This is a genomic window from Bradyrhizobium sp. NP1 (assembly GCF_030378205.1).
Lineage (GTDB): Bacteria > Pseudomonadota > Alphaproteobacteria > Rhizobiales > Xanthobacteraceae > Bradyrhizobium.
Window position 1 is genome coordinate 3762390 of record NZ_CP127385.1, and the last position, 55753, is coordinate 3818142.

The 55753-nt window shown below is 65.0% G+C and carries 55 protein-coding genes and 1 pseudogene (1 of these 56 running past the window's edge); 39 read left to right on the forward strand and 17 right to left on the reverse strand.

Annotation, left to right across the window (positions count from 1 at the left end; translation table 11 throughout):
* On the forward strand, positions 1-681 hold the 3' portion of the coding sequence (locus QOU61_RS17985; RefSeq protein WP_289661128.1) for an MFS transporter. The gene continues 546 nt to the left of window position 1, outside the view; the window shows 681 of its 1227 coding nt (coding positions 547-1227); its start codon lies off the left edge, out of view; it ends in the stop codon at positions 679-681.
* Between the two features lie 16 nt (positions 682-697).
* Here the strand turns inward: QOU61_RS17985 and queF are convergent, their stop codons facing one another.
* Both queF and QOU61_RS17995 read right to left on the reverse strand, forming a co-directional pair.
* Entirely contained in the window at positions 698-1150 is a 453-nt protein-coding gene (gene queF / locus QOU61_RS17990) for a preQ(1) synthase (protein ID WP_289661130.1), read from the reverse strand.
* A gap of 195 nt (positions 1151-1345) precedes the next feature.
* A complete protein-coding gene (locus QOU61_RS17995; RefSeq protein WP_289661132.1) occupies positions 1346-2329 on the reverse strand; it encodes a Vgb family protein in 984 nt (327 codons plus the stop codon).
* A gap of 151 nt (positions 2330-2480) precedes the next feature.
* On the opposite strand from QOU61_RS17995, the gene eno reads away from it, so the two are divergent.
* The 12 genes from eno to QOU61_RS18055 all read left to right on the forward strand — a co-directional run bounded on the left by eno (position 2481) and on the right by QOU61_RS18055 (position 16473).
* Positions 2481-3764: a phosphopyruvate hydratase gene (gene eno / locus QOU61_RS18000; RefSeq protein WP_289661134.1), complete on the forward strand. Its 1284-nt coding sequence runs from the start codon at positions 2481-2483 to the stop codon at positions 3762-3764.
* A gap of 125 nt (positions 3765-3889) precedes the next feature.
* Positions 3890-5032, forward strand: coding sequence for a zinc-binding dehydrogenase (locus QOU61_RS18005; RefSeq protein ID WP_289661136.1), 1143 nt, complete (start codon positions 3890-3892; stop codon positions 5030-5032).
* 260 nt (positions 5033-5292) lie between these two features.
* Positions 5293-5865 carry an NADPH-dependent FMN reductase gene (locus QOU61_RS18010; RefSeq protein WP_289661139.1) on the forward strand — a complete coding sequence of 191 codons (573 nt, stop codon included), beginning with the start codon at positions 5293-5295 and terminating at the stop codon, positions 5863-5865.
* A 147-nt stretch (positions 5866-6012) separates the two neighbouring features.
* Entirely contained in the window at positions 6013-6336 is a 324-nt protein-coding gene (locus QOU61_RS18015) for an FtsB family cell division protein (RefSeq protein WP_289661141.1), read from the forward strand.
* Positions 6337-6511: 175 nt separating this feature from the next.
* Positions 6512-7534, forward strand: coding sequence for a pyruvate dehydrogenase (acetyl-transferring) E1 component subunit alpha (pdhA, locus tag QOU61_RS18020; RefSeq protein ID WP_289661144.1), 1023 nt, complete (start codon positions 6512-6514; stop codon positions 7532-7534).
* Positions 7535-7614: 80 nt separating this feature from the next.
* Positions 7615-9009 (forward strand): pyruvate dehydrogenase complex E1 component subunit beta, encoded by a 1395-nt coding sequence (locus QOU61_RS18025; protein WP_289661146.1) that lies wholly within the window; start codon positions 7615-7617, stop codon positions 9007-9009.
* 4 nt (positions 9010-9013) lie between these two features.
* Positions 9014-9319 carry a DUF5076 domain-containing protein gene (locus tag QOU61_RS18030; protein ID WP_289661148.1) on the forward strand — a complete coding sequence of 102 codons (306 nt, stop codon included), beginning with the start codon at positions 9014-9016 and terminating at the stop codon, positions 9317-9319.
* 2 nt (positions 9320-9321) lie between these two features.
* Positions 9322-10677 (forward strand): pyruvate dehydrogenase complex dihydrolipoamide acetyltransferase, encoded by a 1356-nt coding sequence (locus tag QOU61_RS18035; RefSeq protein WP_289661150.1) that lies wholly within the window; start codon positions 9322-9324, stop codon positions 10675-10677.
* Positions 10678-10725: 48 nt separating this feature from the next.
* Positions 10726-12147 (forward strand): dihydrolipoyl dehydrogenase, encoded by a 1422-nt coding sequence (lpdA, locus tag QOU61_RS18040; RefSeq protein ID WP_289661151.1) that lies wholly within the window; start codon positions 10726-10728, stop codon positions 12145-12147.
* A gap of 141 nt (positions 12148-12288) precedes the next feature.
* On the forward strand, positions 12289-13530 hold the full coding sequence (locus QOU61_RS18045; RefSeq protein ID WP_289661153.1) for a threonine synthase: 1242 nt from the start codon (positions 12289-12291) through the stop codon (positions 13528-13530).
* Positions 13531-13561: 31 nt separating this feature from the next.
* Positions 13562-14533, forward strand: a complete 972-nt coding sequence (locus tag QOU61_RS18050) for a tripartite tricarboxylate transporter substrate binding protein BugD (RefSeq protein ID WP_289661155.1) — start codon at positions 13562-13564, stop codon at positions 14531-14533.
* Positions 14534-14769: 236 nt separating this feature from the next.
* Positions 14770-16473: a tannase/feruloyl esterase family alpha/beta hydrolase gene (locus QOU61_RS18055; RefSeq protein ID WP_289661157.1), complete on the forward strand. Its 1704-nt coding sequence runs from the start codon at positions 14770-14772 to the stop codon at positions 16471-16473.
* 596 nt (positions 16474-17069) lie between these two features.
* Here QOU61_RS18055 and QOU61_RS18060 read toward each other — a convergent pair.
* A pseudogene (locus QOU61_RS18060) lies at positions 17070-17261 on the reverse strand (hypothetical protein); the annotation flags it as partial.
* Between the two features lie 310 nt (positions 17262-17571).
* On the opposite strand from QOU61_RS18060, the gene QOU61_RS18065 reads away from it, so the two are divergent.
* From QOU61_RS18065 to QOU61_RS18075, 3 genes are all read left to right on the forward strand, one after another.
* Positions 17572-17754 (forward strand): hypothetical protein, encoded by a 183-nt coding sequence (locus tag QOU61_RS18065; RefSeq protein ID WP_289661159.1) that lies wholly within the window; start codon positions 17572-17574, stop codon positions 17752-17754.
* 827 nt (positions 17755-18581) lie between these two features.
* Positions 18582-18875: a hypothetical protein gene (locus tag QOU61_RS18070; RefSeq protein ID WP_289661161.1), complete on the forward strand. Its 294-nt coding sequence runs from the start codon at positions 18582-18584 to the stop codon at positions 18873-18875.
* A 527-nt stretch (positions 18876-19402) separates the two neighbouring features.
* The gene (locus tag QOU61_RS18075) at positions 19403-20626 is read left to right on the forward strand and encodes an EAL domain-containing response regulator (protein WP_289661163.1); all 1224 of its coding nucleotides are present in this window, start codon (positions 19403-19405) and stop codon (positions 20624-20626) included.
* A 17-nt stretch (positions 20627-20643) separates the two neighbouring features.
* Here the strand turns inward: QOU61_RS18075 and QOU61_RS18080 are convergent, their stop codons facing one another.
* Genes QOU61_RS18080 through QOU61_RS18095 form a run of 4 tightly spaced genes read right to left on the reverse strand, consistent with a single transcriptional unit; the run spans position 20644 to position 22676 of the window.
* Entirely contained in the window at positions 20644-21321 is a 678-nt protein-coding gene (locus QOU61_RS18080) for an aquaporin (RefSeq protein ID WP_289661165.1), read from the reverse strand.
* Positions 21321-21845, reverse strand: coding sequence for an arsenate reductase ArsC (locus QOU61_RS18085; protein WP_289661168.1), 525 nt, complete (start codon positions 21843-21845; stop codon positions 21321-21323). Before QOU61_RS18085 ends, QOU61_RS18080 begins: the two co-directional genes overlap by 1 nt.
* Before the next feature lie 9 nt (positions 21846-21854).
* Entirely contained in the window at positions 21855-22319 is a 465-nt protein-coding gene (locus QOU61_RS18090; RefSeq protein WP_289661170.1) for an ArsI/CadI family heavy metal resistance metalloenzyme, read from the reverse strand.
* 12 nt (positions 22320-22331) lie between these two features.
* A complete protein-coding gene (locus QOU61_RS18095; protein ID WP_289661172.1) occupies positions 22332-22676 on the reverse strand; it encodes an ArsR/SmtB family transcription factor in 345 nt (114 codons plus the stop codon).
* A 457-nt stretch (positions 22677-23133) separates the two neighbouring features.
* On the opposite strand from QOU61_RS18095, the gene ilvD reads away from it, so the two are divergent.
* Both ilvD and QOU61_RS18105 read left to right on the forward strand, forming a co-directional pair.
* On the forward strand, positions 23134-24858 hold the full coding sequence (gene ilvD, locus QOU61_RS18100) for a dihydroxy-acid dehydratase (RefSeq protein WP_289661174.1): 1725 nt from the start codon (positions 23134-23136) through the stop codon (positions 24856-24858).
* The gene (locus QOU61_RS18105) at positions 24845-25666 is read left to right on the forward strand and encodes a tetratricopeptide repeat protein (RefSeq protein WP_289661176.1); all 822 of its coding nucleotides are present in this window, start codon (positions 24845-24847) and stop codon (positions 25664-25666) included. Before ilvD ends, QOU61_RS18105 begins: the two co-directional genes overlap by 14 nt.
* A 51-nt stretch (positions 25667-25717) precedes the next feature.
* Here the strand turns inward: QOU61_RS18105 and xth are convergent, their stop codons facing one another.
* Together xth and erpA are read right to left on the reverse strand one after the other, a co-directional pair.
* Complete coding sequence (gene xth / locus QOU61_RS18110; protein ID WP_289661178.1) at positions 25718-26509, reverse strand: exodeoxyribonuclease III; 792 nt, start codon at positions 26507-26509, stop codon at positions 25718-25720.
* A gap of 54 nt (positions 26510-26563) precedes the next feature.
* Entirely contained in the window at positions 26564-26896 is a 333-nt protein-coding gene (gene erpA, locus QOU61_RS18115) for an iron-sulfur cluster insertion protein ErpA (RefSeq protein WP_289661180.1), read from the reverse strand.
* A gap of 123 nt (positions 26897-27019) precedes the next feature.
* On the opposite strand from erpA, the gene QOU61_RS18120 reads away from it, so the two are divergent.
* From QOU61_RS18120 to QOU61_RS18170, 11 genes are all read left to right on the forward strand, one after another.
* The gene (locus QOU61_RS18120; RefSeq protein WP_289661182.1) at positions 27020-28228 is read left to right on the forward strand and encodes a deoxyguanosinetriphosphate triphosphohydrolase; all 1209 of its coding nucleotides are present in this window, start codon (positions 27020-27022) and stop codon (positions 28226-28228) included.
* A gap of 9 nt (positions 28229-28237) precedes the next feature.
* Positions 28238-30034 (forward strand): arginine--tRNA ligase, encoded by a 1797-nt coding sequence (gene argS / locus QOU61_RS18125; RefSeq protein ID WP_289661184.1) that lies wholly within the window; start codon positions 28238-28240, stop codon positions 30032-30034.
* Between the two features lie 110 nt (positions 30035-30144).
* A complete protein-coding gene (locus QOU61_RS18130; protein ID WP_289661186.1) occupies positions 30145-31644 on the forward strand; it encodes an SPOR domain-containing protein in 1500 nt (499 codons plus the stop codon).
* 48 nt (positions 31645-31692) lie between these two features.
* Positions 31693-32715, forward strand: a complete 1023-nt coding sequence (gene nagZ / locus QOU61_RS18135; RefSeq protein ID WP_289661189.1) for a beta-N-acetylhexosaminidase — start codon at positions 31693-31695, stop codon at positions 32713-32715.
* The gene (locus tag QOU61_RS18140; protein ID WP_289661191.1) at positions 32712-33527 is read left to right on the forward strand and encodes a segregation and condensation protein A; all 816 of its coding nucleotides are present in this window, start codon (positions 32712-32714) and stop codon (positions 33525-33527) included. Before nagZ ends, QOU61_RS18140 begins: the two co-directional genes overlap by 4 nt.
* Before the next feature lie 15 nt (positions 33528-33542).
* Positions 33543-34295: an SMC-Scp complex subunit ScpB gene (gene scpB / locus QOU61_RS18145; protein WP_289661194.1), complete on the forward strand. Its 753-nt coding sequence runs from the start codon at positions 33543-33545 to the stop codon at positions 34293-34295.
* 159 nt (positions 34296-34454) lie between these two features.
* Positions 34455-34691, forward strand: coding sequence for a twin-arginine translocase TatA/TatE family subunit (locus QOU61_RS18150; protein ID WP_289661196.1), 237 nt, complete (start codon positions 34455-34457; stop codon positions 34689-34691).
* Between the two features lie 96 nt (positions 34692-34787).
* On the forward strand, positions 34788-35270 hold the full coding sequence (tatB, locus tag QOU61_RS18155; RefSeq protein ID WP_289661198.1) for a Sec-independent protein translocase protein TatB: 483 nt from the start codon (positions 34788-34790) through the stop codon (positions 35268-35270).
* Entirely contained in the window at positions 35267-36073 is an 807-nt protein-coding gene (gene tatC / locus QOU61_RS18160; protein WP_289661200.1) for a twin-arginine translocase subunit TatC, read from the forward strand. The genes tatB and tatC overlap by 4 nt, the downstream gene beginning before the upstream one ends.
* Positions 36074-36184: 111 nt before the next feature.
* Complete coding sequence (serS, locus tag QOU61_RS18165) at positions 36185-37516, forward strand: serine--tRNA ligase (protein WP_289661202.1); 1332 nt, start codon at positions 36185-36187, stop codon at positions 37514-37516.
* 243 nt (positions 37517-37759) lie between these two features.
* Positions 37760-38173 (forward strand): hypothetical protein, encoded by a 414-nt coding sequence (locus QOU61_RS18170; protein ID WP_289661204.1) that lies wholly within the window; start codon positions 37760-37762, stop codon positions 38171-38173.
* A gap of 2 nt (positions 38174-38175) precedes the next feature.
* On the opposite strand, the gene QOU61_RS18175 is transcribed toward QOU61_RS18170, so the two are convergent.
* Positions 38176-39006 (reverse strand): hypothetical protein, encoded by an 831-nt coding sequence (locus tag QOU61_RS18175; RefSeq protein ID WP_289661206.1) that lies wholly within the window; start codon positions 39004-39006, stop codon positions 38176-38178.
* Positions 39007-39216: 210 nt separating this feature from the next.
* Here QOU61_RS18175 and surE point away from each other — a divergent pair, with 210 nt between their 5' ends.
* Positions 39217-39984 carry a 5'/3'-nucleotidase SurE gene (gene surE / locus QOU61_RS18180; RefSeq protein WP_289661207.1) on the forward strand — a complete coding sequence of 256 codons (768 nt, stop codon included), beginning with the start codon at positions 39217-39219 and terminating at the stop codon, positions 39982-39984.
* A 21-nt stretch (positions 39985-40005) separates the two neighbouring features.
* Here the strand turns inward: surE and QOU61_RS18185 are convergent, their stop codons facing one another.
* Positions 40006-40383, reverse strand: a complete 378-nt coding sequence (locus QOU61_RS18185; protein ID WP_289661209.1) for a response regulator — start codon at positions 40381-40383, stop codon at positions 40006-40008.
* A gap of 274 nt (positions 40384-40657) precedes the next feature.
* On the opposite strand from QOU61_RS18185, the gene QOU61_RS18190 reads away from it, so the two are divergent.
* Positions 40658-41299, forward strand: coding sequence for a protein-L-isoaspartate(D-aspartate) O-methyltransferase (locus tag QOU61_RS18190; RefSeq protein ID WP_502876936.1), 642 nt, complete (start codon positions 40658-40660; stop codon positions 41297-41299).
* 108 nt (positions 41300-41407) lie between these two features.
* Entirely contained in the window at positions 41408-42748 is a 1341-nt protein-coding gene (locus QOU61_RS18195; RefSeq protein WP_289661215.1) for a LysM peptidoglycan-binding domain-containing M23 family metallopeptidase, read from the forward strand.
* 168 nt (positions 42749-42916) lie between these two features.
* Here the strand turns inward: QOU61_RS18195 and QOU61_RS18200 are convergent, their stop codons facing one another.
* A complete protein-coding gene (locus tag QOU61_RS18200) occupies positions 42917-43897 on the reverse strand; it encodes an ATP-binding protein (protein WP_289661217.1) in 981 nt (326 codons plus the stop codon).
* A 181-nt stretch (positions 43898-44078) separates the two neighbouring features.
* On the opposite strand from QOU61_RS18200, the gene yajC reads away from it, so the two are divergent.
* The 6 genes from yajC (at position 44079) to QOU61_RS18230 (ending at position 49752) form a co-directional block, all read left to right on the forward strand.
* Complete coding sequence (yajC, locus tag QOU61_RS18205) at positions 44079-44435, forward strand: preprotein translocase subunit YajC (RefSeq protein ID WP_289661219.1); 357 nt, start codon at positions 44079-44081, stop codon at positions 44433-44435.
* 35 nt (positions 44436-44470) lie between these two features.
* Positions 44471-46072 carry a protein translocase subunit SecD gene (gene secD / locus QOU61_RS18210; protein WP_289661221.1) on the forward strand — a complete coding sequence of 534 codons (1602 nt, stop codon included), beginning with the start codon at positions 44471-44473 and terminating at the stop codon, positions 46070-46072.
* A gap of 113 nt (positions 46073-46185) precedes the next feature.
* Complete coding sequence (gene secF / locus QOU61_RS18215) at positions 46186-47187, forward strand: protein translocase subunit SecF (RefSeq protein WP_289661223.1); 1002 nt, start codon at positions 46186-46188, stop codon at positions 47185-47187.
* 64 nt (positions 47188-47251) lie between these two features.
* A complete protein-coding gene (locus QOU61_RS18220; protein ID WP_289661225.1) occupies positions 47252-47635 on the forward strand; it encodes an Mth938-like domain-containing protein in 384 nt (127 codons plus the stop codon).
* Positions 47632-48495 carry a phytoene/squalene synthase family protein gene (locus QOU61_RS18225; RefSeq protein ID WP_289661228.1) on the forward strand — a complete coding sequence of 288 codons (864 nt, stop codon included), beginning with the start codon at positions 47632-47634 and terminating at the stop codon, positions 48493-48495. Before QOU61_RS18220 ends, QOU61_RS18225 begins: the two co-directional genes overlap by 4 nt.
* A 3-nt stretch (positions 48496-48498) precedes the next feature.
* Positions 48499-49752 carry a threonine ammonia-lyase gene (locus tag QOU61_RS18230; protein ID WP_289661230.1) on the forward strand — a complete coding sequence of 418 codons (1254 nt, stop codon included), beginning with the start codon at positions 48499-48501 and terminating at the stop codon, positions 49750-49752.
* Positions 49753-49759: 7 nt separating this feature from the next.
* On the opposite strand, the gene QOU61_RS18235 is transcribed toward QOU61_RS18230, so the two are convergent.
* The 3 genes from QOU61_RS18235 to QOU61_RS18245 all read right to left on the reverse strand — a co-directional run bounded on the left by QOU61_RS18235 (position 49760) and on the right by QOU61_RS18245 (position 52721).
* Complete coding sequence (locus QOU61_RS18235) at positions 49760-50866, reverse strand: serine/threonine protein kinase (RefSeq protein WP_289661233.1); 1107 nt, start codon at positions 50864-50866, stop codon at positions 49760-49762.
* A 7-nt stretch (positions 50867-50873) separates the two neighbouring features.
* The gene (trmFO, locus tag QOU61_RS18240; protein WP_289661235.1) at positions 50874-52307 is read right to left on the reverse strand and encodes a methylenetetrahydrofolate--tRNA-(uracil(54)-C(5))-methyltransferase (FADH(2)-oxidizing) TrmFO; all 1434 of its coding nucleotides are present in this window, start codon (positions 52305-52307) and stop codon (positions 50874-50876) included.
* Positions 52308-52568: 261 nt separating this feature from the next.
* Positions 52569-52721 (reverse strand): DUF1127 domain-containing protein, encoded by a 153-nt coding sequence (locus tag QOU61_RS18245; protein WP_289661238.1) that lies wholly within the window; start codon positions 52719-52721, stop codon positions 52569-52571.
* A 690-nt stretch (positions 52722-53411) separates the two neighbouring features.
* Between QOU61_RS18245 and QOU61_RS18250 the strand changes: the two genes are divergently transcribed.
* Positions 53412-53678: a hypothetical protein gene (locus QOU61_RS18250; RefSeq protein ID WP_289661240.1), complete on the forward strand. Its 267-nt coding sequence runs from the start codon at positions 53412-53414 to the stop codon at positions 53676-53678.
* An 80-nt stretch (positions 53679-53758) separates the two neighbouring features.
* Here QOU61_RS18250 and QOU61_RS18255 read toward each other — a convergent pair whose 3' ends face one another.
* Both QOU61_RS18255 and QOU61_RS18260 read right to left on the reverse strand, forming a co-directional pair.
* A complete protein-coding gene (locus QOU61_RS18255; protein WP_289661242.1) occupies positions 53759-54577 on the reverse strand; it encodes a lytic murein transglycosylase in 819 nt (272 codons plus the stop codon).
* Between the two features lie 158 nt (positions 54578-54735).
* Positions 54736-55644 (reverse strand): DUF2189 domain-containing protein, encoded by a 909-nt coding sequence (locus QOU61_RS18260; protein ID WP_289661243.1) that lies wholly within the window; start codon positions 55642-55644, stop codon positions 54736-54738.
* Positions 55645-55753 lie beyond the last annotated feature (109 nt).

A 55753-nucleotide genomic window follows, 5' to 3' on the forward strand; every position in this document is an offset into this window, starting at 1 on the left:
TCGATCGCGGTGGCGGCGGGTTTTCGCGGCGCCGATTTGAAGCGTCCGCCGCGCACCAATCTGTCTGCGCTACGCCACGGCTATCACACCATCTTCACCAACCCGAACGCGAAGTTTTGCTATTCCGCCGTCTTCATCGAAGGCTGCTGCGTGCTCGGGCTGTTTCCCTTCATCGCGTCGTTCCTGTTCGAGGGCGGCGAAACCTCGCTCTCGATCGCAGGCATCGTGATCGCGGGATTTGCGGTCGGCGGATTGTTCTACACGCTCTCCGTCTCGCGCTTCCTGCCACGGCTTGGCGTCAAGGGCATGATGATCGCAGGCGCCACCCTGGTCGGGGTGCAGCTCATGGCCACGGCTTTTGGCCCGCCCTGGAAGGTGCAGGGGATCAACCTCCTGTTCATGGGCTGGGGCTTCTACATGATCCACGGCTGCCTGCAGGTCTTTGCCAGCGAATTGTCGGTCGAGGCGCGCGCGACCGCGCTGTCGCTGCATTCGTTCTTCTTCTTCATGGGCCAGACGATCGGTCCGATCGCCTACGGTTTCGGCCTGGCGCATGCCGGCAAAGTTGCGACCCTGCTGATCGCGGGGGCCGTGATGATCGCGCTCGGGTTTGCCTGCGCGCGGCTGTTGCGCCAGCGCGCGCCTGCGGACGCGGGAATGCGGCCGGACGTGAAGGCTTGAGCCTGGAGATTTTGCGTCAGCCCCGGCCGCGATAGGGCGCGACACCCTGCTCGGGGACCCAGAGTCCCTTCGGCAGCCGGCCCGCCTGCCAGAACACGTCGATCGGGATGCCGCCGCGCGGATACCAGTAGCCGCCGATCCGGATCCATTTCGGCTTGATCTCGGCGGCGATGCGCTTGCCGATCATCACGGTGCAATCCTCGTGGAAGGCGCCGTGGTTGCGAAAGCTCGCGACATAGAGCTTGAGCGACTTCGACTCCAGCAGCCATTGGCCCGGCGCATAGTCGATCACGAGATGCGCGAAATCAGGCTGTCCCGTCACCGGGCAGATCGAGGTGAACTCCGGCACGGTGAAGCGCACGAGATAGTCGGTGCCCTTTTGCGGATTGGGCACGCGGTCGAGCTGCGCCGCTTCGGGGGATGCCGGCCACGCCACGGCGCGGCCGAGCTGTAGGGGATTTCGAGCCATTTTTGGGTCCTGTCGAAAATCCGACATGGACCACGCGGGCGTCGCCGTCAACCGTCAGCGTGACGGCCGCAGGGGCAGGAGCATTCGCAACGCTAGAGTATGTTCGGTTCTGATGGAATCAGAACCGATGCTCTAGTTTCTTGTTTTGACGCGTTTTCTTCGCGCGAACCGGTACCCACTTCGCTCGAAAACGCTCTAGACCGTCCGGATCATGACCAGCCGGTCGTTGCCGGATTCGCCGCCCCAGACCTGTCCCGGTCGGCCGTTCAACTGCCGCACACTCGCGCCCGCCTTGTCGCTCGCGAAGGTGCTGAAGGTTTCGCTGGCGGGATCGAAGCGCAGGATGGCATTGGCGGAGAAATCGCTCAGCCAGACCTTGTCCCTGTCGTCGACATAGACGGCATAGGTGCGCGGATGATCCCCGGGCAGCTTCCAGCTCTTCCACGAACTATCAGCGGGATCGTGCACCGAGACATGGCCGCTGTTCCACTCGCTCACCCAGATGCGGCCCCTGGAGTCCGACCAGACGCGGCGCGCGCCCTGTTGTGGCGTCGGCGGCTCGACCACAGTCGCGTTGCCGCTTCCGATGTCGATCCTGGCGATGTGGTTGCCGGCGAGCGAGGCGTACCAGATGTCGCCGCTTGGCGTCGCCGTCATGCCATAGGTTCCGGGCCCGCGCGGGGACTTGAAAACGGTGATGTCGCCGGATTTCGGATCAAGCCTGCCGTAGACGCCGGACTGGCCCGTGAACCACAGGATTCCATTGCGATCGAACGCAGCCGTATTGAGATTGGCGTAGTCTTCCTTTTCAGGCAGGCGGAACAGCGTCACCTTGTGGTCGGCGGGATCGACGCGGGCGATCGCGTTCTGCCCGCCATCGGTGACCCAGGGCGCGCCGTCGGGACCGATGATCACGCCATGCGGCGCAGCGTCCTTGCCGAGATCGACCAGCTTGGCGGAGCCGTCCTCCGGCGTGAGGCGGCCGAGCGCGCCGCTACGCTGGCTGGTGAACCAGACCGGTCCGGCCGCGCCGGGCGCGACATCATGCACGCCGGCGCCGGCGGGAAGCGGGAAATAGCGGATCCGGAACGGGCCCTCCTGCGCGAACAGGTTGCGCGACACGAGCGGCGCAACGAGCAATGCGGCTGACGTCGAGGCGAGAAACCGGCGGCGATTCATTGCGTTACCTCCCTCGATAAAGGAGCAACGACCGCAGCATAGTCCGGCGGCCCTGACCCGTCAGGCAAGGCCAGCGGATCAAGCGTTCACATTTGCTTGCACGACGTGTAAGACGCCCGCCATCAACATCGCTCTTTCAAGGAAGCCCGCCATGACCGCCATCGTCGACATTATCGGCCGCGAAATCCTCGATAGCCGCGGCAACCCGACCGTCGAGGTCGACGTCATCCTGGAGGACGGCTCGCTCGGGCGTGCGGCGGTGCCTTCGGGCGCTTCCACCGGCGCGCATGAGGCCGTCGAGCTTCGTGACGGGGACAAATCGCGCTATCTGGGCAAGGGCGTGCAGAAGGCGGTCGGCGCCGTCAACGGCGAGATCATGGAAGCGATCGGCGGCATGGACGCCGAGCAGCAGGTACAGATCGACGAGACCATGATCGGGCTCGACGGCACGCCGAACAAGAGCCGGCTCGGGGCCAATGCCATCCTCGGCGTCTCGCTGGCGGTCGCCAAGGCCGCCGCGCAGTCGCGCGACCTGCCGCTCTACCGCTATGTCGGCGGCACCTCGGCGCGGACGCTGCCGGTGCCGATGATGAACATCATCAATGGCGGCGTGCATGCCGACAACCCGATCGACTTCCAGGAATTCATGATCCTTCCCGTCGGCGCGAAGACCTTCGCGGACGCCCTGCGCTGCGGCTCGGAGGTCTTCCACACCTTGCGCGGCGAGTTGAAGAAGGCCGGCCACAACACCAATGTCGGCGACGAAGGCGGCTTCGCGCCGAACCTGCCGACGGCGGACGCCGCGCTCGATTTCATCATGAATGCGATCGGCAAGGCCGGCTACAAGGCGGGCGACGACGTCGTGCTCGGGCTCGACTGTGCCTCGACCGAGTTCTTCAAGGACGGCAAATACGTTTACGAAGGAGAGAAGAAGAGCCGCTCGCGCTCGGAGCAGGCGAAATACCTCGCCGACCTCGTCGCGCGCTATCCGATCGTCACCATCGAGGACGGCATGTCGGAAGACGACATGGACGGCTGGAAGGAGCTGACCGACCTGATCGGCAAGAAGTGCCAGCTCGTCGGCGACGACCTGTTCGTCACCAATGTCAAGCGGCTCGCCGATGGCATCAAGCGCGGCCTCGCCAACTCCATCCTGGTCAAGGTCAACCAGATCGGTTCGCTGACCGAAACGCTTGCCGCGATCGAGATGGCCTACAAGGCCGGCTACACCGCTGTGATGTCGCACCGTTCCGGCGAGACCGAGGATTCCACGATTGCCGATCTCGCGGTCGCCACCAATTGCGGGCAGATCAAGACGGGCTCGCTGGCGCGCTCCGACCGTACCGCGAAATACAACCAGTTGCTGCGGATCGAGCAGGAGCTCGGGACACAGGCGAAATATGCGGGCAGGACGGCGCTGAAGGCACTGGCCTGACGATCGCGCTCGATGAAGACGAGAGCGTGAGCCCTCGCTGATTGGCGTCCCGCGCCCCTGCCTGCATCTTGTCCGTCCCGACCGACACCCTAACTCAAGGGTTTCAGGAAGCAGGGAGGACAAACGTGGCATCAGACAGCAAAACTGGGCTTCAATTGCGTTCGCTGATCAAAAAGAGCGGCGAACTCGAGATATCGCTGGTCGAGGTGCCGACCCCCGAACCCGCAGACGACGAAATCGTGGTGCGGGTCGAGGCGACGCCGATCAATCCGTCCGACCTCGGCCTCCTGGTCGGCGCGGCCGACATGACGACGGCGAGAGCCGCCGGCAGCAAGGCATCTCCCGTGATCACGGCCAAGGTGCCGGAGGCCGCGATGCGGGCGATGGCGGCCCGGCTGGACGAGTCCATGCCGGTCGGCAATGAGGGCGCAGGCGTCGTGATCCGGACCGGTTCGTCCGAAGCGGCGAAGGCGCTGATGGGCAAGACGGTCGCCATGATCGGCGGCGCCATGTATGCGCAGTACCGCACCATCAAGGCCCGCGACGTGCTGGTGCTGCCTGAAGGCGCGTCCGCGGCGGACGGCGCCTCGTGCTTCGTCAATCCGCTCACCGCGCTCGGCATGACCGAGACTATGCGCCGCGAGGGCCACAAGGCGCTGGTGCACACGGCGGCCGCGTCCAATCTCGGGCAGATGCTGAACAAGATCTGCCTGAAAGACGGCATTCCCCTCGTCAATATCGTGCGCAACCAGGAGCAGGCTGACATCCTGCACAAGATCGGCGCCAAACACGTGGTCGATTCCAAGTCGCCCGGCTTCATGGACGAACTGACCAAGGCGCTGATCGAGACCGGCGCAACCATCGCGTTCGACGCGATCGGCGGCGGCCGGCTCGCAGGCCAGATCCTCACCGCGATGGAAGCGGCGATCAACAAGACGGCGACCACCTACAGCCGTTACGGATCGAACGTGCACAAGCAGGTCTATGTCTATGGCAGCCTCGATCCCGGGCCGATCGAGCTGAGCCGCAATTTCGGCATGGCCTGGGGCGTCGGCGGCTGGCTGCTGTTTCCGTTCCTGATGAAGATCGGCGCGGCGGATGGCGCAAGACTGCGCCAGCGCGTGATGGCGGAACTCAAGACCACCTTCGCCAGCCACTACGGCAAGGTCATCTCGCTGCAGGAGGCGCTCGACCTCGCCAACATCGCCGTCTACGCGAAGCGCTCGACCGGCGAGAAATTTCTCATCAACCCGAACAAGGGTGGATGAGCGTCGCGAGAATAGACCCTTGCCTCGGCGCAGGCGAAAGGCCGTTCGCAAATGTACGTCCGTGCAGGAGAACCTGCACGGACGTGCAGGGGAGACACGCGATGACTGATCTGGGCCCGTCAATTTTTGGCCGGGGCCGCCGCGTGAATCGGCTCTCCGCGAACGCAGTGTTTCCGAATTTACCTGTTCATGCACTTGCATGTTTCCGCCGGCCTGGTCTAAGGGAGGTGGACCCCGGTCTTTTTCAAGAAGGATAGTCCATGGCCAGCCCGCATCACATCGTCACGCTCGTCGGCAGCATCCGCAAAGAAAGCTTTACGCTGAAGATCGCCAATGCCTTTGCGAAGCTTGCTCCGGCCTCGCTGAAGCTCGAGGTCACCACGCTGCACGGCCTTTCCTTCTTCAACCAGGACCTGGAAGCCAACCCGCCGGCCGACTGGCTGGCGTTCCGGGAAAAGATCCAGAAGGCGAGCGGGGTGCTGTTCATCACGCCGGAATACAACCGCTCGATTCCTGGCGTGCTGAAGAACGCTATCGACGTTGCCTCGCGCCCCTACGGCAAGAGCTCGTTCCTCGGCAAGCCGACCGGGATTGTCTCCAATTCACCCGGTCCGCTTGGCGGCGTCAGCGCAGCCAAGCATCTGCAGAACATCCTGCCCGGCATCTCGGGGCCGATCCTCGGCCAGCCCGAGATCTACCTCACCGCTGTCGGCGACGCCTTCAACGACAAGGGCGAGCTGGTGAAAGAGCCGCTGCAGAAGGTGATCCAGCAATATCTTTCGGCTTTTGCCGCCTTCGTCGACCGGCAGATCCGCGCAAGCGCAGGCGCCTGAGGTCGAAGCACCGCGCCCACTTCTGCCTCTCGGGCATCGCCGGCAAGCCGTTCCGCGTTTGCCGGCGTCGGGTTTTTCAGATGCAGCGCGCGAGGGGGCGGGCGGTTATTAGGCCGCTATTAACCCCGTCGTCCGATCTTGGACGGCATGGTTACGCGTGCGCGCCTCAAATCCTTCCTGACCGGGCTTGCCCTCTACACGATGGCGGCGTTGATGATCGGCTATTTCGGCATCAACGCCTATACCGGCAAATACGGCCTCAACGCTCGCCAGGAACTGGACCAGGAGATCATCGCGCTGACCTCCGAACTGGCGCGGCTCAAGCAGGAGCGCGCTGAGGGCGAAAAGCGGGTCTCGCTGTTGCGCACGGACCGGGTCGACCCTGACATGCTGGACGAGCGGGCACGCTACCAGCTCGACTATGCCAACCCGCACGACCTGGTCCGGATCAACAATCCGAAGCCGAACTAGTGGTCCTCATCCGTCGACACCAATAAATTTCAAAAAGCTGCAACAGGGTGTTCAAAAATGTCGTGCTGCGTTGCAGTGCGGCATGGCCAAAATCACTGCGACAACACGCAATCCTTTCGCGCGGGTTTGACTTGAGTTAGAGAGGGCAAACCACTCTCTCAACATCGGAATTGCCATGGCCGCTCCCAAGAAGCCCGACGTCAAAGAAAAAGGTCAGGACAAGGGGAACGGCTCGCCGCCCGAATTTTCACGAGATCAGGAGCTCAAGGCGCTGCGCGACATGCTGCTGATCCGGCGCTTCGAGGAGAAGGCCGGCCAGCTCTACGGCATGGGCGCGATCGGCGGCTTCTGCCATCTCTATATCGGCCAGGAAGCCGTCGTCGTCGGCATGCAGATGGCCCTGAAGAAGGGCGACGAGGTCATAACGGGATACCGCGATCACGGTCACATGCTGGCCTGCGGCATGGACCCGAAGGGTGTGATGGCCGAGCTCACGGGGCGCCGCGGCGGCTACTCCAAGGGCAAGGGCGGCTCCATGCACATGTTCTCCTTGAAGGAGAACTTCTACGGCGGCCACGGCATCGTCGGCGCGCAGGTGTCGCTCGGCACCGGCCTTGCCTTCGCCAACCGCTACCGCGGCAATGATTCCGTGAGCCTTGCCTATTTCGGCGACGGCGCCGCCAACCAGGGCCAGGTCTATGAAAGCTTCAACATGGCGGAGCTGTGGAAGCTGCCCGTGGTCTATGTCATCGAGAACAACCGCTACGCGATGGGCACCTCGGTGACGCGCTCCTCGGCGCAGACCGATTTCTCCAAGCGCGGCGCCTCCTTCAACATCCCCGGCAAGCAGGTCGACGGCATGGACGTGCGCGCGGTCAAGGCTGCGGGCGAGGAGGCGATCGCCTGGTGCCGCGCCGGCAAGGGTCCGTACATCCTGGAAATGCAGACCTACCGCTATCGCGGGCATTCGATGTCCGACCCGGCGAAGTACCGCACGCGCGAGGAGGTCGAGAAGGTTCGCCACGATCAGGACCCGATCGAGCAGGTGCGTAACCGCCTGCTCGCGGCAAAGGTGAGCGAGCAGGATTTGAAGGCCATCGATGCGGAGGTGCGCGAGGTCGTCAACGCGGCCGCGGATTTCGCGCAGCACGATCCGGAGCCCGATCCGTCCGAGCTCTACACCGACGTCTATCGCTAGAGACCTGCAGGCGCGGACCTGCTCCGCGCGTCAAACGAACTTCGCGAAAGCGAACCTGAAGAGTGATTTTGGGAGCGGATATGCCCATTCAAGTTTTGATGCCCGCGTTGTCGCCGACCATGGAGAAGGGCAACCTTGCGAAATGGCTGAAAAAGGAAGGCGAGGCGATCAAGTCCGGCGATGTGATTGCCGAGATCGAGACCGACAAGGCGACCATGGAGGTCGAGGCCACCGACGAGGGCACGCTCGGCAAGATCCTGATTCCCGAAGGCACCGCCGACGTCGCGGTCAACACGCCGATCGCGACCATCTTGGCCGATGGCGAAAGCGCGGCCGATCTCGCCAAGGTCTCCGCGCCGGCCAAGCAGGAAAAGGCGGCGGAGCCCGCAGCCCCGGCTGCGGCCAAGGCCGAGGTGCCGACGGCCACCTTCAAGGCGCCGTCCGCGCCGCAGACCGTCTCCGAACCCGATCCTGAAGTCCCTGCTGGCACCGAGATGGTGACGATGACGGTGCGCGAGGCGCTGCGCGATGCCATGGCCGAAGAGATGCGCCGCGACGGCGACGTCTTCGTCATGGGCGAGGAGGTCGCCGAATATCAGGGCGCCTACAAGATCACGCAGGGCCTGTTGCAGGAGTTCGGCGCGCGCCGCGTGATCGACACCCCGATCACCGAGCACGGTTTTGCCGGCATCGGCGTTGGTGCGGCGATGGCGGGCCTGAAGCCGATCGTCGAGTTCATGACGTTCAACTTCGCCATGCAGGCGATGGATCAGATCATCAACTCCGCGGCCAAGACGCTCTATATGTCCGGCGGACAGGTGCAGTGCTCGATCGTGTTCCGCGGGCCCAACGGCGCCGCGGCGCGCGTCGCCGCCCAGCACAGCCAGGACTATTCCTCCTGGTACTCGCACGTTCCGGGCCTGAAGGTGATCGCGCCGTACTCGGCGGCTGACGCCAAGGGTCTGCTGAAGGCCGCGATCCGCGACCCCAACCCGGTGATCTTCCTCGAGAACGAGGTGCTGTACGGGCATTCCGGCGAAGTGCCGAAACTCCCTGATTACGTCATCCCGATCGGCAAGGCGCGCATCGTCCGGTCCGGCCAGCACGTCACCCTCATCTCCTGGTCGAACGGCATGACCTACGCGCTGAAGGCTGCCGAGGACCTTGCCAAGGAAGGCATCGAGGCCGAGGTGATCGATCTGCGCACGTTGCGCCCGATGGATACCGAAACGATCGTTGCCTCCGTGAAAAAGACCGGCCGCGCGGTTTGCGTCGAGGAAGGCTGGCAGCAGAGCGGCGTCGGCGCCGAGGTCGCTGCCCGCATCATGGAGCACGCCTTCGATTATCTCGATGCGCCGGTGGCGCGGGTGTCGGGCAAGGACGTGCCGATGCCCTATGCGGCCAATCTTGAAAAGCTCGCGCTGCCGTCGGCTGCCGAGGTCGTCGAAGCGGCGAAAGCCGTTTGCTACCGGTGAGCGCATGAGCGGTCCCAAGGAGCAGCCTGTGCCTCCCGATGTCGTCGGGCGCGGCGACGCGGTCGAGGTGTTGCGCGCCTTCGTCGTCGATGGCGGGCTGTCGATCGCGTTCCAACGCGCCTTCGAGGAGCCTGACATGTGGGGCCTGCTGCTCGTCGACATCGCCCGCCACGCCTCGCGCGCCTATGCGAGCGAGAGCGAATTTACCGAAGACGAGGCGCTGTCGCGCATCGTCGAGATGTTCGAAGCCGAAATCGCGCGGCCGTCCGACCCGGGCAGCACTCTGCCGCGGTCGCAACAAGGTCACTGACAATGCCGATCAACATTCTGATGCCCGCACTGTCGCCCACGATGGAAAAGGGCAACCTCGCCAAGTGGCTCAAGAAGGAAGGCGACAAGGTCAAGTCCGGCGATGTGATCGCCGAGATCGAGACCGACAAGGCCACCATGGAGGTCGAGGCGGTCGACGAGGGCACGATCGCAAAAATCCTGGTGCCCGAGGGCACGCAGGACGTGCCCGTCAACGACGTGATCGCGGTCATGGCGGGCGACGGCGAGGACGTGAAGGCGGCGGCTTCAGCCGGCGCGGCGCCCACCGCGCCAAAGGCGGCCGAGCCGCCGAAACCCGCGGCAGCCGCGCCAGCGCCGGCAGCGCAAGCCCCCGCACCCGCGCCCAAGCCAGCGGCCAGTCCCGCGCCGGCGCCTCAGGCCGCCAGTCCCGCGCCGCAGGCCAACGGTCACGGTCGCATCTTCTCCTCGCCGCTTGCCCGCAGGATTGCGAAGGAAGCAAACATTGAGCTCGCGCGCATCACCGGCACCGGTCCGCACGGCCGCATCGTCGCGCGCGACGTCGAGGAAGCGAAGTCCGGCAAGGGCCTCAAGGCGCCGGCCGCGGCGCCCTCCGGTGCACCTGCGCTCGCGCCCTCGATGTCGGACAAGCAGATTCTCGCGCTGTTCGAGCCCGGCAGCTACGAGATCATTCCGCATGACGGCATGCGCCGCACCATCGCGCAGCGCCTGACCGCATCGATCCAGAACGTCCCGCACTTCTATCTCACGATCGACTGCGACATCGGGCGGCTGTTGGACGCGCGCGAGCAGATCAACAAGGCGGCACCCACCGACAAGGACAAGAAGCCGCTCTACAAGCTCTCGGTCAACGACTTCGTCATCAAGGCGATGGCGGTCGCGCTGCAGAAGATTCCGAACTGCAATGTGAGCTGGACCGACGGCGGCATGGTCAAGCACAAGCATTCCGACGTCGGCGTAGCGGTCGCGATGCCCGGCGGCCTGATCACGCCGATCATCCGGAAGGCCGAGACCAAGACGCTGTCGACGATCTCGAACGAGATGAAGGATTTTGCCGCGCGCGCGCGGGCGCGAAAACTCAAGCCGGAGGAGTACCAGGGCGGCACCACTGCCGTGTCCAACCTCGGCATGTACGGCATCAAGGATTTTACGGCCGTGATCAATCCGCCGCATGCCACGATCCTCGCGGTCGGCACCAGCGAGGAGCGACCCGTGGTGCGCGGAGGCAAGATCGAGATCGCCCAGATCATGAGCGTGACCTTGTCGTGCGACCACCGCGCGATCGACGGAGCGCTCGGCGCCGAACTGATCGGCGCGTTCAGGGCGCTGATCGAAAACCCCGTCATGATGATGGTGTGAGCAGGGCGCGCGCTCTTCTCTGGCGAAGGCATCACACAGCGAGTAACCATGGCCGACACATCCTTCGACATCATCATCATTGGCTCCGGCCCCGGCGGCTATGTCACCGCGATCCGCGCCGCCCAGCTCGGCTTCAAGACGGCGATTGTCGAGAAGGCCTATCTCGGCGGCATCTGCCTGAACTGGGGCTGTATCCCGACCAAGGCGCTGCTGCGCTCGGCGGAAATCTTCCACTACATGCAGCACGCCAAGGATTACGGGCTTTCGGCTGAAAAGGTCGGCTACGATCCGAAGGCCGTGGTGCAGCGCTCGCGCGGGGTGTCGAAACGCCTCAACGACGGCGTCGGCTTCCTGATGAAGAAGAACAAGGTTCAGGTGATCTGGGGTGATGCGACGATCGACGCGCCCGGCAAGATCACGGTGAAGAAGTCTCCGGTCGAGGCGCCGAAGGGCGCCTTGGGCGAAGGCGCCTATCAGGCCAAGCACATCATCGTCGCGACCGGCGCGCGGCCGCGCGTGCTGCCGGGGCTCGAGCCCGACAAGAAGCTGGTCTGGACCTATTTCGAGGCGATGGTGCCGGAGCGCATGCCGAAATCGCTGCTGGTGGTCGGCTCCGGCGCGATCGGCATCGAGTTCGCCTCCTTCTTCCATACCATGGGAAGCGACGTCACCGTCGTCGAGGTGCTGCCGCAGATCCTGCCCGTCGAGGACGCCGAGATCGCAGGATTGGCGCGCAAGCGCTTCGAGAAGATGGGCATCAAGATCCTGACCTCGACCAAGGTCACGAAGCTTGAGAAGAAGAGCGACAGCGTGGTCGCCACCATCGACGACGCCAAGGGCAAGCCGCAGGCGCTGGAGTTCGAGCGGGTGATCTCCGCGGTCGGCGTGGTCGGCAATATCGAAAATCTCGGCCTGGAAAAGCTCGGCGTGAAAACCGATCGCGGCACCATCGTGATCGACGGCCTGTGCCGGACCAACGTGCCCGGCATCTATGCGATCGGCGACGTCGCCGGTCCGCCGATGCTCGCGCACAAGGCCGAGCATGAGGGCGTGATCTGCGTCGAGGCGATCAAGGGCCTGCATCCGCATCCGATGGACAAGAACCTCATTCCCGGCTGCACCTATTGCCATCCGCAGGTCGCTTCCGTCGGCTTGACGGAAGCGAAAGCCAAGGAAGACGGGCGCGAGATCCGCGTCGGCCGCTTCCCCTTCGTCGGCAACGGCAAGGCGATCGCGCTCGGCGAGGACCAGGGCCTCGTCAAGGTCGTTTTCGACAAGAAGACCGGCCAGCTTCTCGGCGCCCACATGATCGGCGCCGAGGTCACCGAATTGATCCAGGGTTACGTGGTCGCGATGAATCTGGAGACCACCGAGGAAGAGCTCATGCACACCGTGTTCCCGCATCCGACGCTGTCGGAGATGATGAAGGAAGCGGTGCTCGACGCCTATGGGCGGGTTCTCAACATCTGAGCGCTGCGATTTCCACTCGTCATGCGCGGGCTTGACCCGCGCATCCATCCAGAGGAAATTTCTTGATGAGGTGACGGATTGCCGGGTCGAGCCCGGCAATGAGGGGCAAGAACAGCCGTTGGCATAGGAAAGAAACACGACGTGCGCGAAAACGACAACCTCACGACCGAACGCCCGACATTCGTGACCCATCTCGAATGCTCGCTGGAAGGCGACCGCTACCCGGCCGACCAGGTTCATAACCTTTCCAAGGCGGGCAAGCCGCTTCTGGTGCGCTACGACCTCACTGGGGTGAAGAAGGCGCTCTCCAAGGATGCGCTCGCCGCGCGACCCGCGGACCTCTGGCGCTACCGCGAGCTGCTGCCGGTGCGAAAATGCGCCGACATCGTCTCGCTCGGCGAGGTCGTGACGCCGCTGGTGCGCCTGCCCAAACTTGCGAAGAAATTCGGCGGCGGCGAGATCATCGTCAAGGATGAGGGGCGGTTGCCGACCGGCTCGTTCAAGGCGCGCGGCCTCGTGATGGCGGTGTCGATGGGCAAGGCGCTCGGCATCAGGCACATGGCGATGCCGACCAACGGCAATGCCGGCGCAGCGCTCGCGGCCTATGCGACCGCCTGCGGCATCAAGACCACGATCTTCTGCCCGGCCGACACGCCGGAGGTGAATGTCAGCGAGATCGAGCTGCAGGGCGCGACCGTCTACCGCGTCAACGGACTGATCGACGATTGCGGCAAGATCGTCGGCGAAGGCAAGGCCAAGGTCGGCTGGTTCGACACCTCGACGCTGAAGGAGCCTTATCGGATCGAGGGCAAGAAGACGATGGGCCTCGAGCTTGCCGAGCAGCTCGGCTGGGACGTGCCCGACGTGATCTTCTATCCGACCGGCGGCGGCACCGGCCTGATCGGCATGTGGAAGGCGTTCGCCGAGCTGGAAGCGATCGGCTTCATCGGAAGCAAGCGCCCCCGCATGGTCGCGGTCCAGGCCGCGGGCTGCGCGCCGATGGTGCGCGCCTTCGAGAACGGCACCGAGCACGCGCCGCGCTGGGAGGATGCGCATACGATCGCATCGGGCATCCGCGTGCCACAGGCGATCGGCGATTTCCTGATCCTGCGCGCGGTGCGCGAGAGCAAGGGGTTTGCGATCGCGGTCTCCGACGAGAAGATTTCTGCTGCGCTGAACGAGGTCGCGCGCGAGGAGGGACTATTGCTCTGCCCCGAGGGCGCCGCGACCTACGCCGCCTACCGGCAGAGCCTCGACGATGGTCGTGTTACGAAGAGCGACCGGGTGATGCTATTCAATTGTGCGACCGGTCTGAAATACCCGCTGCCGAAGGTGGATCGCACGCTCGACCGGCATCAGCCGATCGACTACGCCAAATTCTAGGGCGAACCAGCGGCGGGTCGGGAGCGAGGGGATGCGAAACACGATCCTGGCCGCCTTGACCGCGCTGCTGCTTTTGGGCGGCAGCGCGTCTGCCGAGAAATTTCCCGCCCGTCCCATCACCATCGTGGTGCCGTTCTCGGCCGGCGGGCCGTCGGACGCGATGGCGCGCATCCTTGCCGAGCGCATGAAGACGAGCCTCGGCGAGGCGCTGCTGATCGAGAACGTCACCGGCGCCGGCGGCTCGATAGGGGTCGGCCGCGTCGTCCATGCGGCGGCGGACGGCTACACCATCGGCTTCGGCCATCTCGGCACCCATGTCGCCAACGGCGCGATCTACAAGCTCGGCTACGACCTCGTCGCCGACCTCGAGCCGGTCGTGCTGTTGCCGAGCAATCCCATGATCATCGTCAGCAAGAACGCGGTTCCCGCGAAAACGCTGCCGGAACTCTTGGCCTGGCTGAAGGCGCGGCCGCAGCCGGCGACCGCCGGCACGGCCGGCGCAGGATCGGGCAGCCACATCGCGGGATTGGCGTTCGAGAATGCGACCGGCATCAAGCTGCAATACGTGCCCTATCGCGGCACGGGACCGGCGCTGAACGATCTCGTGGCCGGCCAGATCGACATCATCGTCGACCAGACCTCGAACTCCATCAACCAGGTGCGGGCAGGGACGATCCGCGCCTATGCCATCACCGACGCCAAGCGCGTGCCGCAGGCGCCCGACATCCCGACCACCGACGAGGCGGGACTATCAGGCTTTCACATGACGCTATGGTCCGGGCTCTGGGCGCCCAAGGGCACGCCGCAGGAGATCGTGGCGAAGATCAATGCCGCGGCAGTGGAAGCGCTCAACGATCCGGTCGTGGTCAAGCAGCTCGAGAACCTCGGCCTGCAGATGCCGCCGAAAGACCAGTCGACGCCGGAGGCGTTGGGCGCCTGGCAGAAGGCCGAGATCGCCAAGTGGTGGCCGATGATCAAGGCCGCCAACGTCAAGGTCGATTAGGCTTCCGGAAGGATTCCGTTGAGTGGCGCTCGGCGCCGAGGCGGCACCGGCGCGGCTTGTGAATGCGGCTGCGTTCGCTCGCAGGTTGCAGGGCAGCCGTTCATTCACAGGTTGCAGCGGATCAGTAGCGTTCCGTTGCAGGCCTGTCGCATTGGGCGGTTAGCCTGTCCTTTCCACAAAACCACAAAAATCAGGGAGGACAGACCTTGCAACGATCATGTCTCGTCGGCGCGGCCATGAGCCTTTTTGCCTGCCTCGCCATCGCAAGCACGCCCGCAATGGCGACGCCATGCACCAACCTGCAGTCCCTGCAGCTCCAGCATGCCACGATCACCTCAGCCACCGACAACACCAGCGGCACCTTTGTCGTCCCCAACTCCAACCCGCCGCAAACGATCACCGGGCTGCCGGCGTTCTGTCGCGTCGCCGCGACGCTCACGCCCACCGCCGACTCCTCGATCAAGATCGAGGTCTGGCTGCCCGAAACCACATGGAACGGCAGGTTCCTCGGCACCGGCGGCGGCGGATTCCAGGGCGTCATCAGCTACAATGAGCTCGCGAGCGGCATCCAGGCCGGTTTTGCCGCCACCAACAGCGACCTCGGCACGGGCGTGTCGGGATGCAACTCGCTGTTCTGTGGCTCGGCCGGCAACATGGGCAACCCATTGGCGATCGAATTCGGCGATCCGCCAAATCCCACGGCGGGCCTGTTCGGCCATCCCGAGCGGATCAAGGATTTCGGCTACCGCGCGATCCATTTGATGACGGTGCGCGGCAAGGAAATCGCCAACGCGTTCTATCCGCGCAACCCCGGCAAAGCCTATTTCGCCGGCTGCTCCACCGGCGGCCAGAACGCGCTGATGGAAGCGCAGCGCTTCCCGGATGACTACGATGGCATCCTCGCCGGCGCAGCAGCGTTCAACCGCACACACTTGCACATGGCGGGGCTTGCAAGCTGGCAGAACGCCCATGCGAGCCCGGGTCGGTTCATCCAGCCCGGCCAGATGACGCTGATCAACAAGGCGGTGATCGCGCAATGCGTCGGCCGCGACGGCGGAGCCAAGACCGACCAGTTCCTGACCGATCCGCGTGACTGCCCGTTCGATCCCAAGGTCCTGCAGTGCACGGGCGGCAACGCCCCGCCGGCGTGCCTGACCAGCGAGCAGGTCACCACGATCCAGAAATACTATGCCGGCACCATCGATCCGGTGAACGGGGACGTCATCAATCCGGGCTCCGAGCGCGGCAACGAGACCGACAACGTGCTGGCGTTAGGTCTCGCGTTCCAGGAGCGGCTTCCGGAGCCGGCGTTCGACGGCCTGTTCTACTGGGTGTTCGGCCAGAGTTTTGGCTTCCCGTCGAGCGCCCACAACTTTCAAAACTTCGATTTCCACCGTGACGTCGACACGGTGGACGACCAACTCGCCGCGGTGCTGAACGCGACCAGCACGGATCTCGGCGAGTTTCGGGAACACGGTGGCAAGCTCCTGATGTATCACGGCTGGGCCGACCCACTCATCCCCTCGCAAAGCAGCATCAATTATTTCAATGCGCTGGTCGCAGACCACAACCGTGGTTTCGAGCAGGTGAGCTTTGAGCCGGACAGGGACGGCGGGAAGCTGCGCAGGACACAGAGCTACGCCCGGCTGTTCATGGTCCCCGGCATGTTCCACTGCTCGGGCGGCCCCGGGCCCAACGTGTTCGACGCGCTCACCCCGCTCGTGACCTGGGTCGAGAAGGGCGTGGCGCCGGACACGATCGTCGCTACCAAGTTCGTCAACGACACGCCGCCGGCGGTGGAGATGACGCGGCCGCTTTGCGTCTATCCCAAGGTCGCCAAATACAATGGCAGCGGCAGCACCAGCATCGCGGCGAACTTCACCTGCGTCGCCGACGAGCATGACTTCAACCAGACGCCGGCCCCCAAATACGGCCCATGACGAGCGCGTCGCCGGCGAGCCTGGGCTCGCCGGCGACCTCGGTCTCGCATGAAGCCCGGCTCTAATTTCCCAACCCACGGATCCGCAAAGCGGGCTTGCTGCTCGCGGATGGGCCTGATCCCATCCGGCAAACGACGAGCGTGCGGCGGCGCCGCGCGCGAGCGCTGATCGCGGCATGATCGCTTGATCGATCAGTATCAATCGCACCCTTTGCCACTTTGCACTTTACGGCCGCTTCGAATCATGTGCCTTCTGTCGCACAGCGGAGCAGCTCATGCAGCTCACGACCGATCAGCCGACATCATGCGCGGCATGCGAGGAACGGACTTGCACACGGTGCGGCGGCGCCGCGCGGCTGGTCCATACCATGCTGGACAGCCGCAGCGGCCGGACGATCCGCGTTTTCGAGTGCCAGTGCGGTAGCCGAATCTGGGACGACGAGCGGACCGCCCGAAATCGATAACAGACCGCCGACGCGCGGTCGCATCACGCCTGCTGGCCTGTGCTCAGGTCGGCTGGCTGCGTGGGCCGTTTGCTTGCGGGCCGACCTTGGCGGCCCGCGCGCTCCGAGCCGACTCGGCGCGTGGCTCGCTGTTTCCGTTGCCGGGGCTTGCTTCCCGCGCCAGCCGCTCGGCCTTCAGCCGTTCGCGGTTTGCGTAGAACGCCTTCTGCGCCGCTTCATGCTCGCGCATCGCCTGCTCGGCGTCGGCGCGCCGGGCGGCGTCCCGGGCCTTGCGTTCTTCGGGGGTGAGGACGCGTGGCGGTCGTGCCGAGAAATCTTCTTCCATCATGATCTCAAACGTGCTCGCGAAAATGCGCCCGTGCGCTTGGGGCGCCGGGCCGGAAGGTCGTGTGCCGTACCTGTTCTAACTGATAACCGGGCGATTGGTTCCCGAGGCCGGTTCCCGCCGTGGACGCTGTAACCAGCATGGCGGCCTGAAAAACACGCCCCGCGGCATCAACAGCCAGGACGTGACCTCGGGTTCCCGCCGGGCTGCCCCGGCAAGGCGTTGGCGAGAATAATCGTTCGAGGGGGCGGAACGATTATCGCCGATCCGACTTACGAAGCAGTTGGGCTCCTGGCAGCGGAGCGGGGGAATGAAGATCGATAAAGAGCAATTGCCACCACCGCAGACACAGGACCTGCGCCGGCGTTGTCCGGCCTGCGCGGCTTTTCCCCGTCTTGCTTTATCAATGCTTAATCCCACCAACGGCACGACCATCCGGCTCTACGAGTGCCGTTGCGGCGAGCGCATCTGGGACGAGCGGCTCCCGAAATAATGAGTTAATCCGGCATTGCCGCTTCGCGGCAATCGCTTGGCTTGTCATACTGCCGACGTGGAGGTCGACATCGCTCAAGCCGAAGTGCCGTGGTGGCTGCATGGCTCCTCAGGCGAAAATGGCTTGGCGCGGTTATGCAGATCGGCCGCGATCGTCGCCGGCGCCTGAGCGCGTCTGACGGGGCGGCGTATGGACGCGGCCAACCTCCGGAGGAAACATGAAAAGCCTTTTCGTTGTGGTTCTGTTCGCGGGCATCGTCGCAACCTTCAGCGGCGTCAACGCCGCCGGGAGCTGCGGTCCCGGGTGCCACGTTGCTCAGTATGGCGGGTGCGTCGCGGACGGCTGGGGCACTGCATCCGTCAGAAACGAATGCCCGGCCGGAGCAAGGCCGCATCCGCCGTGCGGTCCGGGCTTTGTCTGGCGTCGTCGAATGGCAACCTGTTTCCCGAACTGACGCTGCCGATCCGGCCCGGGCTGACGCTCAAGCGGTCCGGGCCACGCTTGCAGACCCCGGCGGGCCGGTCGGCGATCGTTCGCAGCGGACGAGCGAAGTCGAGCCGCACCGGCCGAACAACATGTTCGGTTTATGCGATGTCGTTTCTCTCTACGCCTGATGTTCGACATCGCCGACATTGATGTGATCAGCGGACGCGGATTGTGGCCAGTCGATTGCTTGCGTTCGCTGCTGACGAATGATTTTACTCGCCTTGTAGCGATTAACTCTAGTTTGTCTTGCTGACGAACGGGCAGCATTCCGTACAACACCGAATGGCAATGATGCGTTATCGCAAAACGACGTCTGGCATTCGGGGAGCGCGAGATCGCTAATGATCGTGGCTGTTGTTGCCCTGGCCGCGAGCGCGTTGCTCGGGTTCGCGATGGGGTTCGTATTTCGCGCCTGGATCCATCTGATCGTAGCGCCGTTGATCGCGGTCGGCTCGGCTGTCGTTTTCGCGTTCTTCGGCTTCGGCTTCTTCAAGGGCGCCGTCGCCACGTTCGCCTGTCTTTTCGCAAACCAATTGGCCTATTTCATCGCCTTGCTTCTGGTTGCGCCCGAAGTCGTGCGGCGGCGTCTATCGCATGACGTGGTCGACGGCCAGCCAGGCAAGAAGGGAGAGTAGGGCGTCGGCCGCGAGCACGAGGAGAAGCAGCGGCAGCAGCCGCCGTGGCCTCTTTCGCCAGAGACGCGGCGGCGCCAGGCGTCGCATCGCGCCGTGCAGGCGCGTTGCGACCGAGCGCCGCGGCGTGTCTGTTTGGGACATCGCAGTTTGCATTTGGCACAGTTTCCCTGCTGAAGCGCGCATCTAGCGAGCTTTCAGCAATTGCGGTGCCATCCCGGAGGGGGATCGGAGAAATGTCTGCGCGACGCTGACTGGAAGGCATTTCCGCGCCCCAGTATTGGCCGGTCGTTGTCGAGACGCGAGGGAACGACCTCGGTCAGCGGCTTCGCGCCCGCCGGTGGAGGAGCCGGGCGGCCCGCGTCGATGCGTGGCCGGCAACAGGCTCGCATCGCCAAGCGGAAATCCGCGAAGCTTTGAGTCAAATGCAAGCCCTTTACCTTAACTCGCTTTGACCCGGAACACTCGACACCGTTTTGAATTACGAATGACTGCGTTGGGGGACTGTGTTTGGGGGGAGCCAGCACATCATGACGGAACACGCTCGATTTCCGGCTCGGGGAAGGGCCGCTCAATTCGGCCGTCGCAAGATGGTGCCGAGTGTCGCGATCCTCGACGAAAAGAACCATTTGCGGACATTTCTCGCCGACGCGCTCGAGGAGCTTGGATTTCTGGCTTTTCCTTGCCGGGATGGTGCGGAGGTCGAGCTTTGCCTGGACGAACGTCCGGTCGATGTCCTGCTGATCAGCCTTTCCGCAGGTGGCGTCGCCGCAGGCGAAATCATCGAACGACTGGCGGAACGGCACTTCGAGGGCCACGTCCTGCTGCTCGGACCGGCGTCAAGTCTGGCGCTCTCCGCGGTTCGGCAGCTCGCGGAAAAAAAGCGGCTTGCTCTGCTCCCGGCGGTCAGGACTCCCTTCAGCAGCGAAACCTTGCGGGCGAGCCTCGGCAGCCTCGTGCCGGAACAACATCCGCCCAGCACGGCCGTTGACGTCGCCGAAGCGCTGAAATCCGGCTGGCTGGATCTCTGGTATGACAGCAAGATCGACGGACGGACGCTGTTGCCTGCAGGAGCAGAGGCGGTCGTTCGCATGCGCCATCCGTCCTGGGGCGTTGTCTCTCCTGCCTCCTTTGTTCCTGCGGCGAACGATCCGCTTCTGCGCGGGCTTGCCGAGTTCACGATCCGGCGGGTGTTCGAGGATTGGCAGTATCTGCTGCCGCACGCGGGCCCGGTCAGCCTCTCCTTCAATCTGCCGGTTTCGGCCTTGCTCGACTTTCAGCCGCTGCAATCCCTGCTGGACTGCATGCTGCGCCATCCGGCCTTCAACGGCCTGGCGATCGAGCTCGACGCCGCCGAAGCGATCCCGCAGCTCGAGGCCCTGGTTCCGATCGCGGAGCGGCTTCGCTTCTCCAATGTCGGCGTCGCTATTGATAACCTTGGCGAGGAATGGCCTCGCTTTCTCGCCGTGGATGATTTCCCCTTCACCGAGCTCAAGCTCAGTCCGCAATTTCTCGACGGCTGCGCGAAGGACAGGCTGAAGCGCGTCGTCTGTCGCGACATCCTCGACCTTGGGGCGCGCCACGGCGCGCGCACGGTGGCCCAGAAGCTGGAGAATTCCGCCGATCTCGCTGCCGTGCAGGAAATGGGATTCAGCCTCCTGCAAGGCCCGGTCTTCGGAAAGCCTGTGCCGCTGCGCAAGCTGGCGCGCTCCCTGAAGCCGACGGCACGGTCGCCGGTGGCTGCCGGCTCATAGGCAGGCAGAATGCCGCTTCAGCTTCCCGCTGGCTTGACTTTTTCCGCCCATAGCCAGGCCGCCAAAGCAGCCGCAAGTCCTGCGCCGGCAAATTGCGCCGCGACAAAGCCGGGGATGCCCGCGGGCGCGATGCCGGCGAAGGTGTCTGACAGCGACCGCGCGACCGTCACTGCCGGATTGGCAAAGGATGTCGAAGCCGTGAACCAATAGGCTGACGTGATGTAAAGGCCGACCGCGTAGGGAATCGCAGCCGGCGTTCGGTTGGCGCAGCCGACGATGGTCAGAAGCAGCCCGAAGGTTGCGATGCCTTCGGCGAGCCATTGGCCGGGTCCCGTGCGCGCGGTCGCTGAGAATTGCCAAAGCGGAAGCTCGAACATCAGGTGAGCGGCCCACACGCCCGCGATTGCGCCGGCGAGTTGCGCGACAATGTAGATGGCCACGGCACTCCAGGAGAATTCGCCCCGCAACGCCAGGGCGACAGTGACCGCCGGATTGAAGTGCGCGCCCGAGATCGGTCCAAATACGAGGATCAGGACCACCAGGATGGCGCCGGTGGGAATGGTGTTGCAGAGCAGGGCGAGTGCGCTGTTTCCGCCCGCAAGCCTTTGGGCCATGATCCCCGAGCCCACGACAGCCGCGAGCAGAAGGGCCGTTCCGAGCCACTCGGCGACGATGGCGCGCGAGAGCGAACGCATCAGGTGCGTTCCGGCAAGTGCGTGGAGCCTTCCATTTTGCCGATCTCGCGCAGCCTGTTCTTGAGGCTCAGTTGATCGAGCGAGCGGAGCGGCAGCGCGGTGAAAGCGCCGATGCGCTGGTTGAGCAGCCGATAGGCTTGCCTGAAGGCGAGCGCAATTTCGGCCTCCGTCCCCTGCGCTTCTGCCGGGTCGGGAATCCCCCAATGCGCCGTCATCGGCTGGCCGGGCCATACTGGACAGGCTTCCGATGCCGCGTCGTCGCAGACCGTGAAGACGAAATCGAATTTCGGAGCGCCTGCCCTGGCAAACTCGTCCCACGATTTCGAGCGCAAGCCCGTCGTGTCGTAGCCGAGCTCGTCGAGCAGGCGAATGGTGTACGGGTTTACTTGACCCCTGGGCCGGCTGCCGGCGCTATAGGCGCGGAATTTTCCCGCACCAGTCTTGTTGAGGATCGCCTCTCCGATGACCGAACGCGCCGAATTCCCGGTGCAGAGGAAGAGGACGTTGTAGATCCCATCTGCCATATGGGCGCCTCACGAGTTGCCGCAGGTGTTGGTCGGCTTCGGCGCACAGCAGGCGCCTTGTTTTTCGTGGGCAATGCGTGCGCGGTTCTCGCCTGTGCCGTCGCCGTAGGCCGTGCTCTCGCCCGTGGTGTGGAAGGTTTCCCAGGCGATGCCGGCGGGATCGTCGATCCAGGATTTCTCGGATTTGGCATAGCAACAGGCGGTTTCGCCTTGCTCGATGATATCGCCACCGGCCTGCTTTAGCCGGGCATACACCTCGTGAAGCTCGTCCTTGCTCTCGACCTGGATGCCGAGATGATCGAGGCCGGCTTCGCGGCCCCGTGTCGAGATCGCGAAATTGACTCTGGGATCGTCGAGCATCCACTTCGCATAGTCAGGCTTCACGACGGATGGCTGCACGGCAAACAGCGCGGAATAGAAGCCGATCGAGCGCGACAGGTCATCGACGGACACATGCACGTGGAGGCGCTTCATTCGGGTCTCCTTTCAGGCTGATACTTTCGCGGACTTGCGCGTGGGCTTGCAGGCGACCGCGGGGCCGCAAGGCGCGCCGCCGCAGCAGTTTTCGGTGAGGAAAGCGACGAGGGCGTTCATCTTGTCGAACTGTGCGGCGTAGATCATCGAACGGCCGTCACGTCGCACCGTGACGAGGCCAGCCATCCGCAAGCGATCGAAATGAAAGGTGAGGGTGTTGGGCGCGAGCCCCAGCGCGTCGGCAATGGCGCCGGCAGGCATGCCTTCAGGTCCTGACTGCACCAGCAGCCGAAACACGTCGAGGCGGTTGTCTTGCGCAAGCGCGGCCAGCGCCGCCACGGCATCTGTCTTTTCCATATTTCAACGAATATCGAAATGATAGCGGAAGGTCAATCTCGGCGTTGTTCAGGCCGGCCGCTGATCGTGGCGCGATTGCTTTTGCAGCGATCGGCACCCGGCTTTCCCCGCGCCCTCTTCATCGAGGGTCGAATCATTCGTCCAACCCGGGCGCCGCGCGCCGCGGGGACGAAGGCGCTCGTCTTCTGCAGGTTGTGGATTGTGTTGGCGGGAACTGCCACCCGGGAACATCTTGTCGCCCTAAAATGGTTGCCGTTGGGACACGAATGTTGCGGACCCGCAACAGTTAACCAAACTTTAGCCTCTGCCGCGACCGGTGCCCGGTCGCGCCGCTTTTTGGCCACACCCCTTCATGAAATGATCTTTCGAAGGGTTGACCGCGGAGCTCGCGAAAAGATCGGAACTTTTCAGCGGTTCCGGCTCTAGCAAGAGATGGCGGGGGAAACGGACTTTCGCGATGGACGCCAAGACGAACATCAAGAGCAGGCTCCCGAGCCGTCACGTGACGGAAGGGCCCGCGCGCGCGCCCCATCGCTCCTACCTCTACGCCATGGGTCTGACGACAGAGCAGATCCACCAGCCTTTCGTTGGCGTGGCGTCCTGCTGGAATGAGGCCGCACCCTGCAACATCTCGCTGATGCGCCAGGCCCAGGCCGTGAAGAAGGGCGTTGCGGCCGCTGGCGGCACGCCGCGCGAATTCTGCACCATCACAGTCACCGACGGCATGGCCATGGGCCATGACGGCATGCGCTCCTCGCTGCCGTCGCGCGAATGCATCGCCGACTCGGTCGAACTGACCGTCCGCGGCCATGCCTATGACGCGCTCGTTGGCCTCGCCGGCTGCGACAAGTCCCTGCCGGGCATGATGATGGCGATGCTGCGGCTCAACGTGCCCTCGATCTTCATCTATGGCGGCTCGATCCTGCCCGGCAATTTCCGCGGCCAGCAGGTCACGGTGCAGGACATGTTCGAGGCCGTCGGCAAGCACTCCGTCGGGGAGATGTCCGATGCCGATCTCGACGAGATCGAGCGCGTTGCATGTCCCTCGGCCGGCGCGTGCGGCGCACAATTCACCGCCAACACCATGGCGACCGTCTCCGAGGCGATCGGGCTCGCGCTGCCATACTCGGCCGGCGCGCCGGCGCCGTACGAGATCCGCGACGCCTTCTGCATGACCGCAGGCGAGCAGGTGATGGAATTGGTGCGCGCCAATGTCCGCCCGCGCGACATCGTCACCCGCAAGGCGCTGGAGAACGCCGCGGCGGTGGTAGCCGCGTCCGGCGGCTCGACCAATGCCGGGCTGCATCTGCCGGCCATTGCCCATGAATGCGGCATCAAGTTCGACCTGTTCGACGTCGCTGAAATCTTCAAAAAGACGCCCTATGTCGCGGATTTGAAGCCGGGCGGCCGCTATGTCGCCAAAGACATGTTTGAAGCTGGCGGCATACCGCTTCTGATGAAGACGCTGCTCGACAACGGCTATCTCCACGGCGATTGCTTGACCGTGACGGGCCGCACGATCGCCGAAAACCTCAAAAGCGTGAAATGGAATCCGCACCAGGATGTGGTGCGGCCGGCCGACAAGCCGATCACCGCCACGGGCGGCGTCGTCGGCCTGAAGGGAAATCTCGCGCCAGAAGGGGCGATCGTGAAAGTCGCGGGTATGTCCAATCTGAGGTTTACCGGCCCGGCCCGCTGCTTCGACCGCGAGGAGGACGCCTTCGAGGCCGTCCAGAACCGCACCTACAAAGAGGGCGACGTCATCGTCATCCGCTACGAGGGGCCGCGGGGCGGTCCCGGCATGCGGGAGATGCTGTCCACCACGGCGGCGCTGACCGGGCAGGGCATGGGCGGCAAGATCGCGCTCATTACCGATGGTCGTTTCTCGGGCGCCACCCGCGGCTTCTGCATTGGCCATGTCGGGCCGGAGGCCGCCGTCGGCGGGCCGATCGGCCTGCTCGAGGACGGCGACATCATCGAGATCGACGCCGTCGCCGGGACTCTTAACGTAAAATTGACTGAAGCCGCATTGATCCAGCGCAAAACCAAATGGCGCCCTCGCGAGACTAATCATACGTCGGGCGCGCTCTGGAAGTATGCACAGCAGGTTGGCCCTGCGGTTTCAGGAGCCGTTACTCACCCAGGTGGTGCGCACGAGAGTCAGTGTTATGCGGACATCTGAGCGTATCATTGTTGCGTTTCTGCTCGGGACAGCTGTGCTGTCGGCGCCGGCGCGCGCCTTCGATGGTGCCCCGGTCAACCAGGAGGCGACGCTTACCGCCGCCCAGCCTGGAACCGCCGCCGCGCTGAAAAAGGCAGTCCCTCCGGCGGCAATTCCCGACGCCGCGACGTCACTGACCGCGTTGCAGTACGCTGCCGAGGGCGGCCACCCCCTGGCGCAGTGGAAGCTCGGGCGGATGTATGCCGATGGCAACGGCGTCGTTCAGGACGACCTGCGCGCCTTCGACTATTTCACCAAGATCGCCAGCGCCCATGCGGAAGACAGCCCCTGGTCGCCGCAATCGGCCATCGTCGCCAACGCCTTCGTGGCGCTCGGCCGCTACTATCTCGCGGGCATTCCCAACTCGCGGGTGAAGGCCGATCCGGACCGGGCGCGCGAGATGTTCTCCTACGCCGCCTCCTATTTCGGCAGCGCCGACGCGCAATACGATCTGGCGCGGATGTACCTGAAGACGCCGGATGCCTCGCGGGACGACTTCACCAACGGTGCGCGCTGGCTCGGCCGCGCCGCGCAGAAGGGCCAGCACCAGGCGCAGGCGCTGCTCGGCCAGATGCTGTTCAACGGCGACCGCCTGCCGCCGCAGCGGGCGCGCGGCCTGATGTGGCTGACGCTGGCGCGCGACGGCGCCACCACCGACGAGATCTGGATCAAGGAAGCCTATAACCGCGCCATCCAGAAGGCCTCCGACGACGACCGCGCCATGGCGCTCAAGATGCTGGAGCAGTGGGTCCAGGGCCGCCAGGACTAGGCTCGGTACCAGTTGTCCGGCGGGCTCGCGGTCGCGTGTCGGCCGTGGCGCTCAGGCCGTCTCCAGATCGAAATCCGCCCAGACCGGCACGTGGTCCGACGGCTTCTCCCAGCCGCGGACATAGCTGTCGATGCCGACGTCGATCAGGCGGTCGCTGGCCTGCGGCGACAGCAGGAGATGGTCGATCCTCAGGCCCCAGTTCTTCTGCCAGGCGCCGGCCTGGTAGTCCCAGAACGTGTACTGGCCCGGAGCATCGCTGACCGCCCTCAGGGCGTCGGTCAGCCCGAGGCCGAGCAGGGATTGGAAGCTCTCGCGGGTCGTGAAGCGGAACAGGGCGTCCTCGACCCAGGCCGGGGGGTTGTAGACGTCCTCGGGCCTCGGGATGACGTTGAAGTCGCCTGCGAGGATCAGCGGCTCCTCGGTCTTAAGTCGCTCCTTCGAGTACTCAAGAAGGCGCGACATCCAGTTGAGCTTGTAGGGATATTTGTCCGATCCGACCGGATTGCCGTTGGGCAGATAGAGGCAGGCGATGCGCAGCACGCCCTTTTTCAGCGTCACCACGCCTTCGAGGAAGCGCGCATGGGCATCCTCGTCGTCGCCGGCAAGCCCCGATTTGGTCTCGTCGAACGGCAGCTTTGAGAGCAGCGCGACGCCATTGAAGGTCTTCTGCCCATGGGTGACGACGTTATAGCCGAGGTCCTCGATCTCGAGCCTGGGGAAGGCCTCGTCGGTGCACTTGATTTCCTGCAGGCAGACGATGTCGGGCGAGCACTCCTTCAACCAGGTGAGGAGATGCTCGAGCCGCTGCCGGATCGAATTGACGTTCCAGGTGGCGATGCGCATGCGAAAGGCTCCGGCCGGAAGGGCCGCTCGGGGAGGACGAACTCAGGAGAACTCTTAGATCGAAAAACTGGTGCCGCAACCGCAGGACGCGGTTGCGTTGGGATTGTTCACACGGAAGGAGGCGCCGATCAGGTCGTCGACGAAATCGACCTCCGATCCCGCAAGGAAGGGGACCGAGGCCGAATCGACCAGCACCACCGCGTCGTCGCGCGCGATCACGAGATCGTCGTCGGTCTGGGCATGATCGATGTCGAATTTGTACTGGAAGCCGGAGCAGCCGCCGCCCTCGACCGAAATGCGCAGCTTGGCATCGCTGCCTTCGCCCTTGAGGATCTCGCCAATACGGCGGGCGGCGCGCTCGCTGATGGTGACGGCAGCAGCAGTCATCTCTTGATCTCCGGTCGCGGGTCGCCAAACGATCGCGTCATCGCCATTTCATTTGGTATCCCGCGCTTCCCATAGTTAAGTGCGTAGTGTCGCGGAATCAAATGGATAAGGACTAAAAATACCGTGTCGGTCGGAATGGCTGCCCCCCGCGCGCCCTATGCCTGCGACCCCGACGAGAGCCGCGGCCGGCTGGTCGCGGAGCCGCCGAGCCGGACCCGCAGCCCGTTCCGCCGCGACTGCGACCGGGTGATCCACTCCACCGCCTTCCGCAGGCTGAAGCACAAGACGCAGGTCTTCGTGTTCCACGAAGGCGACCATTACCGCACCCGGCTCACACATTCGCTTGAAGTCGCGCAGATCGCCCGGGCCCTGGCGCGGCAGCTTGGGCTCGACGAGGATCTCACGGAAACGCTGGCGCTGGCGCATGACCTCGGCCACCCGCCGTTCGGCCACGCCGGCGAGCGCGCGCTCGACCGCTGCCTGAAAGCCGCTGGCGGGTTCGACCACAATGCGCAGACCCTGCGCGTCCTGACCGCGCTCGAACACCGCTATCCGGAATTCGACGGGCTCAACCTGACCTGGGAGTCGCTCGAGGGCATCGTCAAGCACAATGGCCCTCTGACCGACCGCGGCGGGGCACCGGTCGGGCGCTACCGCGATGGCGGCATTCCCATCGGCATCGCCGATTACGTCACACACTATGATCTGGAGCTATGGAGCTTCGCGTCGCTGGAGGCGCAGGCCGCGGCAATCGCCGACGACATCGCCTATGATGCGCACGACATCGACGACGGCCTTCGCGCCGGCCTGTTTGCCCTCGACGACTTGCGCGTGATGCCGCTCGCCGCCGAGATCATCGATACGATCGACCGGCGCTATGGCGGGCTCGACGACGACCGCCGCAGCGCCGAGTTCGTGCGCGAGCTGATTTCCTACCTGATCTCGGCGGTCTTTGCCGAAGCAGTCAGGCGCCTCGATGTGGTCCAGCCGCAATCGGCGCAGGACGTTCGCAGCCACAGCGAGACCCTGATCGCGTTTCCGCCCCAGGTGGCGCAGGAAGAGGCGGCGATCAAGGGCTTCCTGAAACAGCACATGTATCGCCACGCGCGGGTGATGCGGGTGATGGGCGAGGCGGAACAGGTGGTGTCCGACCTGTTTGCCCGCTACCAGGCCAACCCCCGCGATCTGCCGGCCGAATGGCTCGACGGCGGCAAGCGCGAAAGCGAGCCCGAACGCGCGCGACGGATCGGCAATTTCATCGCCGGGATGACCGACCGTTTCGCGCTGATCGAGCACCAAAGGCTTTTTGACTCGACCCCGGAATTGCGTTAGGCGGCGGCCATGGCCGATAAACCCTTATCCTCCCATCTTTTCGCCGACGTGCTCGCGCGCGTGCACGCCGTCTGCGCCGCGCTCGCCCGCGAGGGTAGCTGGCCCGAGGGCATCGACTTCTCGCGCGTCGTGGTCGAGCCGCCGCGCGACGCAAGCCATGGCGACATGGCGACCAATGCCGCGATGGTGCTCGCCAAGGAGGCCAAGGCAAAGCCGCGCGATCTTGCCGAGCAGATCGCCGCCGGACTGCGCGCCGACGAACTGATCGCCTCGGTCGATGTCGCGGGTCCCGGCTTCATCAATCTCACCTTGAGGCCGAAGGCCTGGTCGGATGCGCTGCGTACCATCCTCGCCGAGGGCGTCGCCTACGGCAAAAGCGCGATCGGGCAGGGCAGCAAGGTCAACGTCGAATATGTCTCGGCCAATCCGACAGGACCGATGCATGTCGGTCACTGCCGCGGCGCGGTGTTTGGTGACGCCCTGGCGAGCCTTCTCACCTTCGCCGGCTACGACGTCGCGCGCGAATACTACATCAACGATGCCGGCGCCCAGGTCGATGTGCTCGCGCGCTCTGCGTTCCTGCGCTACCGCGAGGCGCTCGGCGAAGACATCGGCGCGATCCCGGAAGGGCTCTATCCCGGCGATTACCTGAAGCCGGTGGGCGAGGTCCTCGCCGCCGAGCATGGCGACAAGCTCAAGGCGATGGCAGAAGCGCAATGGCTGCCGATCGTGCGCGACAAGGCGGTCGCGATGATGATGGCGGCGATCAAGGGCGACCTTGCCGCGCTCAACATCAAGCATGACGTGTTCTTCTCGGAGCGCTCGCTGATCGAGGGCGGCAACAACCGCGTCGCCAAGACCATCGATTTCCTGCGCGCCAAGGGCGACGTCTATGAAGGCCGGCTGCCGCCACCGAAGGGCGCGCCGGTCGAGGACTGGGAGGACCGCGAGCAGACGCTGTTTCGCGCCACCGCCTACGGCGACGACGTCGATCGTCCGCTGCTGAAGTCCGACGGCAGCTACACCTATTTCGCCTCCGACATCGCCTATCACAAGGACAAGTTCGATCGCGGCTTCCGCGATCTCGTCGACGTCTGGGGCGCCGATCACGGCGGCTACATCAAGCGCATGCAGGCCGCGGTGAAGGCGGTCACGGCGGATCAGGCGTCGCTCGACGTGAAGATCGTCCAGCTCGTGAAGCTCTTGCGCGGCGGCGAGCCGGTGAAGATGTCGAAGCGTTCGGGCGATTTCGTCACCTTGCGCGAAGTGGTCGACGAGGTCGGCTCGGATGCCGTGCGCTTCATGATGCTGTTCCGCAAGAACGATGCGGTGCTCGATTTCGACCTCGCCAAGGTGATCGAGCAGTCGCGCGACAACGCGGTGTTCTATGTCCAGTACGGTCACGCCCGCGGCCACTCGATCTTCCGCAATGCGCGGGAGGAGGTGCTGCCTGACCTGCCGGAACAGGCGGAGGCGCGGCTCGGCTACCTCGCCAAGGCCCCGGTCGAGCGCTTGACCAACCCCACCGAACTCGACCTGCTCAAGCGGCTCGCCCTCTATCCGCGGACCGTCGAGGCGGCGGCCTCAGCACATGAGCCACACCGAATCGCTTTTTACCTGTATGATCTCGCAAGTGAATTTCACGCGCTCTGGACGAAGGGGCGCGATCTGCCCTATTTACGCTTCATTATCAATAATGATGCAGAGATCACGAGGGCGCGACTGGCAATGGTTCAGGGCGTCGTCTCGGTTCTGGCATCCGGGCTGGCCATCCTTGGCGTCCATGCCCCGACCGAGATGCGGTAAGCACTAAGGGGTGACGGCACTCACGAATGGGGGTTTGTGAGGGCATCTGGCAGGGGCCATTTCGCTTGCGATAGCGACTTGGCGCTTCCCGAAGGGGATGCATCATCACGATGGCTAATCGATACCAGGACAGGCGTTTTCCCGCCGACTACGAGGATCAGGGCACCGACCCGCATGGACGCGAAAGCGATCCGCTTGCGGAGCTTGCGCGTCTGATCGGTCAGACCGATCCCTTCGGCACCACCAGCCGCGCCAGCCAGAAGGTTCAGCCGCGCAGCGCTCCAGTGCCCGATCCCTATCCGCAAGAGCCCGAGTACGACGAGGCGCCGCCGCCTGCGCCACCGTCCTGGATGCAGCGCGCCAACCGCCAGGAGATCCAGCCGGAAGCCAGACAGCCCGTCTACGAAGAGCCCGAACCTGAGCCCGAGCCGGACTATCAGCCGAGCGCGGTGCATCCGCTGCATCGTTACGCGCAGCATCCTGCGCCGCAGGAGGCATATGACGAGCAGCCGTACGAGGGCGAGGGCGAGGTCGAGGTCGATCCGTCGCGCTACGACGACGCGCTCTACGGCCAGCTCGAGGGCGAGCACGATTACCAGCGTGACGCCGCCTATCCCGACGACCCCTATGCCTATCAGCAGGGCTATGCGGAAGAGGGTGAAGATGGCGGCGAGAAGCGCCGCGGCGGCTTGCTGAAGGTCGCGGCAGTGCTGGTGCTGGCAGTGGTCGGGACGGGGGCGGCATTCGCCTATCGCAGCTATGTCAGTGTGCCGCGCAGCGGCGACCCGCCGATCATCCGCGCCGACAACAGTCCGACCAAGGTCATGCCGTCGCCAGCCGACGGGACACCCAAGGTGCCCGATCGCATGGCCGTCGGCGACAGTGCCGAGAAGATCGTCTCGCGCGAGGAGACGCCCGTCGACGTCAATGCGCGGGCCGCCAGCGGCGGTCCCCGTGTCGTGTTCCCGCCGCTGAACCAGAACAGCAACCCGCCATCGCCAGCGAGCGTCGCGCCGGCCACCATCCCGGCTGCGAGCGCGGGCCCGGTCCCGACCAACGGTACGCTGCCGAACAACGAGCCGCGCAAGGTCAGGACATTGACCGTGCGCGGCGACCAGGCTGACGGCGGACAAGCCGCTGCGCCCGCCGTTCCGGGCGCTGCGCCGGCGGCCAAATCGCCGGCGGCGGCCGCGAAGGCGGCCGCGGCAAAGTCATCGCCGTCGTCGGCCAATGCCAGCGCCAATGCGCCGATGTCGCTCACGCCGGAAGCCTCGCCGCAGGCGCCCGCGCCCGACCCGCGGACCCGGGTTGCCGCAACCAATCCGACCCAGGCCGCGCCTGCGCCCGCAGCGAGCGCGGGCGGCAATTTCATGGTCCAGGTCTCCTCGCAGCGCAGTGAGTCCGACGCGCAGGCATCCTTCCGGGCGCTGCAGGGCAAGTTCCCCGGCGTGCTGGGCTCGCAGACACCAGTGATCCGGCGCGCCGATCTCGGCGACAAGGGCACCTATTACCGTGCCATGGTGGGACCATTCGGCTCGGCGGAGGAGGCATCGCAATTCTGCGGCAACCTGAAGAGCGCGGGCGGCCAGTGCGTCGTCCAAAGGAATTGACCGCGGTTTCCTTGACCCCCCGGCGAGGTGCGGGCTAATCGGCGCAGCATGAGCATGCGCGCCTTCATCATCGGGATAGCCGGAACCGAGCTTGCCGCTGCCGAGCGCGCTTTCATTCAGGCCGAGCGCCCTTGGGGCTTCATCCTGTTCAAACGCAATGTCGACAACCCGCAGCAAACCGCTGCGCTGGTTAGGGAATTGTGCGATGCGGCAGAACGCCCCGATGCCCCCGTCCTGATCGATCAGGAAGGCGGGCGGGTGCAGCGGCTGGGGCCGCCGCACTGGCCGGTCTACCCGGCCGGAGCCGTGTTCAGTGCCCTTTATGACCTCGAATCGGCGGCGGGTCTTGCCGCCGCCCGGCTCAGCGCCCGGCTGATTGCGGCCGATCTGGCCGATCTCGGCATCACGGTGGACTGTCTGCCGTTGGCCGACGTGCCCGTTGCCGGCGCCGACGCCGTGATCGGGGATCGTGCCTACGGCACCGAGCCGGTCAAGGTCGCGGCGATTGCCAGGGCCGTCACGGACGGCCTGGAGCAGGGCGGTGTGCTGCCGGTGTTGAAGCACATCCCCGGCCACGGGCGGGCGACCGCCGACACCCACCACCGGCTACCGGTGGTGGATACGCCGAAAAACGAGCTCGAACGGACCGATTTCGCGGCATTCCGGCCGCTTTCGGACCTGCCGATGGCCATGACCGCGCATGTTGTGTTTAGCGCCATCGACCCCGCCCAACCGGCGACGACTTCTGCGACAATGGTGGAACAGGTGATTCGCGGCGTAATCGGGTTCCAGGGTTTGTTGATGAGTGATGACGTGTCCATGAATGCCTTGGCGGGATCGATCGCCGAGCGGACGCGCGCGATCTTTGCCGCCGGCTGCGACCTGGTCCTGCATTGCAATGGGAAACTCGATGAAATGCAGGACGTTGCCCGTGCGACGCCGGAATTGTCGGGCAGGCCGCTCGACCGTGCGCGACTGGCGCTGGCTGCCCGCAAGCCGCCGCAGCCTTTCGACCGGGGCGCGGCGCGGGCCGAACTGGATGCGTTGATCGATCGGGTGGCGCGCGCATGACCGCTGAGATCCTTTCCTTCGAGACCGGGCGCCCTGCCGAAATCGCCGAGAGCGAGCCGTCGCTGGTCGTCGACGTCGGAGGCTATGAGGGACCGCTCGACCTGTTGCTGGCGCTGGCCCGCCAACAGAAGGTCGATCTCGCCAAGATCTCGATCCTGGCGCTCGCCGACCAGTACCTCGCTTTCATCGAGGCGGCCCGCAAGATCCGCCTCGAGCTTGCCGCCGACTATCTCGTGATGGCGGCCTGGCTTGCGTATTTGAAGTCGCGCCTTTTGCTGCCGGAGCCTCCGACGCCGGACGGGCCGAGTGCGGAGGAAATGGCGACCGCGCTCGCCAACCGCCTGCGGCGCCTGGAAGCCATTCGCGAGGCCGCCAACCGCCTGATCAATCGCCCGCAATTGCAGCGCGACATCTTCCCGCGCGGCAATCCGGAAGCGATCGCCGAGATCAAGCATCCGAAATTCACCGCGACGCTGTTCGATCTGCTGACGGCCTATGCCGTGCAGCGCCAGCAGCGCGTCCTCACATCGGTTCATCTGACCAAACGCACGGTGTGGTCGCTGGCGGAGGCCCGCGCGTCGCTGGAGCGGCTGGTCGGCATCGCCGAGGACTGGAGCTGCCTCGACGATTTCCTGATGGGCTATGTCGTCGAGCCTTCGCAGCGCGCGACCGTCTTTGCCTCGAGCTTTGCCGCTGCGCTTGAACTGGTGCGCGAAGGCGAAATGGAACTGAACCAGAAAGAGGCGTTTGCGCCGCTGTATTTCCGCAAGCGTCCGCCGCAACCGGCCGCCCCTGAAGTGACCGCCGAGTAAGAAGGAGACCGTACCATGGCCAGCCTGGCGGAAAAACGCACTGAGGATGTCGCCGATGTCGAGGAGGCTCTCCCTGCCGATCAGAATGTGCGGCCGGAAGAACTGCGCCTTCTCGAAGCGCTGTTGTTTGCGGCAAGCGAGCCGCTCGATCAGGCAGCGCTCGCCAAGCGCATGCCCGATGGCGTCGACGTCAAGGCGGCGCTCGCCCAGTTGCAGGCCGAGTATGCCACGCGCGGCGTGAATCTCGTCCGCATCGCCAACAAATGGACGTTCCGCACCGCGACCGATCTCGCTTGGCTGATGACGCGCGAGAGCACGGAGACGCGGCGGCTGTCGCGCGCAGCCATCGAGGTGCTGGCGATCATCGCCTATCACCAACCCGTGACGCGCGCCGAGATCGAGGAAATCCGCGGCGTGATCACTTCCAAGGGAACACTGGATGTTCTCCTGGAAACCGGCTGGATCAAGCCGCGCGGCCGCCGCAAGACGCCGGGCCGCCCGCTGACCTTCGGAACCACTGAAGCGTTCCTGTCGCAGTTCGGGCTGGAAGGTATCGGCGATCTGCCGGGGCTCGACGAGCTCAAGGGCACCGGCCTTCTCGACTCGCGCCTGCCGACGGGCTTCAGCGTGCCGTCGCCGTCGGACGATCCGGCCTTGCGCGAGGATGAGGACCCGCTCGAACCCGGCGATCTGGAACTGGCGCTCGCGCCAGCGGTCGAGCCGGAACACATCCCGCCGGCTGAGCCAGAAAAGGACGAGAACAGCTAGCGCGAATGCGCTGCTCCCGGGCGATTAACGGTAGCCGCAAGACGTAGATTTGATCGCCATCAGGCGGGGCGTAAGTCCTTGTTTTTGGCAACCCGCGGGCCTACCTTCCGCGTTAGACAGGGCCGCGCCACGGCCTTTTGACGTTCGGAGGGTTGCAGGATGGGTTCACTTAGCATTTGGCACTGGATCGTGGTGATCGCAGTGGTCCTGCTGCTGTTCGGCCGCGGCAAGATTTCGGATCTGATGGGTGACGTCGCCCAGGGCATCAAGGCCTTCAAGAAGGGCATGCAGGACGACGAGAAGACCGCGGACAAGACCGAGCCGGTCAAGGCCATCGATCACAATGCCGCACCGTCCTCGGCAGCAAGGTCGGACGTCGGCAGCAAGGCTGTCTGACCGGGGACCCCGCACAGGACGCTGGGCGCGCGCTGGCGCGCCACTGCCATGCTCGTGGGCCGGAAGCAGCACGGCTTCGCGTGAACGGAAGCTCTTATGTTCGACATCGGGTGGAGTGAACTCGTTCTCATCGCGGTTGTCGCGCTGATCGCGATCGGCCCGAAGGAGCTGCCCGGCGTGCTGCGCATGGTCGGCCAATGGATGGGCAAGGCCCGCAAAATGGCCGCCGAATTCCAGGGCCAGTTCCAGGAAGCCATGCGCGAGGCCGAGATGGCCGACCTCAAGAAGAGCTTTGACGAGGTGCGGGAAGCCGCGACCGGTTTCGCCGGCAACAACGTCATGACGTCGTTGCAGAAGGACGTCTCGGACGCTCTCAATATCAGCGATGTCGACAAGCCCGCGGCCACGAGCGCGCCCGCGCTGGAAGCACCGGCAGCCTCCGTCGACACCCCGGCGGTCCCGACGACGCCCGAAGCACCGAAGCCCGAAACCTTCGCTGAAGCCGAAAACCATGCCGCCGGCGAGCCGTTGAACATCGCGCCGCCGCCCGACGTGCTCAAGGACGCCAAAGCGTCATGAGCGCCGAAGACATCGAGGCCAGCAAGGCTCCCTTGATGGACCATCTGATCGAGCTGCGGGCGCGGCTGATCAAGGCGCTGATCGGGTTCGGGATTGCCTTCATCTTCTGCTTCTTCTTCGCCAAGCAGATCTACAACGTGCTGGTCTGGCCGTTCGTGTGGGTCGCGGGGCCCGAGAATTCGAAGTTCATCTACACCGCGCTGCTCGAATATTTCATCACCCAGCTCAAGCTTGCGCTGTTCGGCGCCGGCTTCATCTCGTTTCCGATCGTGGCGACCCAGATCTACAAGTTCGTCGCGCCGGGGCTCTACAAGCACGAGCGCAACGCGTTCCTGCCTTATCTGGTCGCGACGCCGATCTTCTTCGTGCTCGGCGCCATGCTGGTCTATTTCGTGGTGCTGCCGATGCTGATCCGCTTCTCGCTCGGGATGCAGCAGGCCGCCGGCGCCGAGACCGCGCAGATCGCGCTCTTGCCCAAGGTCGGCGAATATCTGTCGCTGATGATGTCGCTGATCTTCGCGTTCGGGATCGCGTTCCAGCTGCCCGTGATCCTGACGCTGCTTGGCCGCGTCGGCATCGTCACCGCGAAGATGCTGCGCGAGAAGCGCCGCTATTTCATCGTGGTTGCCTTCATCATCGCCGCGGTGCTGACGCCGCCCGATATCCTGAGCCAATGCTCGCTGGCGATCCCTCTGCTGGCGCTCTACGAAGGCTCGATCATTGCGGTCAGCATGGTGGAGAAGAAGGCGGCATCGCAGGCTTCGTCCAGCGGGCCACCGGCCTCCGCCAAGCCGGCGGAGTAGGGCCTACCTTCACTGTTCCAAATCCGGCCTATTCGGGGTACTGGAAACGCGCCGTAACCCGTCAACATCGGCGTTGACCGTTTGCAGGCTCGGTACTCAGGAACTCCCGTTATGCACGACATCAAAGCGATCCGCGACAATCCGCAAGCCTTCGATGCCGCCCTGAGCCGGCGGGGGCTGGCGCCGCTGTCCGCGTCCATTCTGGCGATCGACGAACGGCGCCGCGCGGCGATCCTGGCCTCCGAACAGGCGCAGGCGCGGCGCAATGCGGCCTCGAAGGAGATCGGCGAAGCCAAGAAGGCGAAGGACGAGGGCCGCGCGGCGGCGCTGATGGAAGAGGTCGCCAAGCTCAAGACCACGATGCCGGAGCTCGAAGCAAAGGCAAAGGATGCCGACGAGGAGCTTGCCAAAGAACTCGCGGCGATCCCTAACCTGCCGCTGCCCGAAGTGCCTGACGGCACCGACGAGCACGGCAATGTGCAGCGCCATGTGTTCGGCGACAAGCGCGTTTATGGCTTTGCGCCGAAGCCGCATGACGAGCTCGGCACCGCGCTTGGCTATATGGACTTCGAAACGGCGGCAAAACTGTCAGGCGCGCGCTTCGTGGTGCTGAAGAAGGGACTGGCTCGGTTGGAGCGCGCAATCGGCCAGTTCATGCTCGACCTGCACACCGGCGAGCACGGCTATGCCGAGATCAATCCGCCGCTTCTGGTGCGCAACGAGGTCATGTTCGGCACGGGGCAGTTGCCCAAATTCGAGGACGATCAGTTCTGGGCCATCAAGGGCGAGCTGTTGGCGGCGCCCGACGAGCGATTGCGCAGCGAACGCCTCGGCCTCATTCCGACCGCCGAGGTCTCGCTGACCAATCTCGTGCGCGAGTCCATCGTCGAGGAGAAGGAGCTGCCGATGCGGCTTACCGCGCTGACACCTTGCTTCCGCGCGGAAGCGGGTGCTGCCGGGCGCGATACCCGCGGCATGATCCGCCAGCACCAGTTCAGCAAGGTCGAGCTGGTCTCGATCACGACGCCGGAGACCAGCAAGGACGAGCACGAGCGGATGCTTGCCTGCGCCGAGGAGGTGCTGCGCCAGCTCGATCTGCATTATCGCGTCATGACGCTGTGCGCCGGCGACATGGGCTTTTCGGCGCAGAAGACCTACGACATCGAGGTCTGGATGCCCGGCCAGGGCGAGGGTGGGGCATACCGGGAAATCTCGAGCTGCTCGGTCTGCGGCGATTTCCAGGCCCGCCGCATGGATGCGCGCTATCGCGCAGGCGACGGCAAGCCGCGCTTCGTGCACACGCTGAACGGCTCCGGCACCGCCGTTGGCCGGGCGCTGATTGCAGTGATCGAGAATTACCAGCAGCAGGACGGTTCGATCGCGGTTCCCGACGTATTGCAGCCCTATATGGGCGGGTTAAGGGTGATCGAGCACGCAAAATAGTCTCATCGCGTTTTTTTCTGCCTCGCGCTTCGCCTTCGCTGTTGCCTGCGCGAGGCGCGACGGTATCCTTTGGTCATTAGCCGCCCGTGTGGCGGCTCTGACGTTCCCTTCATTTTCGCAGCACATTTCTCGAGGGAACGTCAGAGCAGCCACACTAGAACCTTATATTTGCTAGTGTTCCGCGACATCATGCGAATGTCAGAACCGGGACACTAGCGGCAAAACCATTCAGAGCCGGTACCGATGGCCTTTCATCGCGACATCTTTTGGGTGGGCAAGCAATGGGCCGTCACCGGCGCCGGTATCCAGGCCGTCGACCAGAAGCGTCGCAGCGCCTACGACCTCGACGTCGCCGGCCTCTGGGATGACGATCGACTGCAGCGCATGCATGCGCTGGACTGGCTCAGCGCCGAGGATTTCGACAAGGCGGTTGCGCTCGCCCGCGCGCGTTTTCCGGCGCCGCCGCGCACCCCGCTCTCGCTGGTGGACAGCGTGCTGGAAATGATCCAGCCGCCGCGCGCCGAGCCGGTGAAGCCGGCAGCGCAGACGGCCGCGTCGCCTGTCGTCCAGCCGCCTCCGGTGATGCCGGCATGGCCGCGGCTCAAAGCCGAAGGGGCACGCGCACATTTCCTGCCCCAATGGCGGGTGCGACGCTAGCCTTAGTTCCGCGGCAGCGCGTTCAGGTAGCTCGGGAGCTGATTGGGGCCGCCGGCCGGGTCGATTTCGTAGATGCCGGGGTAGCGGTGTCGCCCCGGCACGCAGCCGGAGCGGGTGCGGACCATGCCGCGACCGCAATGGCGGCGGTGCTCGCTTTCGTTCTCGACCACCCCTGGCGAGCGTGGCCGCGTTTTTTCCTCCGGCTCGCGCGCGCCGGCGCGCACCGGCGCGGGCGGACATGTGCCTTCCTTCGCGGCCGCGATCGGGCAGCGCTGCGGCACGCATTTGCCGTTGACGTATTCGAGCGCGTATTCATCGCCCGACATGACGACGCGGCGATCACAGAGGCAGACGCCGGACGTTGTCAGCTCGCCGCCCTGGCAGTTTTCGGCATCGGTCCTGACGCAGGTGCCGCCGGCGGCATTGTCGGGCGCGGGCTTCAGCCTGAACCCGGCCGGGCAGGCGCAACGCCCGTCATTCGGCGTCCCGCCCTCGCAGACGATCGTGACGCCGGGCTGCGGCGCTGCCGCGGCAGGCAGCGGAGGCGGAACCGGCGCCACCACATCGGCAAGGCAGCTTCCGCTGGGCCCATCCAGATGCGTGTTGGCGGGACAAATGCACTGGCCGCCGGCATCGTTGGCGCCGCCGACGCAAGGGCGTGGGAGGGTGGGTGCCTGAACCTGCGTCGCAGGTCCTGCGCTTTTGGGCACGCAGCGGCCGTCCCGGATTTCCTGCCATGGGAAACAGTCGCTGTCGGTCTGCGCCAGCACCGGCAATGAATGAGCGACAATGAGGCCAAACAAAATCCCGACCGCGACAACAATGCGGGCCATGATAAAAACCCTTCGTCGTTCTCAAAGGGTTGAGCAATCCTCATACCAGACGTCACGGACCGTATCATATCGGGAGCACGCGAGCGCCGCTCAATTCGCCGGCGAACAGGCCGTTTCCGGCCCTTCCCGCGGGGTTTGCCTCTCGCGCAATCACCGGATAAGACGGCCTCTGAAGGCTGACGGAATCGATCAGGAAGGTAGCTTGGCGGGATGCGGATCCTGTGCACCAATGACGACGGTATCCACGCCCCCGGCCTGAAGGTGGTCGAGGAGATCGCGCGCGCGTTGTCCGACGACGTCTGGGTCGTCGCGCCCGAGCTCGACCAGTCCGGGGTCTCGCATTCGCTGTCGCTGAACGATCCCTTGCGCCTGCGCGAGGTCGGGCCCCAGCATTTCGCGGTGCGCGGCACCCCGACCGACTGCATCATCATGGGCGCACGCCACATCCTCGCGCCGAAGCTGCCGGACCTCGTGCTGTCCGGCGTCAACAAGGGACGCAACGTCGCCGAGGACGTGGTCTATTCCGGCACCATCGCGGGCGCGCTCGAAGGCACCATCCTGGGGCTGCCGTCGTTCGCGCTGTCGCAGGAATTCAGCGTCGAGACGCGCGAGAAGCCGTTGTGGGACACCGCGCTGAAATTCGCGCCCGGGATCCTGCGCAAGGTGATCGCGGCGGGCGTCCCGAAGAACACCGTCGTCAACGTCAACTTCCCCGCCTGCGCGCCTGAGGAGGTGAGGGGCGTGCGGGTGACACGGCAGGGCACGCGCAACCTCGGCTTCCTCAAGGTCGACCAGCGCCGCGACGGCCGCGGCAATCCCTATTTCTGGATCGGCTTCGAGCGCACCGCGCTGATGGATACGCCGGCCGAGGGCACGGATCTGGCCGCGCTCGCCGATCGCTACGTTTCGGTGACGCCGCTCAGGCTCGATCGCACCGACGAGGCGTTCTCGCAAGTGCTGACGGAAACGCTGAAATAAGGGAAAGAGCCTCGAAGCGCGTCAGACCGGCGCGCTCTTGAGCGCGGCCTCGATCACCTTGCCGAGCGTTTCCAGCTGGAACGGCTTCTGCAGCGCAGGGCGGTCGCGATATTCCTCGGGCAGGCCCGACGAACCGTAGCCGGTCGCGAAGATGAAGGGGCGCTTGCGCGCCTTGATCAGGTCGGCCACCGGCGAGATCACCTTGCCGTTGACATTGACATCGAGGATCGCGAGGTCGAAGTCGGCCGTTTCCGCAAGCCGGATCGCTTCGCCGATCTCGCCGGCTTCCGCAGCGACGCGAAAGCCGAGCTCCTCCAGCATGTCGGCGACCATCATGCGGATCATGACCTCGTCTTCGACGAGGAATACGTTACCACGCGGCATCCGCGCTGCGGCCATTCACTACGTTCCTTGCCTGTCCCGGTTCTGAAATTCGCAAATAACGTCGATTGGCGCAACGGCAACATGGTCGAATAATGCGTTCTGCAACGGCAACTTTGGACGGCGTGCGGCCGATGATCGGATTGATCGGCGCCGCCTTCAACGCCAAGCTCTCACCGGAGTTCCGGGCCTGGAACAGTGATTCGGCAGGGACCCGGATTTGCTCATAGCCGATGACAGATCAACCTTGTCGGTCCGACGCGTTAGGTCTTGGATGCGGAAAGAGGCTGGCATGGCCACAGCGCCGGAAAAAATGATGTTTCAGCTGACCTTGCGGCGACGCGGGATCAGCGAGCAGGCCGTGCTGCGCACTATGGAGGAGATTCCGCGCGAGGCGTTCGTGGAGGAGCGGGATCGCGCCGACGCCTACCGCGACAGCGCGCTCGGCATAGCCTGCGGTCAGACCATCAGCCAGCCCTTCGTGGTCGCCTACATGACCGAGCAGCTCAAGCTGCATAAGAGCCACCGCGTGCTCGAGATCGGCACCGGCTCCGGTTACCAGGCCGCGGTGCTGTCGCGGCTCGCCGGCCATGTGCTGACGATCGAGCGCTTCCGCACGCTGGCCGACCGGGCGCGCGAGCGGCTGGAAAAGCTCGGCTGCTATAATGTCGAGGTGATGTTCGGCGACGGCTTCGACGTGCCCGCCGGCGCCGGCCAGTTCGACCGCATCATCGTGACGGCTGCGATGGAGGCGGTGCCGGAGAAATTGCTCGAACGGCTCGAGCCGGGCGGCATCCTGATTGCGCCGGTGGGGCCCCAGCACGGCACCCAGACCCTCATCCGCTTCACAAAAACGGCTGACGGGATCGATCGGAAGGATCTCGTGGACGTGCGTTTTGTGCCGGCAATTCCGGGCGTTGCGCGCGAACTCTGAATGTCAGGATTAGCTGTTCTGACAACACCTTATTTGAGGGGTTAAGCGCTTATTTACTGGGGCCGTGTTTACTCAAATCCGTAGTTTGTTGCGTACGAGTGAGTAACCATGTCCCGTGCTGTCGAGTTGCCTTGCTCGCGCCGCCTGCCGCAGGTCGCGGCGCTCGCGCTGATCTCGTTTGGCTTTGCCGGCTGCAGCGCCGACATGCAGACGCGGCTTTCGCAAAGCTCCTTCTCCAATCCCTTTGCCTCGCAGCCGGAAGCGACCGCCTCGGTGCCGCCCGCGCCCGTCGAACGGCGCGAGCTGCCGCAATATGCGCGTCCGCAGTCGCCCTATCAGTCATCGTCGCTGCCGCCGGCCGTCTCCGCGCCGCGCTCCTACCCGGTGTCGTCGGCCGGGGTGTCCGGGGGCGGGCGGGGTGTGGCCTCCTATGCGCCGCCGGGGCAGCCGCACCTTGAGACCACCGGCAGCGTGCCGCCGCGCTCGGTCGCGGCCACACGGGCGCCGGGCCATGGCAACACCACGATCATCGTCGGCACCAGCGATACGCTGGATGTGCTGGCGCGCCGCTACAATGTGACCCCGGCCGCGATCCTGGCCGCCAACGGCTACAAGGGGCCGCGCGCGCTGTCGCCGGGCCAGCAGCTCATCATTCCGAGGTCGACCGCAACCGCCGCGGCGCCGGCCCCGGCCGCGCCCGAGAGCAAGCCGGTCGTGGCAAGCGCGTCCAGCGTCCATATCGTCAATCCCGGCGACACGCTCAACAACATCGCCCGCCGCAACCACATTTCAGTGGCCGCGCTGGCCAGGGCCAACAACCTCGATACGTCAGCCAGGCTGAAGCTCGGCACCCGCCTGACCGTGCCCGGCGGCAGGACCGCTTCCGCCGAGCCGGCTCCCGCCGCCGCGCCCGTCGTGCAGCAGGCGGCCGCGCCCGCGCCCGCAACCAAGTTCGCTGCCGCAGCCATTCCGCCGCAAAGCGCGCGGCTCGCCCAGGCCGCACCGACGGCGGAAGAGACCGCGGCGGCCGAGGCGCCGGCGGTGAAAGCCAGCGAAGCCACCGGCGCGCTGCCGACCTTCCGCTGGCCGGTGCGCGGCAAGGTGATTACGAGCTACGGCGCCAAGACCAACGGCAAGGCCAATGACGGCATCAACCTCGCGGTCCCCGAGGGCACGCCGGTCAAGGCGGCCGAGGACGGCGTCGTCGCCTATTCCGGCAACGAGCTCAAGGGTTACGGCAATCTGGTCCTGATTCGGCATTCCAACGGCTACGTCACCGCATATGCCCATGCGAGTGAGCTGATGGTGAAGCGCGGGGATTCGATCAAGCGCGGTCAGGTGATTGCCAAGTCGGGTCAGTCCGGGGAGGTGGGGTCGCCGCAGCTTCACTTCGAGATCCGAAAAGGATCCACGCCGGTCGACCCGCTTCAATTCCTCAACGGGGCTTGAGCCTCGCCCGAAGCGGGGCAGTCACTCACCACAAACACGCCGTCATCGCCCGCGAAAGCGGGCGATCCAGTATTCCAGAGACGGTGACTGAATACGGAGAAGCCGCAGCATACTGGATTCCCCGCTTTCGCGGGGAATGACAGTTGTGGGTGGGACTGCAGCCTGCCGCTACTTGCCGGTCAGCCTGACGCCGAGCCGTCCGGCCAGCTCCTGGACGAACTGCCAGGCGACGCGCCCCGACCGCGAGCCGCGCGTCGTCGACCATTCCAGCGCCTCGCGCTCGAGCTCTTCCTCGGAAAGCTTGATGCCGAAATGGCTGCAATAGCCGTTCACCATCGCGAGGTACTCGTCCTGGCTGCAGCGGTGGAAGCCGAGCCACAGCCCGAACCGGTCGGACAGCGAGACCTTCTCCTCGACGGCCTCGCCGGGATTGATCGCTGTCGAGCGTTCGTTCTCGATCATCTCGCGGGCCAGCAGATGGCGGCGGTTCGACGTGGCGTAGAGGATGACGTTTTCGGGCCGGCCCTCGATGCCGCCTTCCAGCACCGCCTTCAGCGACTTGTAGGAGGCGTCATTGCCGTCGAAAGACAGGTCGTCGCAGAACACGATGAAGCGGAACGGCGAGGAGCGCAAAAGCTCCATCAGGGAGGGCAGGCTCTCGATGTCCTCGCGGTGGATCTCGATCAGCTTGAGCCGGTCGGCGGCCTTGCGATCGAGGTTGATGGTGGCGTGTGCCGCCTTCACCAGCGAAGACTTGCCCATGCCGCGCGCGCCCCACAGCAGCGCGTTGTTCGCCGGCAGGCCGTCGGCAAAGCGCGCGGTGTTCTCGATCAGGATGTCACGCATCCGGTCGATGCCCTTGAGCAGGGTCATTTCAACCCGGCTGACGCGGGGCACCCTGGTCAGCTTGCCGTCCGGATGCCAGACATAGGCGTCGGCATCGGTGAACGACTCCAGGGCGGCCGAAGCAACGCTTGCGGCGGCAAGCTGCGCCGCGATGGCCTCGAGCGCCCGCGCGATCCGCTCGGGGGTGTCGTCGGCGAGGCCAATGGCGGTCGCTGTGGGGCGTTTTGCCGCGATCTGGCGGGGCTTTTGCGCAGCCGCCCCTGCAGGGCGGCGCGTGGTGGTTTTGCTGGTTTTTCTGGCCATCTCACAAGTTCCTGACGGCGCAGCCATATCGGGCCGGGGACGGTCCCGCAAGGCGCGCAATTGGGGGGCCGGCCAGCGTTGCAATTGGGACCGCGGCCGCTATAGTCCGCGCGAATTTACCCCTCCCGGCACGCCGAAAAAGGCGCTGCCGGGCCATTCCCGTTTCACGAGGACTGTCCGGATGCTGATTACCCCTGCGTTTGCCCAGGCTGCGGGCGGCGGCGATGCCAACAGCATGTTGATGTCGCTTCTGCCGTTCGCGCTGATCTTCGTGATCATGTACTTCCTGATTCTGCGGCCGCAGCAGAAGAAGGTCAAAGATCACGCCGAGCTCGTGAAGAACATCCGCCGCGGCGACACCGTGGTCACCTCGGGCGGCCTCGTCGGCAAGGTCACCAAGGTCGTCGATGACGACCAGATCGAGTTCGAGATTTCCGACGGCGTCCGCGTGCGCCAGATGCGGCAGATGATCTCGGGTGTGCGCGCCAAGGGCGAGCCGGCCAAGGAAGTCGCCAAGGACGAGACGTCCGCGAGCTGAGGCTCGCGATCGCCGCATTCTGACGGATCCAATCGATGTTGTATTTCACGCGGTGGAAGGCGCTCGGCATCATTCTGACGGCGCTGTTCGTGTGCCTTTGCGCCGTTCCGAACTTCTTCCCCGAGGCGCAGGTCAAGAGCTGGCCGGCCTGGGCACAGCGGCGGCTCGTCCTCGGCCTCGACCTGCAGGGCGGCTCCTATCTGCTGCTCGAGATCGACGCCAACTCGGTGAAGAAGGACAAGCTCGACCAGATCCGCGACGACGTGCGCCGCGCGCTGCGCGATGCCAAGATCGGCTATACCGGGCTGGCGGTGAAGGGCGACGCGGTCGAGGTTCGCGTCAGCCGCGACACCGACCAGGCGACCGCGCTCGCCAAGCTGCGCGAGCTGTCGCAGCCGCTCGGCGGCCTGCTCGGCTCGAGCGGACAGCGCTCGCTCGATGTCACTGATGCCGGCGGCGGGCTGATCCGGCTCACCATTCCGGAGGCCGCCATCAATGACCGCCTCCGCCAGACCATTGAGCAGTCGATCCAGATCGTCGAGCGCCGCGTCAACGAGCTCGGCACCGTCGAGCCCTTGATCCAGCGTCAGGGCAACGACCGTATCCTGGTCCAGGTGCCCGGCCTGCAGGATCCGACGCACCTGAAGGAGCTGCTGGGCCGCACCGCGAAGATGGAATTCCGCATGGTCGACACCTCGGTGTCGCCGGACCAGGCCCAGGCGGGCAGGGTGCCGCCGGATTCCGAAGTGCTGATGAGCGCGTCGTCGCCGAAGGTGCCCTATGTGATCAAGAAGCAGGTGCTGGTTTCCGGCGGTGATCTCACCGACGCCCAGCCCGGCTTCGACCAGCGCACCAACGAGCCGATCGTCAGCTTCCGCTTCAATACGGCCGGCTCGCGCAAGTTCGCGCAGGCAACGACGGAAAATGTCGGCCAGCCCTTCGCAATCGTGCTCGACAAGGAAGTGATCTCCGCGCCCGTGATCCGCGAGCCGATCACCGGCGGCTCGGGGCAGATCTCCGGCAATTTCACCGTGCAGGCGGCCAACGATCTCGCGGTTCTGCTGCGCGCCGGCGCGCTGCCGGCCCCGCTCACGGTCGTTGAGGAGCGCACCGTCGGTCCGGGCCTGGGCCAGGATTCGATCGACAAGGGCGAACTCGCCGCCTATGTCGGCTCGATCATGGTCATCGTGTTCATGCTGGTGACCTACCGGCTGTTCGGCGTGTTCGCCAACGTCGCGGTCGTCATCAACGTCGCCATGATCTTCGGGCTGCTGTCGCTGCTCAACGCGACGCTGACGCTGCCCGGCATCGCCGGCATCGTGCTCACCGTGGGCATCGCGGTGGACTCCAACGTGCTGATCTATGAGCGTATCCGCGAGGAGCTGCGCGGCGGCCGCAACGCGATTTCGGCGATCGACGCCGGCTTCAAGCGGGCGCTGGCGACCATCCTCGATTCCAACATCACCACCTTCATCGCGGCCGCCGTGCTGTTCTATATCGGCACCGGACCGGTGCGCGGCTTCGCGGTCACGCTCGGCATCGGCATCATCACCACGGTTTTCACCGCCTTCACCCTGACGCGCCTGATCGTGGCCTGGTGGGTGCGATGGAAGCGGCCGCAGACCGTGCCGATCTAGGGCATGATCCCGAGAAGTGGAGACCGGTTTTCGGATCAGATCATGCCCAAACACGAAGATAGAGCGAAGAGGATGATCCAGCTTCGCGGGATCACCCTCGAGGGAATGCGCCTTTGACCCATTACGTCCTGATTGCGCTGGCTATCATGATCGCCGTGCTGACCGTGGTCAGCGCGCTCGGCCTGCTGCCGTCGCTGCGCATCGTCCCCGACGACACGCATTTCGACTTCACCCAGTTCCGCCGCATCTCGTTCCCGATCTCGGCGACGCTGTCGATCATCGCGATCACGCTGTTCTTCACCCACAGCCTGAACTTCGGCATCGACTTCAAGGGCGGCACGCTGATGGAGGTGCGCGCCAAGTCCGGCAGCGCCGACATCGGTACGATGCGCTCCACGCTGAGCGCGCTCGGTCTCGGCGACATCCAGTTGCAGCAGTTCGGCGGACCGGCCGACGTGCTGATCCGCGTCGCCGAGCAGCCCGGCGGCGATGCCGCCCAGCAGGAGGCGGTGCAGAAGGTGCGCGGCGCGCTCGGCGACGCCGTCGAATACCGCCGCGTCGAGGTCGTGGGTCCGCGCGTTTCGGGCGAGCTGCTCGCCTACGGCATGCTCGGGCTGATGCTCGCGATCGTCGGCATCCTGATCTATCTCTGGTTCCGATTCGAGTGGCAGTTCGCGCTCGGCGCCATGATCGCCAACGTCCACGACATCGTGCTGACGATCGGCTTCATGTCCATCACCCAGGTCGATTTCGACCTCACCAGCATCGCGGCGCTGCTCACCATCCTCGGCTATTCCTTGAACGACACGGTCGTGATCTACGACCGCATCCGAGAAATGCTGCGGCGCTACAAGAAGATGCCGATGCCGCAGCTTCTGAACGAATCGATCAACTCGACGCTGTCGCGCTCGATCATCACCCACGTCACGGTGACGCTGGCGCTGCTCGCCCTGCTCTTGTTCGGCGGCCATGCCATCCACAGCTTCACGGCGGTCATGATGTTCGGCGTGGTGCTGGTCGGCACCTATACCTCGATCTTCATCGCCGCGCCGATCCTGATCTATCTCGGTGTTGGCACGCACCGTGACGCGCCGGATACGCCGCCAAAGAAATAGGGGCGGCCGAACGAAAGGCGGGCCGGCCGGCGCCGCGCCGGGAACGGGTTCGGAAAGCAGCATCATGGCCGAGAAGTCAGACGCCCCGCATCTTCCGAGGTCGGCGCCGATCGACGCCTACGGCCAGGGCGGCTTCGCCTTCGCCGGCATGTCGCACCGCGGCTCGCTGTTGTGCCTGCCCGACTCGATATGGGCATGGCAGGTGACTGCGCCGAGGCAGATCGACCGCTACGCCCTGGAACGGGTGTTTGCGGCCGCCAACACCATCGACACGCTGCTGATCGGCACCGGCACGGAAGTGTGGCTTGTGCCGCGCGAGCTGCGCGAGGCGCTGCGGGCGGTCCGGGTGATGGTCGACGCCATGCAGACGGGCCCTGCGATCCGTACCTGGAACGTCATGATCGGCGAGCGTCGCCGCGTCGCTGCCGCGCTGATTGCGGTGCCATGAGCGCGCCCGACCACGGCGATGCCGCGTCCTTCTGCGCCAATCTGGTGCGCACGCACGATTTTGCCCGCTACGCCGCGACGCTGTTCGTGCCGGCCGAGCCGCGGCGCGCGCTGCTCGCGCTCTATGCGTTCAACGCGGAGATCACCCGCGTCCGCGATCAGGTCAGCCAGCCGCTGCCCGGCGAAGTCCGCATGCAATGGTGGACCGACATGCTGGCCGGCACCGCCCATGGCGGGATCGAGGGCAATCCGGTGGCGGCGGAGCTGCTCGGCGCCATCCGTCACTACCATCTGCCGATCGAGGCGCTGTCGCGGCTGATCGAGGAGCATCAGTTCGACCTCTACAACGATCCGATGCCGTCGATGGCGGCGCTGGAAGGCTACATCACCGATACCGCGGCCGCCTTGTTCGTGCTTGCCGCCGAGGTCTTCGCGCAACCGTCGGAAGCACTGCGCCATCTGGCGCGCCATGCCGGGCTGGCGCAGGGGCTGACCCAGGTGGTCGTCGATCTGCCGCGCGATGCCGCACGCCGGCAGCTGTTCCTGCCGTTGCAGGTGCTGCAAAGCCACGGCAGCGGCATGGAGGAGGTGTTTGCCGGCAGGCAGCGGCCGACGGTACGCGCGGCGGTGGATCAGCTCATCGCGGAGGCGCAGCGGCACCTGAAGACGGCGCTCAACTTGCTCGGGAGCGCGCCGGCCGAGGCGCGGCCCGCTTTCCTGCCGCTCGCTGTCGTGCGCCGCGATCTTGCACGGCTGGCGCGTGCCGATAATGATCCGTTCATGCCCTATGTGGCATCGAGGTTTTCAACCCTGTGGACGCTGTGGCGCGCCGCGCGCTCCCACACCTTCAAAGGCGGCTAGAACATGACGCAGGCTTCCAAAACTCCTTCCGCAGGGGCGGCTGACCTGGACAGGCTTCCGGTCACGCCGGATCGCATCCGCGCCGCGGCCGCCGTTATTAGCGGCGCGGTGCAGGCCACGGAATGCAACCAGAGCCGCACGCTTGGCGAAATCTGCGGCTGCGGCATCTGGCTCAAATTCGAGAATCTGCAGTTCACCTCCACCTTCAAGGAACGTGGCGCCCTGAACCGGCTATCGGCACTCTCGGATGACGAGCGGCGCCGCGGCGTGATCGCGATGTCGGCCGGCAATCACGCCCAGGGCGTCGCCTATCATGCGAAGCGCCTGGGCGTCCCGGCAACCATCGTGATGCCGGTCGGCACGCCGATGGTGAAGGTTGAAAACACCCGGCGCCACGGCGCCGAGATCATCATATCCGGCACCACGCTGGAGGAAGCCGGCACTTTTGCGCTCGAGCATGCGAAGACGCACGGCCTGACCTTGATTCATCCCTATGACGATCCGCTGATCATCGCAGGACAGGGGACAATCGGGCTCGAAATGCTGCAGGCCGTGCCTGGTCTCGACACGTTGGTGGTTCCGATCGGAGGCGGCGGCCTGATTTCGGGCATCGCGATCGCCGCCAAGTCGATCAAGCCCGACATCCGCATCATCGGCGTGCAGGCGCGGCTCTACCCGTCGATGTACAACGTCATCAGGAACGAGCAATTGCCGATGCGCGGCGACACGCTCGCCGAAGGCATCGCGGTCAAGGCGCCCGGTCGGATCACCTCGCAGATCATCCGCGGCCTCGTGGATGACATTCTCCTGGTCAGCGAAGACGAGATCGAGCGCGCGGTGGCGACCCTGATCGCGATCGAAAAGACCGTGGTCGAAGGAGCGGGCGCGGCGAGCCTGGCGGCGGTGCGGGCGAGCCCGGAGCGATTTTCCGGCCGCAATGTCGGGCTGGTTTTGAGCGGTGGCAATATCGACACGCGGCTGATCGCCTCCGTGCTGACCCGCGAACTCGCGCGCGAGGGCCGGCTGACCCAGCTTTCCATCGACATCGTCGACCGGCCCGGCCAGCTCGCGGCGGTCTCGGCGTTGCTTGCCAACGCCGGCGCCAACATCATCGAGGTGTCGCACCAGCGAACCTTCTCCGACCTGCCGGCGAAGGCGACGCTGCTGCAACTGGTGATCGAGACGCGCGATCGCGCCCATCTCGACGACGTGCTGGCGAGGTTGAGTGAGGCCGGGTTCTGCGCCCGCTGCACCTGAGCCGAATTCAGCTTGAGGTCAGCTTCAGATCGTCGGTTTCGAAATTGAAGCGGTCGCGCAGGTTCTTGCGCTGCTCCAGGATGTCCTTGAGGAAGGCGCGGTCGGTGTCGCTCGACATCATCGGCTCGATCAGGTCGAGCTGGTTCATGGCGACGAGCTGCAGGATCTCGGTCCTCGGCTTGCCCTCGGTATCGCGGGGCAGAGCATGCACGACCTGGATATGCTCCGGCGGTTTCGGCCCCTTGGCCGCAACCAGCTCGCGATGCAGTTGCGCTTCCAGCGCGGCCTGGTCGGCCTCGACGAAGGCGTAGAGCCCGACGCCGGCGCGGCGGTCGGCAAAGGCCACGATCGCGGTATCGCGGACGGCCGGATTGCGCCGGATCAGGTCGGCGAGAACGGGCGCGTCGTTGACCAGCCTGCGGCCGCCGCCTTCGCGGTCGGTGAAATTGAACAGGCCGCGGGTGATGGCGCGATAGACCTTCTTGCCCGTGGCAAGCCACAGGTTGGCGAAGACCGACTTGCGTGCCAGGATCTGGCGCTCCTTCGGCGTCAGCGCCTCCGGTGCGTAGCTGCGCTTGTGCTTCAGGAGATGGCGCAGATCCTCGTAGGCAGCGATGCGGAACAGGCGGCTGCGGCTAACGAAGCAGGCGGCGAGCTGGAAGTCCGTGAGGTAGGCGCGGCCATCGGCGCCGCGCAGCCAGTTCTGCTCCTTGGCGAGGTCGTTATGGCAGATCCCTGCGCGATGCAGCCGGCGCAGCGCCTGCTTGGCGGAACGGAAATAGGCGGCGTCGCCATGGGGCTTGGCGAGATGCAGCGCAACGCCATCGATGAAGCCGCGCACCAGCGCGCGCCTGCCGGCCCATAACAGCTCAGGTCCGACGGCGAGGCCCCTGGCGTGCTCCAGCGCGCGTCGCTCGCGGCCGAACAGGTGGCGGGCGAGCACGAAGGACCACCATGGCACCTGGTCGAGCCGGCGCAGCACTGCGTCGACCGTGCTGCCGTCAGCAGCGCGAAACCGGCCGCGCTCGACGGTCGAGAACACGTCGCGCTTGAGCAGCACGCCCTCGGTCCAGCGCGCCGACAATACCGCGGCATCCTCTTTCGGCAAGCTCATGGGGTGCTCACGCCGCGGCTGCGATGCGCAGGTGATCGGCGATCCAGCGATCAAGATCGGCGAGGGCCCGCGCGCTCAAGGCCTGCTTCTTGGCGACCGACTTCTCGTTGCCGCGCAGCCGTGTGCCGTCGGCCTTCCGCGTCGGCGGCTGGGCCAAAGGCGGGAACAGGCCGAAATTGATGTTCATCGGCTGGAACGAGCGCTGGCCGGCCTCGATCGTCTCGATGTGGCCGCCGGTGATGTGGTTGAGCAGCGATCCGAGCGCGGTCGTCGGTGGGGGCGTCGCGAGCTCACGACCGCGAACCTGGGCCGCGGCGAACAATCCGGTGATCAGGCCGATGCTTGCCGATTCGACATAGCCCTCGCAGCCCGTCATCTGGCCGGCAAAGCGCAGCCGCGGCTCGGCGCGCAGCCGCAGCTGCGGATCCAGAAGCTTCGGCGAGTTCAGGAACGTGTTGCGATGCAGCCCGCCAAGCCGGGCAAACTCGGCGTTCTCGAGTCCGGGAATGGTGCGGAAAATGCGCTGTTGCGCACCATATTTCAGCTTGGTCTGGAATCCGACCATGTTGTAGAGCGTGCCGAGCTTGTTGTCCTGGCGGAGCTGGACGATCGCATACGGCTTCACGTCGGGATTGTGCGCATTGGTGAGCCCGACCGGCTTCATCGGCCCATGCCGCAGCGTCTCGCGGCCGCGCTCGGCCATCACCTCGACCGGCAGGCAGCCGTCGAAGTAGGGCGTGTTGGTCTCCCATTCCTTGAACTCGGTCTTTTCGCCAGCGAGCAGCGCGTCGACGAAGGCGTCGTATTGCTCCTTCGTCAGCGGGCAGTTGATGTAGTCGGCGCCGGTGCCGCCCGGCCCAACCTTGTCGTAGCGCGACTGAAACCACGCCATGCCCATGTCGATGGAGTCCTTGTGCACGATCGGCGCGATCGCATCGAAAAAGGCGAGCGCGCTTTCGTCGGTGCGCTGGCGGATCGCGTCGGCGAGCGGTGCGGAGGTGAGGGGACCGGTCGCCACGACGACATTGTCCCAATCCGCCGGCGGCAGGCCCGCGATCTCGCCGCGGTCGATGGTGATCAGGGGATGGGCGGCCAGCGCCCCGGTGACGTCGGCCGAAAATCCCTCGCGGTCCACCGCCAGCGCGCCACCGGCGGGCACTTGGTTGGCATCGGCCGCACGCATGATCAACGAGCCGAGCCGCCGCATCTCGGCGTGCAGCAGCCCGACCGCATTGTTGGCGGCATCATCGGAGCGGAAGGAATTGGAGCAGACCAGTTCGGCGCAGCCGTCGGTGACATGCGCCTCCGTCATACGGTGCGGCCGCATCTCGTGCAGCACGACGCGCACGCCCTGGCTTGCGATCTGCCAAGCGGCCTCGGAGCCCGCGAGGCCCGCGCCGACGACGTGTACGGTGGTCGAAGCTGATTTGCTGCCGGTCATGCGGGCCAGTGGTCCGATTCTAACATTCACTCCCCGATCGGGAGGCACATTTGCGAATGTTGGAATCAAACGGCCACTAGCAAGTCGAAGATTCTAGCGGAGTTTCGGATTTGACATTCGCTTGGCGGATTTGCGGCTCGTGGGAGCGAATGTCAAATCCACTCTGCTAGCGTTAGCGCCTTTTGCCGCGGGCTGCAGCAAAAACGACAACGCCCGCACGAGGCGGGCGTTATCCGTCCTTAAAGTCGAGGCTGATGACGATCAGCCCTTGTAGGTTCCAGCAGCCACGCGCGGGATGTCCGAGCGATCAAGGCCGATATCGGCCAGTTCGCGATCGCTCAGCTGGGACAGCTCATTGACATTGCGCTGGTAGTCCCGGAACGCCTGGATCATGCGGATGAGCGAGAGCAACATGGAAGTCTCCTAGTAGTTACGATTCAGCCCTTGGAGGAAGCCTCATCGTTGAAATGAATATAGAGGGGTACCCCCCACTGCGGAAGTTCCTTTGCTGCGGTGCAGCTAAGCGGAATTTGCATGGCAAAAGTAACTGACGCTTAACCCGCGCCCGCGATGAACAGATCACGCTGGGCGAGCTGAACAGGATGGGCCGACTGTGACAAAAAATCGCATACTATCCGTGGATTGTCACAGAACTGACGAATCGCCGCTCCCCTGAGATAAGGCCGGGCGAAGCCTTTTCAAGCGAGAAATGCAGGCCAATCCGACCAGCGTCGCGGCTTCCTTGAAAGCCTCTAGCATGCGTGATTCGCATGTCTCAGGCCAAAAAATATGAATTATAAATCATTCTTTTGTCCCGAGACGGCGCGCTCCTTGGTAGCCCTCAAGCAGGCCTCTTCGTCAGATGCCGCGCTTCAGGTCTCGTCGCACTCGGCGCCGGAGGCGTGTTTCAGGCTCTCGCCGCTCGTAACCACATTGATTACAGCCCCGTAATGAAAACGACTTGGCGCGCATGGGTCTTTGCGCCGCGCGCGCATCACATCTTCATCGCGCGAAATTCATTCCTACAGACGGCCGCGACTGCGGAACAATTGTTTCGCGGATTCCGGCAATGGAGTCGGATCCGTCTAACAAAGGAAGAATAACATGCTTACCAAGTTGTTCGGGCTGGCGGCCGTGGCCGCTGTCGCATTCGCGGTGGCTCCCGCGCAGGCCGCGAAATCGGGAGGGGCCGGTTGCTCCGGCGCCAATCTCGCGAAGACCGAAACCATGATCGAGACGATGGCGGACGGTGACGGCAAGCTGGCTGCGCAGAAAGAGCTGTCGGCCGCGCAGGACGCGATGCTGAGCGGCAAGATGGGCGCGTGCGGCATGCATCTGAGCAAGGCAATGCACGCCGGCATGGCGAAGTAACGGATTGCGTAGCGAAAGGGCCGACCGGGGCAATTGGTCGGCCCTTTCTTTTTCAGGCTTAAGGCTGTCTTTGGGGTGCCTTAGGGAGCGTGCGCAAGCTGGGTCGCGAAATACGCGATCGTGCGCGCATAGACCTCGCTCTTGTTCCACTGCTGCAGCACTGCGAAATTCGGGGTCCCCGGCTGCCAATCCTTGCCGCGCTGCCAGCCATAGCTCGACAGATAATTCGCCGTCGAGGCAAGCACATCGGTCGCGCTGTGCAGGAGATCGCGCCGTCCATTGCCGTCGAAATCGACCGCATATTTGATCCAGGATGACGGCATGAACTGGGTCTGGCCGAGTTCGCCGGCCCAGGCGCCGCGCATCTCCTGCGGCGCGAGATCGCCGCGATCGACGATCCGCAGCGCGTCCATGAGCTCGCTGCGGAATTCATCGCTGCGCCGGCAATCATAGGCAAGCGTCGCCAGCGAGCGGATGGTCTGGAATTTCCCGGTGTTGACGCCGAAATCGGTTTCCAGCCCCCAGATCGCGACCAGCACCTCGCCCGGCACGCCATAGGCCTGCTCGATTCGCGACAGCGCCGAACCGTATTGCTTCATCATGTTGGCGCCGCGGGTCAGGCGCGGCGGCACCATGCGGCCGGAAAACTCCTCAAAGCTCTGGTTGAACACCTTCTGCGAGCGGTCGCGCGTCAGCACGGCCTGGTCGAGCGTTACGCCGTTGAAGCTTGCGGCGATCGTCTGTTGCGAAATTCCCTTTGACGCGGCCTCGCTCTTGAACGCGGTCAGCCATGAATCGAAACTGCCGCTGCCGCAAGGCGCGGCAAGGACAGGCGGTGTCGCGAGGAGGCCCGCTGAAAGGGCGAGGGCAAAGGCGCAGCAAAAAGGACGAAGCTTCACGCGCAATCCAATGGGTGTGATGATCGATCGTGCAGCGCAAAATGTCGTTGTCAACCGCGGCCAAAACAAGGCTGCTTGGCTAATAGAACGGTGAACGCCGGCGCATTGATGCGGCAAGCCGCCGTCAGTATCGACCGGCGGCTTTCCGTTTCCGGACCTCAATTCGTGTTCTTGTTCCGCCACGGGAAGAGGTTGGCGGGGAAATCGGCAGCCGGCTTCCGCTCGCGCTGCGGTGGGCGCGGAATCGGGCGGGCCGCCGGATCGATCACCACCACCTTGCGATAGAGGTGCCAGGTGGCGTGGCCGAGCAGCGGAATGACCACGGCAAGCCCGAGGAAGAAGGGGATCGTGCCCACGACCAGGAGGGCGGCGACGATCAGGCCCCACACCGCCATCGGCACCGGATTCTGTGCCACCGCGCGCAGCGAGGTCACCATCGCCTCACCGGCGCTGGCGTGCCGGTCGAGCATCAGGGGGAAGGAAACCACGCTGACGCAGAGCGCGACCAGCGCGAACAGGAAGCCGACGCCGCAGCCGACGATGATCAACCACCAGCCCTGCGGCGTTGTCAGCACGCGCTCGATGAAGTCGGTGGCGCCGGTCACCCCTTCATAACCGAACGCGGCGATATAGATCGCCTGCGCGGTGGCGACCCAGGTCACGAACAGGGCAAACAGCAGCACGCCCAATCCGAGTATCGCGCCAATGGACGGCGACCGCAGCACATCGAGCGCATCCCAGGCGGTGGCGTTTTCGCCGCGCTCACGCTTGCTGCTCAGTTCATAGAGGCCAAGGGCCGCGAACGGACCGAGCAGGGCGAAGCCGGCGGCGAGCGGAAACAGCAGCGGGATCACCGAATAGCCGTGCACGGCGCGCGCCAGCACCAGGCCAAGGATCGGATAGATCACGCAGAGAATGATCGCGTGGCTCGGCACGGCCTTGAAGTCTTCCCAGCCCTGTCGCAGCGCGTCGTGCAGATCGGAAAGGCTGATGGTCCTGATCTGGCGTACAGCCGCCGATGATGCAGGCTGCGCCATCGTGGAGACATTGTCCTGATAGGTCGCCATGCTCGCTTGCTCCCTTGCGCAGCGGCCACGAGCGTCATCAAGGCGCGGAGGGCCACCGATGGAAACGATCGCAGTATAGGCGCGACGCGAGAGACGGGTCCGGCCCATA

Excerpts from the sequence above, each read along its gene's own strand:
- queF (WP_289661130.1), bottom strand. The coding sequence starts at position 1,150 with ATGGCTCGAAATCCCCTACAGCTCGGCCGCGCCGTGGCGTGGCCGGCA.
- QOU61_RS17995 (WP_289661132.1), bottom strand. The coding sequence starts at position 2,329 with ATGAATCGCCGCCGGTTTCTCGCCTCGACGTCAGCCGCATTGCTCGTT.
- eno (WP_289661134.1), top strand. The coding sequence starts at position 2,481 with ATGACCGCCATCGTCGACATTATCGGCCGCGAAATCCTCGATAGCCGC.
- QOU61_RS18010 (WP_289661139.1), top strand. The coding sequence starts at position 5,293 with ATGGCCAGCCCGCATCACATCGTCACGCTCGTCGGCAGCATCCGCAAA.
- QOU61_RS18015 (WP_289661141.1), top strand. The coding sequence starts at position 6,013 with ATGGTTACGCGTGCGCGCCTCAAATCCTTCCTGACCGGGCTTGCCCTC.
- pdhA (WP_289661144.1), top strand. The coding sequence starts at position 6,512 with ATGGCCGCTCCCAAGAAGCCCGACGTCAAAGAAAAAGGTCAGGACAAG.
- QOU61_RS18025 (WP_289661146.1), top strand. The coding sequence starts at position 7,615 with ATGCCCATTCAAGTTTTGATGCCCGCGTTGTCGCCGACCATGGAGAAG.
- QOU61_RS18030 (WP_289661148.1), top strand. The coding sequence starts at position 9,014 with ATGAGCGGTCCCAAGGAGCAGCCTGTGCCTCCCGATGTCGTCGGGCGC.
- QOU61_RS18035 (WP_289661150.1), top strand. The coding sequence starts at position 9,322 with ATGCCGATCAACATTCTGATGCCCGCACTGTCGCCCACGATGGAAAAG.
- lpdA (WP_289661151.1), top strand. The coding sequence starts at position 10,726 with ATGGCCGACACATCCTTCGACATCATCATCATTGGCTCCGGCCCCGGC.
- QOU61_RS18050 (WP_289661155.1), top strand. The coding sequence starts at position 13,562 with ATGCGAAACACGATCCTGGCCGCCTTGACCGCGCTGCTGCTTTTGGGC.
- QOU61_RS18055 (WP_289661157.1), top strand. The coding sequence starts at position 14,770 with ATGAGCCTTTTTGCCTGCCTCGCCATCGCAAGCACGCCCGCAATGGCG.
- QOU61_RS18065 (WP_289661159.1), top strand. The coding sequence starts at position 17,572 with ATGAAGATCGATAAAGAGCAATTGCCACCACCGCAGACACAGGACCTG.
- QOU61_RS18070 (WP_289661161.1), top strand. The coding sequence starts at position 18,582 with ATGATCGTGGCTGTTGTTGCCCTGGCCGCGAGCGCGTTGCTCGGGTTC.
- QOU61_RS18075 (WP_289661163.1), top strand. The coding sequence starts at position 19,403 with ATGACGGAACACGCTCGATTTCCGGCTCGGGGAAGGGCCGCTCAATTC.
- QOU61_RS18080 (WP_289661165.1), bottom strand. The coding sequence starts at position 21,321 with ATGCGTTCGCTCTCGCGCGCCATCGTCGCCGAGTGGCTCGGAACGGCC.
- QOU61_RS18085 (WP_289661168.1), bottom strand. The coding sequence starts at position 21,845 with ATGGCAGATGGGATCTACAACGTCCTCTTCCTCTGCACCGGGAATTCG.
- QOU61_RS18090 (WP_289661170.1), bottom strand. The coding sequence starts at position 22,319 with ATGAAGCGCCTCCACGTGCATGTGTCCGTCGATGACCTGTCGCGCTCG.
- QOU61_RS18095 (WP_289661172.1), bottom strand. The coding sequence starts at position 22,676 with ATGGAAAAGACAGATGCCGTGGCGGCGCTGGCCGCGCTTGCGCAAGAC.
- ilvD (WP_289661174.1), top strand. The coding sequence starts at position 23,134 with ATGGACGCCAAGACGAACATCAAGAGCAGGCTCCCGAGCCGTCACGTG.
- QOU61_RS18105 (WP_289661176.1), top strand. The coding sequence starts at position 24,845 with ATGCGGACATCTGAGCGTATCATTGTTGCGTTTCTGCTCGGGACAGCT.
- xth (WP_289661178.1), bottom strand. The coding sequence starts at position 26,509 with ATGCGCATCGCCACCTGGAACGTCAATTCGATCCGGCAGCGGCTCGAG.
- erpA (WP_289661180.1), bottom strand. The coding sequence starts at position 26,896 with ATGACTGCTGCTGCCGTCACCATCAGCGAGCGCGCCGCCCGCCGTATT.
- argS (WP_289661184.1), top strand. The coding sequence starts at position 28,238 with ATGGCCGATAAACCCTTATCCTCCCATCTTTTCGCCGACGTGCTCGCG.
- QOU61_RS18130 (WP_289661186.1), top strand. The coding sequence starts at position 30,145 with ATGGCTAATCGATACCAGGACAGGCGTTTTCCCGCCGACTACGAGGAT.
- nagZ (WP_289661189.1), top strand. The coding sequence starts at position 31,693 with ATGAGCATGCGCGCCTTCATCATCGGGATAGCCGGAACCGAGCTTGCC.
- QOU61_RS18140 (WP_289661191.1), top strand. The coding sequence starts at position 32,712 with ATGACCGCTGAGATCCTTTCCTTCGAGACCGGGCGCCCTGCCGAAATC.
- scpB (WP_289661194.1), top strand. The coding sequence starts at position 33,543 with ATGGCCAGCCTGGCGGAAAAACGCACTGAGGATGTCGCCGATGTCGAG.
- QOU61_RS18150 (WP_289661196.1), top strand. The coding sequence starts at position 34,455 with ATGGGTTCACTTAGCATTTGGCACTGGATCGTGGTGATCGCAGTGGTC.
- tatB (WP_289661198.1), top strand. The coding sequence starts at position 34,788 with ATGTTCGACATCGGGTGGAGTGAACTCGTTCTCATCGCGGTTGTCGCG.
- tatC (WP_289661200.1), top strand. The coding sequence starts at position 35,267 with ATGAGCGCCGAAGACATCGAGGCCAGCAAGGCTCCCTTGATGGACCAT.
- serS (WP_289661202.1), top strand. The coding sequence starts at position 36,185 with ATGCACGACATCAAAGCGATCCGCGACAATCCGCAAGCCTTCGATGCC.
- QOU61_RS18170 (WP_289661204.1), top strand. The coding sequence starts at position 37,760 with ATGGCCTTTCATCGCGACATCTTTTGGGTGGGCAAGCAATGGGCCGTC.
- QOU61_RS18175 (WP_289661206.1), bottom strand. The coding sequence starts at position 39,006 with ATGGCCCGCATTGTTGTCGCGGTCGGGATTTTGTTTGGCCTCATTGTC.
- surE (WP_289661207.1), top strand. The coding sequence starts at position 39,217 with ATGCGGATCCTGTGCACCAATGACGACGGTATCCACGCCCCCGGCCTG.
- QOU61_RS18185 (WP_289661209.1), bottom strand. The coding sequence starts at position 40,383 with ATGGCCGCAGCGCGGATGCCGCGTGGTAACGTATTCCTCGTCGAAGAC.
- QOU61_RS18190 (WP_502876936.1), top strand. The coding sequence starts at position 40,658 with ATGGCCACAGCGCCGGAAAAAATGATGTTTCAGCTGACCTTGCGGCGA.
- QOU61_RS18195 (WP_289661215.1), top strand. The coding sequence starts at position 41,408 with ATGTCCCGTGCTGTCGAGTTGCCTTGCTCGCGCCGCCTGCCGCAGGTC.
- QOU61_RS18200 (WP_289661217.1), bottom strand. The coding sequence starts at position 43,897 with ATGGCCAGAAAAACCAGCAAAACCACCACGCGCCGCCCTGCAGGGGCG.
- yajC (WP_289661219.1), top strand. The coding sequence starts at position 44,079 with ATGCTGATTACCCCTGCGTTTGCCCAGGCTGCGGGCGGCGGCGATGCC.
- secD (WP_289661221.1), top strand. The coding sequence starts at position 44,471 with ATGTTGTATTTCACGCGGTGGAAGGCGCTCGGCATCATTCTGACGGCG.
- QOU61_RS18220 (WP_289661225.1), top strand. The coding sequence starts at position 47,252 with ATGGCCGAGAAGTCAGACGCCCCGCATCTTCCGAGGTCGGCGCCGATC.
- QOU61_RS18225 (WP_289661228.1), top strand. The coding sequence starts at position 47,632 with ATGAGCGCGCCCGACCACGGCGATGCCGCGTCCTTCTGCGCCAATCTG.
- QOU61_RS18230 (WP_289661230.1), top strand. The coding sequence starts at position 48,499 with ATGACGCAGGCTTCCAAAACTCCTTCCGCAGGGGCGGCTGACCTGGAC.
- QOU61_RS18235 (WP_289661233.1), bottom strand. The coding sequence starts at position 50,866 with ATGAGCTTGCCGAAAGAGGATGCCGCGGTATTGTCGGCGCGCTGGACC.
- trmFO (WP_289661235.1), bottom strand. The coding sequence starts at position 52,307 with ATGACCGGCAGCAAATCAGCTTCGACCACCGTACACGTCGTCGGCGCG.
- QOU61_RS18245 (WP_289661238.1), bottom strand. The coding sequence starts at position 52,721 with ATGTTGCTCTCGCTCATCCGCATGATCCAGGCGTTCCGGGACTACCAG.
- QOU61_RS18250 (WP_289661240.1), top strand. The coding sequence starts at position 53,412 with ATGCTTACCAAGTTGTTCGGGCTGGCGGCCGTGGCCGCTGTCGCATTC.
- QOU61_RS18260 (WP_289661243.1), bottom strand. The coding sequence starts at position 55,644 with ATGGCGACCTATCAGGACAATGTCTCCACGATGGCGCAGCCTGCATCA.